Source organism: Kitasatospora sp. CMC57, assembly GCF_045866025.2.
Taxonomy (GTDB): Bacteria; Actinomycetota; Actinomycetes; order Streptomycetales; family Streptomycetaceae; genus Kitasatospora.
In genome coordinates this window covers 1,250,380-1,306,538 of the sequence record NZ_AP035881.2, presented here as the reverse complement: position 1 = coordinate 1,306,538, position 56,159 = coordinate 1,250,380, and the positions used below count along the sequence as shown (strand labels likewise).

At 71.7% G+C, this 56,159-nt stretch carries 53 protein-coding genes, 2 pseudogenes and 1 riboswitch (2 of these 56 only partly in view); of the genes and pseudogenes, 36 read left to right on the top strand and 19 right to left on the bottom strand.

Annotated features, from left to right (window positions below; genetic code table 11):
• On the bottom strand, positions 1-198 hold the 5' end (the start) of the coding sequence (locus tag ACKUU6_RS06000) for an exonuclease SbcCD subunit D (RefSeq protein WP_407987403.1). Its footprint begins 972 nt before the window's first position; 198 of the gene's 1,170 nt are visible here — the first part of the coding sequence; its start codon is at positions 196-198; the stop codon falls past the left edge of the window.
• A 171-nt stretch (positions 199-369) separates the two neighbouring features.
• Here ACKUU6_RS06000 and ACKUU6_RS05995 point away from each other — a divergent pair, with 171 nt between their 5' ends.
• The 3 genes from ACKUU6_RS05995 (at position 370) to ACKUU6_RS05985 (ending at position 2,943) form a co-directional block, all read left to right on the top strand.
• Positions 370-1,242, top strand: coding sequence for a hypothetical protein (locus tag ACKUU6_RS05995; protein WP_407987402.1), 873 nt, complete (start codon positions 370-372; stop codon positions 1,240-1,242).
• Between the two features lie 172 nt (positions 1,243-1,414).
• Positions 1,415-2,011: a hypothetical protein gene (locus ACKUU6_RS05990; RefSeq protein ID WP_407987401.1), complete on the top strand. Its 597-nt coding sequence runs from the start codon at positions 1,415-1,417 to the stop codon at positions 2,009-2,011.
• 134 nt (positions 2,012-2,145) lie between these two features.
• Complete coding sequence (locus ACKUU6_RS05985; RefSeq protein ID WP_407987400.1) at positions 2,146-2,943, top strand: SGNH/GDSL hydrolase family protein; 798 nt, start codon at positions 2,146-2,148, stop codon at positions 2,941-2,943.
• 72 nt (positions 2,944-3,015) lie between these two features.
• Here the strand turns inward: ACKUU6_RS05985 and ACKUU6_RS05980 are convergent, their stop codons facing one another.
• The 3 genes from ACKUU6_RS05980 to ACKUU6_RS05970 all read right to left on the bottom strand — a co-directional run bounded on the left by ACKUU6_RS05980 (position 3,016) and on the right by ACKUU6_RS05970 (position 7,283).
• A complete protein-coding gene (locus ACKUU6_RS05980) occupies positions 3,016-4,080 on the bottom strand; it encodes a M36 family metallopeptidase (protein WP_407987399.1) in 1,065 nt (354 codons plus the stop codon).
• Positions 4,081-4,209: 129 nt separating this feature from the next.
• Positions 4,210-5,319, bottom strand: a complete 1,110-nt coding sequence (locus ACKUU6_RS05975) for a polysaccharide deacetylase family protein (RefSeq protein WP_407987398.1) — start codon at positions 5,317-5,319, stop codon at positions 4,210-4,212.
• 152 nt (positions 5,320-5,471) lie between these two features.
• Positions 5,472-7,283, bottom strand: coding sequence for an AMP-dependent synthetase/ligase (locus ACKUU6_RS05970; RefSeq protein WP_407987397.1), 1,812 nt, complete (start codon positions 7,281-7,283; stop codon positions 5,472-5,474).
• Between the two features lie 306 nt (positions 7,284-7,589).
• On the opposite strand from ACKUU6_RS05970, the gene ACKUU6_RS05965 reads away from it, so the two are divergent.
• The 6 genes from ACKUU6_RS05965 to ACKUU6_RS05940 all read left to right on the top strand — a co-directional run bounded on the left by ACKUU6_RS05965 (position 7,590) and on the right by ACKUU6_RS05940 (position 12,894).
• Positions 7,590-10,325, top strand: coding sequence for a nitrate- and nitrite sensing domain-containing protein (locus tag ACKUU6_RS05965; RefSeq protein WP_407987396.1), 2,736 nt, complete (start codon positions 7,590-7,592; stop codon positions 10,323-10,325).
• On the top strand, positions 10,322-10,741 hold the full coding sequence (locus tag ACKUU6_RS05960; RefSeq protein ID WP_407987395.1) for a roadblock/LC7 domain-containing protein: 420 nt from the start codon (positions 10,322-10,324) through the stop codon (positions 10,739-10,741). The genes ACKUU6_RS05965 and ACKUU6_RS05960 overlap by 4 nt, the downstream gene beginning before the upstream one ends.
• A 7-nt stretch (positions 10,742-10,748) precedes the next feature.
• Positions 10,749-11,201: a DUF742 domain-containing protein gene (locus ACKUU6_RS05955; RefSeq protein WP_407987394.1), complete on the top strand. Its 453-nt coding sequence runs from the start codon at positions 10,749-10,751 to the stop codon at positions 11,199-11,201.
• Positions 11,182-11,781, top strand: coding sequence for a GTP-binding protein (locus tag ACKUU6_RS05950; RefSeq protein WP_407987393.1), 600 nt, complete (start codon positions 11,182-11,184; stop codon positions 11,779-11,781). The genes ACKUU6_RS05955 and ACKUU6_RS05950 overlap by 20 nt, the downstream gene beginning before the upstream one ends.
• A gap of 113 nt (positions 11,782-11,894) precedes the next feature.
• Positions 11,895-12,017 (top strand): hypothetical protein, encoded by a 123-nt coding sequence (locus ACKUU6_RS05945; protein ID WP_407987392.1) that lies wholly within the window; start codon positions 11,895-11,897, stop codon positions 12,015-12,017.
• 208 nt (positions 12,018-12,225) lie between these two features.
• The gene (locus ACKUU6_RS05940) at positions 12,226-12,894 is read left to right on the top strand and encodes a winged helix-turn-helix domain-containing protein (RefSeq protein ID WP_407987391.1); all 669 of its coding nucleotides are present in this window, start codon (positions 12,226-12,228) and stop codon (positions 12,892-12,894) included.
• Between the two features lie 70 nt (positions 12,895-12,964).
• Here ACKUU6_RS05940 and ACKUU6_RS05935 read toward each other — a convergent pair whose 3' ends face one another.
• Positions 12,965-13,954, bottom strand: a complete 990-nt coding sequence (locus tag ACKUU6_RS05935) for an aldo/keto reductase (RefSeq protein ID WP_407987390.1) — start codon at positions 13,952-13,954, stop codon at positions 12,965-12,967.
• Positions 13,955-14,032: 78 nt separating this feature from the next.
• Between ACKUU6_RS05935 and ACKUU6_RS05930 the strand changes: the two genes are divergently transcribed.
• The 9 genes and pseudogenes from ACKUU6_RS05930 (at position 14,033) to ACKUU6_RS05890 (ending at position 24,509) form a co-directional block, all read left to right on the top strand.
• On the top strand, positions 14,033-14,464 hold the full coding sequence (locus ACKUU6_RS05930) for a group III truncated hemoglobin (protein ID WP_407987389.1): 432 nt from the start codon (positions 14,033-14,035) through the stop codon (positions 14,462-14,464).
• A 168-nt stretch (positions 14,465-14,632) separates the two neighbouring features.
• Positions 14,633-15,820: a serine hydrolase domain-containing protein gene (locus ACKUU6_RS05925; protein WP_407987388.1), complete on the top strand. Its 1,188-nt coding sequence runs from the start codon at positions 14,633-14,635 to the stop codon at positions 15,818-15,820.
• A gap of 154 nt (positions 15,821-15,974) precedes the next feature.
• Positions 15,975-17,619 (top strand): annotated as a pseudogene (locus tag ACKUU6_RS05920) (aspartate:alanine exchanger family transporter).
• A gap of 8 nt (positions 17,620-17,627) precedes the next feature.
• Positions 17,628-19,277 carry a bifunctional aspartate transaminase/aspartate 4-decarboxylase gene (locus ACKUU6_RS05915; RefSeq protein ID WP_407987387.1) on the top strand — a complete coding sequence of 550 codons (1,650 nt, stop codon included), beginning with the start codon at positions 17,628-17,630 and terminating at the stop codon, positions 19,275-19,277.
• A 186-nt stretch (positions 19,278-19,463) separates the two neighbouring features.
• Entirely contained in the window at positions 19,464-20,327 is an 864-nt protein-coding gene (locus ACKUU6_RS05910; RefSeq protein ID WP_407987386.1) for a universal stress protein, read from the top strand.
• Positions 20,328-20,446: 119 nt separating this feature from the next.
• Entirely contained in the window at positions 20,447-21,079 is a 633-nt protein-coding gene (locus tag ACKUU6_RS05905) for a Pr6Pr family membrane protein (RefSeq protein WP_407987385.1), read from the top strand.
• 201 nt (positions 21,080-21,280) lie between these two features.
• Entirely contained in the window at positions 21,281-21,919 is a 639-nt protein-coding gene (locus ACKUU6_RS05900) for a hypothetical protein (RefSeq protein WP_407987384.1), read from the top strand.
• A gap of 157 nt (positions 21,920-22,076) precedes the next feature.
• Positions 22,077-23,201 carry a chemotaxis protein gene (locus tag ACKUU6_RS05895; RefSeq protein WP_407987383.1) on the top strand — a complete coding sequence of 375 codons (1,125 nt, stop codon included), beginning with the start codon at positions 22,077-22,079 and terminating at the stop codon, positions 23,199-23,201.
• 120 nt (positions 23,202-23,321) lie between these two features.
• Complete coding sequence (locus ACKUU6_RS05890; RefSeq protein ID WP_407987382.1) at positions 23,322-24,509, top strand: alpha/beta hydrolase; 1,188 nt, start codon at positions 23,322-23,324, stop codon at positions 24,507-24,509.
• Positions 24,510-24,556: 47 nt separating this feature from the next.
• Here the strand turns inward: ACKUU6_RS05890 and ACKUU6_RS05885 are convergent, their stop codons facing one another.
• The 3 genes from ACKUU6_RS05885 to ACKUU6_RS05875 form a co-directional block, all read right to left on the bottom strand.
• Positions 24,557-24,886: a phenolic acid decarboxylase gene (locus tag ACKUU6_RS05885; protein ID WP_407987381.1), complete on the bottom strand. Its 330-nt coding sequence runs from the start codon at positions 24,884-24,886 to the stop codon at positions 24,557-24,559.
• A 99-nt stretch (positions 24,887-24,985) separates the two neighbouring features.
• Positions 24,986-28,018, bottom strand: coding sequence for a carbohydrate binding domain-containing protein (locus ACKUU6_RS05880; RefSeq protein ID WP_407987380.1), 3,033 nt, complete (start codon positions 28,016-28,018; stop codon positions 24,986-24,988).
• 234 nt (positions 28,019-28,252) lie between these two features.
• Positions 28,253-28,648 (bottom strand): ribonuclease domain-containing protein, encoded by a 396-nt coding sequence (locus ACKUU6_RS05875; protein ID WP_407987379.1) that lies wholly within the window; start codon positions 28,646-28,648, stop codon positions 28,253-28,255.
• A gap of 282 nt (positions 28,649-28,930) precedes the next feature.
• A riboswitch (cyclic di-AMP (ydaO/yuaA leader) is annotated at positions 28,931-29,095 on the top strand.
• A gap of 3 nt (positions 29,096-29,098) precedes the next feature.
• On the opposite strand from ACKUU6_RS05875, the gene ACKUU6_RS05870 reads away from it, so the two are divergent.
• Positions 29,099-30,304 (top strand): hypothetical protein, encoded by a 1,206-nt coding sequence (locus tag ACKUU6_RS05870; RefSeq protein WP_407987378.1) that lies wholly within the window; start codon positions 29,099-29,101, stop codon positions 30,302-30,304.
• Between the two features lies 1 nt (position 30,305).
• Here the strand turns inward: ACKUU6_RS05870 and ACKUU6_RS05865 are convergent, their stop codons facing one another.
• Positions 30,306-30,764: a hypothetical protein gene (locus ACKUU6_RS05865; RefSeq protein WP_407987377.1), complete on the bottom strand. Its 459-nt coding sequence runs from the start codon at positions 30,762-30,764 to the stop codon at positions 30,306-30,308.
• A 96-nt stretch (positions 30,765-30,860) separates the two neighbouring features.
• Between ACKUU6_RS05865 and ACKUU6_RS05860 the strand changes: the two genes are divergently transcribed.
• Positions 30,861-31,157, top strand: a complete 297-nt coding sequence (locus ACKUU6_RS05860; RefSeq protein WP_407987376.1) for an antibiotic biosynthesis monooxygenase — start codon at positions 30,861-30,863, stop codon at positions 31,155-31,157.
• Positions 31,158-31,196: 39 nt separating this feature from the next.
• On the opposite strand, the gene ACKUU6_RS05855 is transcribed toward ACKUU6_RS05860, so the two are convergent.
• Entirely contained in the window at positions 31,197-31,991 is a 795-nt protein-coding gene (locus ACKUU6_RS05855) for an IclR family transcriptional regulator (protein WP_407987375.1), read from the bottom strand.
• A gap of 188 nt (positions 31,992-32,179) precedes the next feature.
• Here ACKUU6_RS05855 and aceB point away from each other — a divergent pair, with 188 nt between their 5' ends.
• The 3 genes from aceB (at position 32,180) to ACKUU6_RS05840 (ending at position 35,197) form a co-directional block, all read left to right on the top strand.
• Complete coding sequence (gene aceB / locus ACKUU6_RS05850; RefSeq protein WP_407987374.1) at positions 32,180-33,832, top strand: malate synthase A; 1,653 nt, start codon at positions 32,180-32,182, stop codon at positions 33,830-33,832.
• A 126-nt stretch (positions 33,833-33,958) separates the two neighbouring features.
• A complete protein-coding gene (locus ACKUU6_RS05845) occupies positions 33,959-34,345 on the top strand; it encodes a gamma-glutamylcyclotransferase (protein WP_407987373.1) in 387 nt (128 codons plus the stop codon).
• A 291-nt stretch (positions 34,346-34,636) separates the two neighbouring features.
• The gene (locus ACKUU6_RS05840) at positions 34,637-35,197 is read left to right on the top strand and encodes a hypothetical protein (RefSeq protein WP_407987372.1); all 561 of its coding nucleotides are present in this window, start codon (positions 34,637-34,639) and stop codon (positions 35,195-35,197) included.
• A gap of 109 nt (positions 35,198-35,306) precedes the next feature.
• Here the strand turns inward: ACKUU6_RS05840 and ACKUU6_RS05835 are convergent, their stop codons facing one another.
• The 7 genes from ACKUU6_RS05835 to ACKUU6_RS05805 all read right to left on the bottom strand — a co-directional run bounded on the left by ACKUU6_RS05835 (position 35,307) and on the right by ACKUU6_RS05805 (position 41,131).
• Complete coding sequence (locus ACKUU6_RS05835; RefSeq protein ID WP_407987371.1) at positions 35,307-36,689, bottom strand: 8-oxoguanine deaminase; 1,383 nt, start codon at positions 36,687-36,689, stop codon at positions 35,307-35,309.
• Positions 36,690-36,750: 61 nt separating this feature from the next.
• A complete protein-coding gene (locus ACKUU6_RS05830) occupies positions 36,751-38,214 on the bottom strand; it encodes a nucleobase:cation symporter-2 family protein (protein ID WP_407987370.1) in 1,464 nt (487 codons plus the stop codon).
• Between the two features lie 250 nt (positions 38,215-38,464).
• A complete protein-coding gene (gene pucL / locus ACKUU6_RS05825) occupies positions 38,465-39,385 on the bottom strand; it encodes a factor-independent urate hydroxylase (protein WP_407987369.1) in 921 nt (306 codons plus the stop codon).
• Positions 39,386-39,413: 28 nt separating this feature from the next.
• A complete protein-coding gene (gene uraH / locus ACKUU6_RS05820) occupies positions 39,414-39,749 on the bottom strand; it encodes a hydroxyisourate hydrolase (protein ID WP_184912256.1) in 336 nt (111 codons plus the stop codon).
• A gap of 48 nt (positions 39,750-39,797) precedes the next feature.
• A complete protein-coding gene (gene uraD, locus ACKUU6_RS05815; protein WP_407987368.1) occupies positions 39,798-40,301 on the bottom strand; it encodes a 2-oxo-4-hydroxy-4-carboxy-5-ureidoimidazoline decarboxylase in 504 nt (167 codons plus the stop codon).
• A gap of 171 nt (positions 40,302-40,472) precedes the next feature.
• Positions 40,473-40,853, bottom strand: a complete 381-nt coding sequence (locus tag ACKUU6_RS05810) for a helix-turn-helix domain-containing protein (RefSeq protein WP_407987367.1) — start codon at positions 40,851-40,853, stop codon at positions 40,473-40,475.
• Complete coding sequence (locus ACKUU6_RS05805) at positions 40,850-41,131, bottom strand: thiamine-binding protein (RefSeq protein ID WP_407987366.1); 282 nt, start codon at positions 41,129-41,131, stop codon at positions 40,850-40,852. Before ACKUU6_RS05805 ends, ACKUU6_RS05810 begins: the two co-directional genes overlap by 4 nt.
• A gap of 153 nt (positions 41,132-41,284) precedes the next feature.
• Here ACKUU6_RS05805 and ACKUU6_RS05800 point away from each other — a divergent pair, with 153 nt between their 5' ends.
• The 13 genes and pseudogenes from ACKUU6_RS05800 to ACKUU6_RS05740 all read left to right on the top strand — a co-directional run bounded on the left by ACKUU6_RS05800 (position 41,285) and on the right by ACKUU6_RS05740 (position 55,627).
• On the top strand, positions 41,285-42,127 hold the full coding sequence (locus ACKUU6_RS05800) for a TIM barrel protein (RefSeq protein WP_407987365.1): 843 nt from the start codon (positions 41,285-41,287) through the stop codon (positions 42,125-42,127).
• 53 nt (positions 42,128-42,180) lie between these two features.
• Positions 42,181-43,074: a 2-hydroxy-3-oxopropionate reductase gene (locus ACKUU6_RS05795; RefSeq protein ID WP_407987364.1), complete on the top strand. Its 894-nt coding sequence runs from the start codon at positions 42,181-42,183 to the stop codon at positions 43,072-43,074.
• 287 nt (positions 43,075-43,361) lie between these two features.
• The gene (locus ACKUU6_RS05790; protein ID WP_407987363.1) at positions 43,362-44,504 is read left to right on the top strand and encodes a glycerate kinase; all 1,143 of its coding nucleotides are present in this window, start codon (positions 43,362-43,364) and stop codon (positions 44,502-44,504) included.
• Between the two features lie 124 nt (positions 44,505-44,628).
• The gene (allB, locus tag ACKUU6_RS05785) at positions 44,629-46,008 is read left to right on the top strand and encodes an allantoinase AllB (protein WP_407987362.1); all 1,380 of its coding nucleotides are present in this window, start codon (positions 44,629-44,631) and stop codon (positions 46,006-46,008) included.
• A pseudogene (gene alc / locus ACKUU6_RS05780) lies at positions 45,950-47,086 on the top strand (allantoicase); the annotation flags it as partial. The gene allB and the pseudogene alc, both read left to right, overlap by 59 nt.
• Before the next feature lie 405 nt (positions 47,087-47,491).
• Positions 47,492-48,952: a catalase gene (locus ACKUU6_RS05775; RefSeq protein ID WP_407987361.1), complete on the top strand. Its 1,461-nt coding sequence runs from the start codon at positions 47,492-47,494 to the stop codon at positions 48,950-48,952.
• A 179-nt stretch (positions 48,953-49,131) separates the two neighbouring features.
• The gene (locus ACKUU6_RS05770; protein ID WP_407987360.1) at positions 49,132-49,896 is read left to right on the top strand and encodes an IclR family transcriptional regulator; all 765 of its coding nucleotides are present in this window, start codon (positions 49,132-49,134) and stop codon (positions 49,894-49,896) included.
• 142 nt (positions 49,897-50,038) lie between these two features.
• Entirely contained in the window at positions 50,039-50,935 is an 897-nt protein-coding gene (locus tag ACKUU6_RS05765) for a metal-dependent hydrolase (RefSeq protein WP_407987359.1), read from the top strand.
• A 168-nt stretch (positions 50,936-51,103) separates the two neighbouring features.
• A complete protein-coding gene (locus ACKUU6_RS05760; protein ID WP_407987358.1) occupies positions 51,104-52,177 on the top strand; it encodes a PDR/VanB family oxidoreductase in 1,074 nt (357 codons plus the stop codon).
• A gap of 3 nt (positions 52,178-52,180) precedes the next feature.
• Positions 52,181-53,014 carry a M24 family metallopeptidase gene (locus ACKUU6_RS05755; protein WP_407987357.1) on the top strand — a complete coding sequence of 278 codons (834 nt, stop codon included), beginning with the start codon at positions 52,181-52,183 and terminating at the stop codon, positions 53,012-53,014.
• On the top strand, positions 53,011-54,720 hold the full coding sequence (locus ACKUU6_RS05750; protein WP_407987356.1) for an SDR family oxidoreductase: 1,710 nt from the start codon (positions 53,011-53,013) through the stop codon (positions 54,718-54,720). The genes ACKUU6_RS05755 and ACKUU6_RS05750 overlap by 4 nt, the downstream gene beginning before the upstream one ends.
• Before the next feature lie 83 nt (positions 54,721-54,803).
• Positions 54,804-55,013, top strand: a complete 210-nt coding sequence (locus tag ACKUU6_RS05745) for a cold-shock protein (RefSeq protein ID WP_407987355.1) — start codon at positions 54,804-54,806, stop codon at positions 55,011-55,013.
• A gap of 125 nt (positions 55,014-55,138) precedes the next feature.
• Positions 55,139-55,627 (top strand): DUF1203 domain-containing protein, encoded by a 489-nt coding sequence (locus ACKUU6_RS05740; protein ID WP_407987354.1) that lies wholly within the window; start codon positions 55,139-55,141, stop codon positions 55,625-55,627.
• A 4-nt stretch (positions 55,628-55,631) separates the two neighbouring features.
• On the opposite strand, the gene ACKUU6_RS05735 is transcribed toward ACKUU6_RS05740, so the two are convergent.
• Positions 55,632-55,925 (bottom strand): hypothetical protein, encoded by a 294-nt coding sequence (locus ACKUU6_RS05735; protein ID WP_407987353.1) that lies wholly within the window; start codon positions 55,923-55,925, stop codon positions 55,632-55,634.
• Between the two features lie 99 nt (positions 55,926-56,024).
• Positions 56,025-56,159 carry the final stretch of an XdhC family protein gene (locus ACKUU6_RS05730; RefSeq protein ID WP_407987352.1) on the bottom strand. It continues 1,038 nt past the right edge of the window, so 135 of the gene's 1,173 nt are visible here — the last part of the coding sequence; its start codon lies off the right edge, out of view; its stop codon occupies positions 56,025-56,027.

Genomic DNA, 56,159 nt, shown 5'->3' with positions numbered 1-56,159 from the left:
CACGTCGTCGAAGAGCTCCACCGCGTCGAGCCCGGGGAGCGCACGGTCGTAGACGTCACCGGCGACCAGCACCGCCTCGACGCCCTGCTCCTGGACCACCGAGACCAGGTGGTCGAGGAAGGCGCGCTGGGCCCCGATCAGGTTCTCCCGGTGGAACGACCGGCCCAGGTGCCAGTCCGAGGTGTGCAGCAGCCGCACGTCCCAACCCCCACCCACTCGTACTCACCAGGACCGTCCCCGAGTATCACAGCTCCCGCCGACAGACGCGGAGGGCGGTAGCGGAGCGTGGCTGTCAGTGACGCTGTGTACGTTTCCGGGCATCGGGGGCCTGGTCCTGGCCGGCCGCCGGATTCCATCTCGGGAGGGTGCATGACCAGCAGGGACAAGTACGGCAGCAGGCGGCGGGCCGGGTGCGGGGAGCCCGGCCGGGTGCGGCAGACGGTAGCGCTGGCGGTGGCCGCCGACGAGGCGGCGTACGCGCGGTTGCGCGGCTGCGGCCTGTTCGGTGCGGCGGACTACGGGGCGTACCTGCGCCGCACCGAGCAGCGGCTGCGGGCGCTGCACGGGCACGGGATGGCGGTGCACCTGCGGGTGCTGGAGCCGGTGGACTTCGAGGACTTCTGCGCCGAGCACCTGCTCGACCCGGCCGACCCGGTCGCCGAGGTGGCGTACGCGGCCGATCCGGAGCTGGCCGGTGAGCCCTTCGCGTATACCGGGCAGCGGCTGGCCGAGCTGCTCCCGGCGCTGACCGAGGACCACCTGGCCAGGGTGCGGATCTCGATCGGCTGCGCCGCGCTGCTGGCGGCGGTCGGCTGCGAGCGGCAGCCGCAGGAGCGGGTCACGGCGGTGCTGCAGTACGTCTCCGAGGTCTGCCTCGCGCTGGCTGCGGGGGCCGGGGACGGGCGGCACCGGCTGACGCTCCGTTCGCTCGGCCTGCTGGACGGGGAGGAGCTGACGGCGGCGGCCGAGCTGCTGGTGGCGGCGGGGCGGCCGGCCGAGCTGGGCCGGGAGGCGGAGGCGTTCTGCGTCACCCTGGCGGCGGCGGTGGCCGGGTACGGGTCGGGGGAGCTGCTGCTGTACCTGGCCTGCGGCGAGGTGGCCGGCTGGGTGCTGGTGGACGGCTGGCTGCGACCGATGTCCGCCCTGGAGACGCAGGCCGTGCTGGGGGCGGAGGGCGCGGGCCCGCCCGGGCCGGTCGGCCGGGCCGGGTTCCCCCTCCCGCCGGAGGTGACCGGCGGCTGAACGGCGGGCGGCCGACCGGGCCCCGGGCGGCGGCCAGGACTGTTCATCGACCGGATGTTCGGGGAAGATCAACAGTCGGGGCGTGCTGTCATGGGACAGCGCGCCCGCGCGCACCACCAGGAGCACACCACGCACCGCACGCCTACCGGCGCCCGAGACCGAAGGGGGACGCATGAGCCGGATCGAGTACAGCGCGGAGATCGCCGAGCTACTCGGCCGGGTCCGGCGACGTCCGACGGCGGGGTGGCCGTGGCGCCCCGGCGAGCAGGTGCCCGACGGGCTGCCGGTCAAGCAGTCCTGGGGCTGGCTGTTCGTGCCGGACGGCCGGGTGCTCACCCTGGTCAACCCCCGGGACGGCGTGGTCAGCCTGCCCGGCGGCTCGCTGGAGCCGGAGGACGCGGGCGACCCGGGCGCGGCGCTGGCCCGGGAGGCGGGGGAGGAGGCGCAGGCGGTGATCGGCGCGGCGCACTACCTCGGCTACCTGTACGACCGGGTCGGCTCGGCCAACGGCGGCCACGAGTGCGCCCGGGTGCGGATGGCCGCGGCGCTGCGAGGGGTCGGCCCGACCGCTCCCGACCCGGCCTCCGGCCGGCACTACCGGCGGCTACTGGTGGCGCCGGGTCTCGCGGTCGAGCTGCTCGGCTGGGGCGATCCCGGCCTGCGGCAGGCCAGGGCGGCGGTGGAGCTGGCGGCCCGTCTGCTCGGCGTGCCGTTCGCCGCCGAGGAGGCCATCGAGGAACTGCCGGCCGCCGGGCTGGCGTTCGTCTGAACGGAATCTGACACACCGTCGGGCTGACGGTGCCACAAGAGCGAATCCTCGCAACAGTTTTGGCATGGCCACTGTTCCGCGAAGCTACTCCCTGGTACACAAATGTGACCCGCGTCACTCCAGTGGAGGTACTCGTGCGTCCTGCCCGTGCCGTGTCCGTCGCCACCACGGCGATCCTGCTCACCCTGACCACCCTCTTCGTGGCCCCCTCGGCCAGCGCCTCGTCGGCCCGCTACGTCGCGCTGGGCGACTCCTACTCCTCCGGGGTGGGTGCAGGCAGCTACACCAGCGAGAGCGGCAACTGCAAGCGCAGCACCAACGCCTATCCGTACCAGTGGAAGAACGCCAACTCACCCGCCGCCTTCGCGTTCACCGCCTGTTCGGGCGCGCGCACCGGCGACGTACTGAACAGCCAGCTCGGCCCGCTGGACGCCTCCACCACGCTGGTCAGCCTCACCATCGGCGGCAACGACGCGGGCTTCGCCAACACCATGCAGACCTGTGTGCTGAACAGCGAGAGCGCCTGCCTCACCGCGGTCGACAACGCCAAGGCGTACGCGACCAACACCCTGCCGCCGCTGCTCGACCAGGTCTACGCGGCGATCCACCAGAAGGCGCCCAACGCCCACGTGGTGGTGCTCGGCTACCCGCACCTCTACAAGGTCGGCGGGAGCTGCGTGTTCGGGATCGGCGACACCAAGCGGGCCGCCATCAACGGCGCGGCCGACGTGCTGGACGACGTGATCGCCAAGCGGGTGGCCAACGCCGGCTTCACCTACGAGGACGTCAGAAGCCGGTTCTCCGGCCACGAGATCTGCGGGAGCAGCACGGTCTGGCTCAACAGCACCGTGCTCCCGGTGGACGAGAGCTACCACCCCAAGGCAGCCGGCCAGATCGGCGGCTACCTGCCGGCCTTCACCGCCGGGGTCTGATCCACGGACGGTCGTGCCCACTGCCCGTCGCGGGCGGCAGCGGGCACGACCGTTCCCTTTTCGGCCCGCCGGCTACAGGCCGGGGATCTGCCGGGCGGCGAAGGCGGTGCGGACCGCGGCGGCCGCCTTGTCGCCGTACATCGCGCGCGCGGTGGAGACGGTGGTGAGGGCCGCCGCGGTGAAGCTGGTGTCGGGTGCGAACGAGAACTGGGCGTTCACGATGATCCGGTCGGCGGTGCGGGCGCCGAGGGCCCTGCGGATGTCGTACAGCGCCTGGGACCAGATCTCGCCGTCGGCGTGCACCTCGCCGACCTTGTCGGCGTAGACCTTGCCGCTGTCGATCCGGCGCAGGCAGTGCGGCGTGGTGGAGGTGTAGCCGACGGAGTCCCAGTCGGCGACGCACGCCTCGGGGGTGTTGCGCGGCCAGCCGTACTTGGCGTCGGCGGCCAGGCCGACCGAGACGGCGAGGTAGTCGCCCCAGGCCTCGCCGATCGAACCGGCCTCCTCCGAGCTGCCGAAGCCGGGCACCTGGGCCTCGTGCACGGCGTGACCGTACTCGTGGACGATCACCTCGGCGTCCTCGGCGTCGTCCACGCCGCCCTTGCCGAAGCGGATCTCGTCCTTCTTGTCGGTGAAGAAGGAGTTGTCGGCGCCCCACTGGTTCAGCCGGACGTTCTGCGGGCGGTCGTTGGCGCCGCGCAGCTCGCTGCCGAAGCCGAGGCCCTGCAGGTACTCCTGCGCCTCGTTGACCCAGAAGTAGGCCATCACCTGCTCGAACTGGTCGGCACCCCGGGTGTAGCGGAAGTCGCCGGTGTCCGAGCGGGCCGGTGTGCCGGTCTCCGAGCGGACCACGGCCCAGCGGCCGGAGAGGCCGCCACTGGCGTCCAGATTGCGCAGGGCGACGGTCGTGTAGGCGGAGGCCGGGACGGCGGAGTCCGCGTCCTTGCCGTCGGTCAGGCTCTCGTCACCCGAGGACTGCACCGGGTTGACCATGAATATCCGCCCGGTGGCCTGGCCGGCGACCGGGGCGCTGGTGGCGAGGGCGGGCGGAGCGGTGACGCCGGCCACCGAGGCGAGGACCGCGGTGGCGGCGAGGGCCAGGGTGAGGCGTCTGGGCGCAGGGGTGGAACGTGACAAGGCTCCTCCAAGGCAGGCAGAGCAGACGCCCGGTCGGGACGCGCGATGCTCGATGGGGGATCTTCCCGCACGGCGGCGACGGTGACCAGAGGTGTGACCGGGTGCGATGGAGGAGCCGCCGAGCACGTCTCAGGAGGTGTAGTCGCGCAGCCCCGCCACGGTCAGGCCGGCCGCGGTGGCGTCGGTCAGTGCCCGCTGGAGGTCGCCGGCCAGCGAGTCGGCGAAGTGGAAGATCACCACGTCACCGGCCTGCAGCCCGCCCCGGTAGCTGGTCGACTGACCCCAGCTGTAGTCCGCGGTCGCGGTCAGCACCGTGGGCAGGCCGCAGTTGGCGGCTGCCTGCAGGGTGTCGGCGTTGAACGCGAAGTACGGCGGACGGAGAACGGTCGGCACCGTGCCGAACCGCCTGGTCACCGCATCCCGGGCGTCGCAGATCTCGGCCTGCTGCTCGGCGGCGGAGAGCGTGGTGAGGTCCCGGTGCGAGACGGTGTGCGCCTCGATCGAGGAGCCGGGGACGGCGGTGATCCGCCGGAAGTACTCCGGGTCGGCGCCGGCGGGCATCGGCAGGGCGAAGGCGGTCACCGGCAGCCGGTTGGTCTCGGTGAACCGCACCGCGTCGGCGGGGCGTTGCCAGCCGTCGTCGACGGTGAAGAAGACCACCTTGTCCGTAGTCGGCACGTTCCAGGTGGCCCAGGCCGGATCGGGGGCCGGACCGGCCAGTTCGACGTCGTCGGCCGAGATGGCGCCCTGCCCGTACCAGCCGTGCAGGTAGAGCCTGACCGAGGTGGTGGTGGCGCCGGTGGTGAAGCCGGTGGTAAGCCTCTGCCAACCGCCCCGGGTGGACCGCACCCAGGAAGGCGCCACGTCGCTGCCGGTGCCGGTGGCGCCGAGGAAGACGTAGTCGCCGCGCACCCACGCGGAGTAGGTGTAGCTGGCGCCGGGCCGGACCGCGAGGGTCTGAACGCACTCGCCGTTGCTGTGGTCGTCGGCCGGGGTCACCGTGAGGGCCGAGCCGCCGCTGTGGACGGCGGTGTCGAGCGCGGCCTCGCTGGCGGCGCACTGCCAGCCGGGGATCGAGCCCTGGTCCGCCAGCGACAGGGCGGGGATCTCGAAGCCCGGGTTGGTGGCGAGGTTGACGGCCGGAGCGGCCACGGCGTGCGCGGCGGGCACCGTGGCGCCCAGGACCGCGAGCGCGGTACCGGCCGCGCAGGCGGCGATGCGGCGCAGAGTGGTGGACACGAGTGGTCTCCTGTGGGGGAAGAACGCTGCACTCCCCTGAGGGCGGGGGACGGACCGGCCTGCCGCACACACGCCGGGCGCCGGATCGCGTCCGGGGCCGGGCCATACAGTGGACTGGACCAGACCGTCCGTCAAGGGCCGCTCGGCGGTGGTCAGTTGCCGTACAGCTCCTCGATGTCCTCCGCGTAGTGCCGGACGATGGCGCTCCGGCGCAGCTTCAGCGACGGGGTCAGCAGGCCCTGCTCAGGGCCGAACTCGCGGGGCAGCAGGCGGAAGGCGCGGATCGACTCGGCACGCGAGACGGTGGTGTTGGCGGCGGCGATGCCGCGCTGGATCTCGGCGTGCAGCGCCTCGTCCGCCAGGGCGCCCCAAGGGTCGAGCTGAGCCCGGCCGTTGGCCTTCAGCCAGTGTGCCAGCGCCTGCGGGTCGAGGGTGATGAGGGCGGCCACGTACGGACGGTCGTCGCCGACCACCAGGCACTGGGAGACCAACGGATGGGACCGGACCCGCTCCTCCAGCACGGCCGGCGCCAGGTTCTTGCCGCTGCTGGTGACGATCAGCTCCTTCTTACGGCCGGTGATGGTGAGGTAGCCGTCCTCGTCCAGCGCGCCGAGGTCGCCGGTCGCCAACCAGCCCTCGTGGAACACGTCCTGGGAGTGGTTCAGGTAGCCCGCGAAGATCGACGGTCCGCGGACCCAGACCTCACCGTCCTGACCGATCGCCACCTCGGCACCGGGAACCGGCCGGCCGACCGTACCGGCCTTGGGACGGCCCGGCGGGTTGGCCGTGACGGCGGCCGAGGTCTCGGTCAGCCCGTACCCCTCGTAGACGGCCAGGCCGATGCCGGTGAAGAACAGGCTCAGCTCCCGGCCGAGCATCGAGCCGCCGCACATCACCGCCCTGGTCCGCCCGCCGAGCACGCCGCGCAGACGCTGGTACACCAGCCGCTCGTACGCCGCGTGCCGCAGCCGCAGCGAGGCGCTCGGCCCCGGACCGCGCCCGAAGGCGCGCTGCTCCCTGGCGGCCGCCCACTCGACGGCCACCTCGGCCGCCTGAGCGAAGAGCTCGGCCTTCCCGGCCTCCTCGGCGGCCTCCCGGGCGCGCTGGTAGACCTTCTCCAGGACGTACGGCACCAGGTGCAGGAAGGTCGGCCGGAACGAGGCCAGCGCGGGCAGCAGCGAGTCGGTGGTCAGCTCGGCGTGGTGGCCCAGGCGGATGCCGCCGCGGACGGCCGCGATCTGCACCACCCGGCCGTACACGTGCGCGAGCGGCAGCAGGACCAGGCTGGCGGGCTGCCCCCCGCCGGTGTCCCGGACCACCTGGTCCCAGCCGGAGAGCAGGGCGTCGGCCTCGGCCGCCAGGTTGCCGTGGGTGAGCAGGCAGCCCTTGGGGCGGCCGGTGGTGCCGGAGGTGTAGATGACGGTGGCCACCGAGTCGGGCGAGACGCCGAGCCGCTGACGGTGCACCAGCGAGTCGGGCAGGCCCCGGCCGTCCTCGGTCAGGGTGCCCACGCAGTCCTGGTCCAGCTGCCAGATCGAGGTCAGTTCGGTGAGCGCGTCACAGACCGCGCCGACGGTCATCGCGTGGTCCTCGTGCTCCACCACGCAGGCCACCGCCTGGGTCTCGGCCAGGATCCAGCGCACCTGCTCGGCCGCCGAGGTGGGGTAGACCGGGACCGGGATGGCGCCGATCGACCAGAGTGCGTAGTCGAACAGGGTCCACTCGTACCGGGTGCCGGACATCACCGCGACCCGGTCGCCGTACCGGATGCCGTGGCTGAGCAGTCCCTTGGCGAGGCCGAGCACCTCGTCCCGGAACCGGAGCGCCGTCACCGACCGCCAGCCGCCGTGCTCCCACCGGTCCAACTGCACAAGGGCGGGAGAGCGTTCGGCGGTGTCGTACACCGAGTCGGCGAGGCCGCCGACGGCCTGGGCCGGCGCGGCCGGGCCGCTGTACTGCCGCACCCGTGGCCCCCCGTTCCCGTCTGCCCGAGCGGATGTCAGCGAAGCTACCGGATCGCAGCAGTGCTGCCCAGGGGTGGTGCGCCGGTTCGCCGGATCGGCATGCGCCGCTCAAAACCGCCGGAGGGACAGAACTCCCTTTGCGGGCAATACCGGGAGGATCGGGACCGGTTGGCTCTGACTGTGCATTCGACCCTTCGAACGAGTGGTCAGGGAGTAGTAAGCTCACGCAATCTCGGGCCCGAGACGTGTCCCGGAAAACACCCGTCGCACCCCTTTGTCCGTGCTCTTCCCCGCACCGAGGACCCCATGCGTCTGCGCAGCAGCTCGATCCGCGCGAAGATGATCGCGCTGCTCATGGTGCCCATCGTCGCGCTCACCGGGCTGTGGGTGTACGCGACGCTGGTGACCACCGGCGACGTGTGGAGCCAACTGGACGTCAGCGCCGCCTACCGGACCTTCGGGGCGCCGGTCGACCAGTACGCCCGCGACGTGCAGAGCGAGCGCCGGGCCGCCGTCGTCCGGCTGGCCGACCCGGACGACAAGGACGCCCAGGAGAAGTACCAGCAGAGCAGGACGGTCACCGACCGGTCGCTGCAACTGCTGCGCTACCAGGCGGACTCCTCCGACGCGGGCAAGCTGGGCGAGGTCCAGCGGCTCAGGCTGAAGGACGTGCTCGCAGCCGCGGACGGGATACCCGCGATCCGGGCCGAGGTGGACCAGCGGGCCAAGACCTGGGACAAGGTGATCGACCACTACGCCGACCTGGTGCAGCCGGTGTTCGCGTTCCGGACCGCCTTCGTCAGCGGGCAGAGCGGCCAGCTGCCCCGCCAGGGGATGGTGCTGACCGAGCTGGTCCGCGCCCGGGAGTACCTCTCGCAGGAGGACGCGGCCTTCCGCGGCCTGCGGCTGAGCACCGAGGTGGCCGGCCGCCCCGGCTCCCGGAGCCCCAAGCCGGGCAGCGCGATGTACCAGACCGCGCTGGACGCGCTGCACAGCCAGCAGACGCTGTTCAAGGTCTACGTGGCCGAGCTGGACGACCAGGACCAGGCCGACTACCGGGCGATCCGGAACAGCGACAGCATGGCGACGGTGGCCTGGATCGAGGCCCAGTTCGACACCTTCCAGAACCCGGCCGACCGGGAGACCGAGCTGCTCCGGGTTCCGCTGGCCAGTTGGAACAACGGCGCCGACAAGGCGCTGGACGAGCTCTCCACCCTGAACACCCGACTGGCCGGCCAGATCGGCGCGCTGGCCAAGTCGTACGCGGTCAACCAGCTGGTGCGCGGCGGCATCGCGGGCCTGGTCGGCCTGATCGCGGTGGTCGCCTCGGTGATGATCTCGTTCCGGATCGGACGCGGCCTGGCCCGCGAGCTGATCGGCCTGCGGAACGCGGCGCTGGACCTCTCCGGCACCCGGCTGCCCGCCGTGATGCTGCGGCTGCGCCGGGGCGAGCCGGTGGACATCGCGGCCGAGTCGCCCGAGCTGGACTTCGGCCCGGCCGAGATCGGGGAGGTCGGCCGGGCGTTCAACCAGGTGCAGCGGGTGGCGGTCGAGGCGGCGGTCGAGCAGGCCGAGCTGCGCCGGGGCGTCTCGGCGGTCTTCGTCAACCTGGCCCGGCGCAGCCAGGTGCTGCTGCACCGTCAGCTGACCCTGCTGGACACCATGGAGCGGCGCACCGAGGACCCGGCCGAGCTGGAGGACCTGTTCAAGCTCGACCACCTGACGACGCGTATGCGGCGGCATGCCGAGGGCCTGATCATCCTCTCCGGCGGTTCACCGGGCCGGGCCTGGCGCAAGCCGGTGCGGATGGTCGACGTGGTGCGCGCGGCCGTCGGTGAGGTGGAGGACTACGCCCGGGTGATAGTCCGGCCGTTCCCCGGCACCGGACTGCTGGGCAGCGCGGTCGCCGACGTCACCCACCTGATCGCCGAGCTGGTGGAGAACGCGGCGGTGTACTCGCCGCCGCAGGCCCAGGTCACCGTGCAGGGCGAGGTGGTCGCGCACGGCTTCTCGCTGGAGATCGACGACCGCGGCCTCGGGCTGAGCGAGCAAGCGCTCGCCGACATCAACCAACGGCTTGCGGTGGAGCAGGAGTTCGACCTCGCCGACACCGACAGGCTCGGCCTGTTCGTGGTCAGCCGGCTGGCCCGTCGGCACGGCATCCGGGTCCACCTGCGGCCCTCGCCGTACGGCGGGACGGCGGCGATCGTGCTGATCCCGCGCGAGCTGTTGGCCGAGGCCCCCGACCTGCTCGCCGATGCACCGGCGCCGCCCCGGGCGACGGTCGTCCCGCCCACCGGGCGTCCGGACCTGGTCTCAGTACCGGCGCTCGGCAAGGGCGGCGGGGACAGCAAGGGCAGCGGTGACGGCAAGGGCACCGGGCTCGGCAAGGGCAGCGCGGACGGCGGGCGCGGCGGCCACCGGCGCGGAGAGAGCGCGCCGGTGGACGCCGACGAGCCGGCCCGTGCGCCGGTGCGCCCGGCGGGCGGCCCGCGCCCCTCGGCAGCCGAACCCGCCCGTACGCCGGGCGGCCTGCCACGGCGCAGGTCCTCCGCCACCGGGCCGACCCTGGTGCCCGCCGGGAGCACCGGCACCGGCCGGCACCGGCGGGCGGACAGCCCGGCGGAGCAGGGGCCGGTCCCGGCACCGATCACCGCACCGGCCGGCGGCCTGCTGCCCCGCCGGGTCCGACAGGCCAACCTGGCGCCGCAGTTGAAGAACGCCGGGGCTTCGGACCCCGGCTCGGAGCAGAGCAGCCGGGACCGTTCGCCGGAGGAGGCCCGGTCGGCCTTCTCTTCCTTTCAGCGCGGCTTCCAGCGAGGGCGGGGCGACCGGATCCAGCCCGCCTCGCTCACCGTGGTCCCGGACCAGCCCGAGCCCGACGCACCGCCCGCGCCCGTCCGCCCCGCGCCCCGGCGCCCGGCCGCACTCCTTCCGGCGCCCCGGCCACAGGCCCTGTCGGCCGGTCCGGCCCGGTCCGGTACACCCGTTCACCCCGTGACACCTGCTCAGCCTGCACCAACGGAAGGAACCGAATCATGACCGCAACGGCACAGCCGTCAGGAGACCTGAACTGGCTGCTGGACGATCTGGTGGGACGGGTCGCGGCGCTGCGGCACGCGGTCATCCTCTCCAGTGACGGTCTGGCCACCGGTGCCTCCCAGGGCCTGGAGCGCGAGGACGCCGAACACCTGGCCGCCGTCGCGGCAGGCTTCCACAGCCTGGCCAAGGGGGCCGGCCGGCACTTCCAGGTCGGCGGCGTCCGCCAGACCATGGTCGAGCTGGACGAGGCGTTCCTGTTCATCACCGCGGCGGGCGACGGCAGTTGCCTGGCGGTGCTGAGCGAGGCCGAGGCCGACGTGGGCCAGATCGCGTACGAGATGGCCCTGCTGGTGAAGCGGGTCGGCGAGCACCTGTCCGCCGACCCGCGCACCGAGTCCGTTCCGCCGGGGAGATGACCGACCGATGACTGTCGAGGACGCCGCACCGGAGCCGAGCAGGACCGACGGGCCGCAGGCCCTGCCGGCCTTTCCCGCCCGCCCGCCCGTCGAGGACCAGTGGTTCGATGACGACGCGGGGCCGATGGTGCGGCTGTTCTCGATGACCAAGGGCCGGACCAGGCCGGTCGAGGAGGGGATGTTCGACCTCATCTCGCTGGTCACCGCCGTGCACCCGGACGAGACCGAGGAGCCCGACCTCGACCCCGAGCAGCGGGCCATCCTCGGACTCTGCCGCCACGAGCCGCTCAGCGTCGCCGAGTTGGGCTCGTACACCGATCTGCCGGTGAGCGTGGTCCGGGTGCTGCTCGGCGACCTGCTGCATGCGGAACTGATTGCCGTCACCCGACCCGTTCCGCTCGCCCAACTGCCGGACGAGCGCCTGCTGCGAGACGTGATCAATGGCCTTCGCGCACTCTGACGTCCAGCCCGGCCAGGCCTCGCCCTGGAGCGCGGTGGCCCTCAAGATCCTGGTCGCCGGTGGTTTCGGCGCGGGCAAGACCACGCTGGTGGGTGCGGTCAGCGAGATCCGTCCGCTGCGCACCGAGGAGCAACTCACCACGGCAGGGCAGGAGGTGGACGACACCTCCGGGGTGGAAGCCAAGCGGACCACCACGGTGGCGATGGACTTCGGCCGGATCGACCTCCGCCCCGGCCTGGCGCTCTACCTGTTCGGCACCCCGGGGCAGGACCGGTTCTGGTTCGCCTGGGACGAGTTGGCGGCGGGCGCGCTCGGCGCGGTGGTGCTGGCGGACACCCGCAGACTCGCCGACTGCTTTCCCTCGGTGGACTTCTTCGAGCGGCGCGGCATCCCGTTCGTGGTCGCGGTGAACTGCTTCGAGGGCACCGAGGTGTACGCCCCCGGCGACGTCCGCGACGCGCTCGACCTGGACCCCGGGGTGCCGGTGCTGCTCTGTGACGCCCGCCGCCGGGAGGACGGCAAGGAACTGCTGATCAGGCTCGCCGAACACGCGATGGAGCGGCGTCGTCCCATGATCTGAGACGCCGTCTCACTCTGTGGACGGTTTCGAGGCATTTGGCTTGCCGCCGGGGCCCGGGTCGTGGAACGCTCAGGCCGACAGTTCACCGCAGCGCCCGGGGGAGGTACCACGGCATGACCGCGGAAGCAGTCCGTCCGAGGCTCCGCCCGACGGCCCAGTCCGCGCCGGTGACACCGGTCCTGACCATGCGCCGGTACATCGACCAGGCACTCTGCTCCAGCGCCTGCTGTCGCTGACCCCGGGTCCGACCCGCACTCCCGCCGTCCTCTGTCTGCTGCCTTCGGCTACTTTTTTTCGCCGGGCAACGAACCAGCACGGGCGGCCGTGCCCCGGCCCGACCGGCGCGTCCCGGCCCACCCGCTGACCACCCGTCAGCCGCGGTGCTGCGTCCAGGTCGACGCGCAGACGACACCCACCATCCGTCACGCGCGAAAGAGCGACACCATGTCTTCCTCCTCCACCGCCACCCTGTCCCTCCCCGCCGCCACGCCGCACCTGCGGGCGGTCCGGTCCGTCAGCGCCCCCGCCGACCGCCGGCACCTCGGCGCCCCCGCCCCCGCCGTCGCACCTGCCGTCGCACCTGCCTCGCCCGCCGCACCGCAGGCGCTGTTCGGCTCCCTGCCCGAGGGCGCCACGGTGGTCGCCGCGCTGCCCCAGTCCGCCATCCCGCAGGGCCTGCTGGCGCAGTACGGCGCCCAGTTCGGCACCGCCGAGGCGGGCGGCGGGCCGCTGGTCGGCTACCTCGTGCTGGTCCCGGCGGCGGAGGCCCCGACCGCACTCGCGGCCGCCCCCGCGCCGGTCCGGGCGGCGGGCAAGCCGTCCGCCCGGGGCATCAGCGTCGACACCGAGCGCCGCAACGCCCACGTCGACGGCAGGCTGCTCGACCTCACGTACCTCGAGTTCGAGCTGCTCGCCCACCTCACCCAGCACCCGCAGCGCGTCCACACCCGCGACCACCTGGTCTCCGCCGTCTGGGGCTACGGCCACGTCGGAGACGGCCGTACGGTCGACGTCCACGTCGCCCGGCTCCGCCGCAAGCTCGGCTCGGCGTACCGGGACAGCATCGTCACGGTCCGCCGCGTCGGCTACAAGTACACCCCGGTCAGCCAGTAGCACGCCCGGCAGGGGCTCGGAGCCGCACCAAAGCTCCGAGCCCCTGCCGACTGATGCGCGTGCCGAGGAGTCAGTGCGTGAGCGCGTCGATCTCGGCGAGTTCCTCCGGGGTCAGCGGGCCCGCTGCGAGTGCGTCGAGGTTCTGGTCCAGCTGGGCCACGCTGCTGGCGCCGATGATGACCGATACCACCCGGTCGTCGCGGAGGACCCAGCTCAGGGCCAGCTGGGCCAGGCTCTGGCCGCGTCGCTCGGCGACCTTGGCGAGGGCGCGCAGCTGGTCCAGCTTGGCCCCGGTCAGCGCCTCCTCCTTGAGGAAGTGGCCGACCGACATCCGGGAGCCCGCCGGCACGTCGCCGGAGAGGTAGCGGTCGGTCAGCAGGCCCTGGGCCAGCGGGGAGAACGCGATCAGGCTGGTCTGAGTCTCGCCGATCGCGTCCAGTACGGAGTCCTCGACGCCCCGGTCCAGGATCGAGTAGCGCGACTGGTTCAGCAGCACCGGCGTCCCCAGCTCGCGCAGGATCGCCACCGCCTCGCGGTGCTGCTCCGCCGGGTAGTTGGAGATCGCCGCGTACAGCGCCCGGCCCGACCGGACGGCGGTGTCGAGCGCCCCCATGGTCTCCTCCAGCGGGGTGCTGGAGTCGTAGCGGTGCGAGTAGAAGACGTCGACGTAGTCCAGGCCCATCCGGCCGAGCGACTGGTCCAGGCTGGCCAGCAGGTACTTCCGGCTGCCGCCGTCCCCGTACGGGCCCGGCCACATGTCGTACCCGGCCTTGGAGGCGATGAACAGCTCGTCCCGGTAGGGGCGGAAGTCCTGCGCGTACAGCGTGCCGAAGTTCTTCTCGGCGCTGCCGTACGGCGGACCGTAGTTGTTGGCCAGGTCGAAGTGCGTGACGCCCCGGTCGAAGGCCCGGCGCAGCACCGCGCGCTGCACCTCCAGCGGCTGGGTGTCACCGAAGTTGTGCCACAGGCCGAGCGAGATCGCGGGCAGCAGCACTCCGCTGCGGCCGGCCCTGCGGTAGGTCATCGAGGAGTAACGGTCATCGGCGGCGAGGTACGTCATGTCAGCATCCTGCCAGCTCCCGGCGCCGCGCCGGTACAATCGGCCCGGTCCGGCCACAGCCCAGGAGAGGAGCCCCGGATGCCCGTCCACCCCGACATCGCCGACCGGGCCGACCTGGAGCTGGTGCTGCGCCGGTTCTACGGTGCGGCCTTCGTCGACCCGGTGATCGGCCCGTTCTTCGCGGGCACCGAGCTGGAGCGGCACCTGCCGCACATCGCGGACTTCTGGGAGCGGGCGCTGCTGCGGTCCGCCGAGTACGGCCGCGACCTGTTCGCCCCGCATGCCGCGCTGCACGCGCACCAGCCGCTCACCGCGCGGCACTTCGGCCGCTGGCTGCAGCTCTGGACGGCCACCGTGGACGGCCTGTACAGCGGCCCGCTGGCCGAGCGGGCGAAGAGCCAGGGCGAGCGGATCTCGCTGAGCATGCTCCGCCGCCTGACCGACGGCGAGACCGGCGGCGGCACGGGTGGCTTCGTGCCGCTCTCGGCCGTCCTGCTGCGCACCGGCTGATCCCTCGTTGCGGGTGCACCCGCACCCGGAAGCGGGAGAAATCGCTCCCCCGGTCGGGGGAGGTCACCGGTGATCCGCCTGACCATACTGGCCGAATCGTGACCACGGGATCCCGGCGCAACGCCGCGAACTCCCCGGTCTCCCAACGGTTTTCCCAGGAGTTCACTCGTGCGCGAGCAGACGTGGCAGCGGTTTCTTCCCAGTCGGCAGGAGGACGGTCGGCAGCGGGTCGGTCGGCGCGGAGCCGGGCCGGCGGTGGCCGTACTGGCGGTCGGCGTCCTGACCGTGAGCGCCGTACCTTCGCCGTCGACGGCGTTCGCCACGAAGCCGGACACCGTCCAGCAGGCGCTGAGCGCGCTGGTGCGGTCCGACGGTCTGCCCGCCGCGCTGGCGACCGTCCAGGACGGCACGGGCCGCAGCCGCAACTACACCGCCGGGGTCGGTGACCTGGCCACGGGCGCGAAGGTCCCGGTGGACGGCCAGGTGCGGATCGGCAGCAACACCAAGACGTTCACCGCAGTGGTCGTGCTGCAACTGGTCGGCGAGGGGAAGGTCGACCTCGACGAGCACGTCGACACCTACCTCCCGGGCCTGGTCCGGGGAGAGGGGCTGGACGGAAGCCGGATCACGGTCCGTCAGCTGCTTCAGCACACCAGCGGAATTCCCGACTACGAGGGCCTCCTCGACGAGGCCAGCCTCCGCTACCGGTACTTCGAGCCCCGCGAACTGCTGGACCTCGCGCTCCAGCACAGGGCCGAATTCACCCCCGGCGAGCGGTTCGGCTACAGCAGCACGAACTACGTGCTGGCCGGCCTGATCGTCCAGCGGGTCACCGGCCGCCCGCTCGCCGAGGAGATCGACCGGCGCGTCGTCCAGCGCATCGGACTGCGCCACACCTACTTCCCCGCCGCCGGTGACCGGACCATCCGGGAGGCGCACCCCAAGGGCTACCGCAGGGACACGGCCGGTGGGCCGCTGCTCGACTTCACCGAGATGGACCCCTCGGCGGGCTGGGCTGCGGGCCAGATGATCTCGACCAACTCCGACGTCAACCAGTTCTTCACCGCCCTGCTGGCCGGCCGCCTCCTGCCGGACGCCCAGCTCACCCAGATGCGCACCACCGTCCCGATCGGCGACAGCGGCGCGGGCTACGGACTGGGGATCATGCGCAGGCCGCTGTCCTGCGGCGGCGTCTACTGGGGCCACGGCGGCGACATCCCCGGGTACGAGACGCGGGGCGGGGTCACCGAGGACGGCCGGGCCGCCAACGTCGCGGTGACCTACATGCCGACCGACCGGGCCGGCGCGGAGCATGTCGAGGCGGTCGTGGACACGGCCCTCTGCCGCACCCGCTGACGGCCTCCGAGCGGATCCGGCAGCACGCCGCGCTGGCCTCCCGTCCCAGACGGGTCCTCAAGATCGCACGCGACCTCTCACAACGGAGTGTCAAAAGGGGCATAAGCATACAGATGCGATGTAATCGCCTCTGGCTCCAAGGAGAAGGACGGCGATGGACTGGATCACCGATCACGTCTTCAAGCCCTATCCCGAACTGCCGATCTTCCTGACCATCGCCATCGGCTTCCTGGTCGGGAAGATCCGCTACCGGTCCATCGGGCTCGGTGCGGTGACGGGCTGCCTGGTCGCCGGGCTGTTCACCGGCTGGGTCACCGACGTGAGCGTCAACGGCACGGTGAAGTCGGTCTTCTTCATCATGTTCCTGTTCGCACTCGGCTACAAGGTCGGTCCGCAGTTCTTCCGCGGTCTCAGGAAGGACGGTCTGCCGCAGGTCACCGTAACCGTGGTGGTCTGCGTCACCGGCCTGCTGGTCTGCTGGGGGGTCGCCGAGATGCTCGGCTACGGCCCCGGCCTCGGGGCCGGTCTGCTGGGCGGCGCGCTCACCCAGTCCGCGGTGATCGGTGTCGCGCAGGACGCGATCGGCAACATCCAGGGCCTGGGCCGGGATCAGGTCACCGAGCAGCAGAACCTGGTGCCGGTCGCGTACGCCGTCACCTACCCCCTCGGCACCATCCTGTGCGCGGTGCTGCTGGCCAACATCGCGCCCCGACTGCTGCGGAGCGACCTGGCGGCGGACTCCCGGGCGCTGGCCATCGAGCTGGACGCCCCGGAGGCCGACCCGGACCTGGCCGAGGGCTACTACGAGGTGGTGCTGCGCGCGTACACCGTCGCGGGCGGCGGCCTGGCCGGCCGGACCATCGACGACATCGAGTCGCAGCAGCGGGAGCAGGGCCGCCGGATCTACCTGACCCGGGTCCGCCGGGCCGGCGAGATCCTGGACCACACCCAGCAGACCGTGATCCGGCAGGGCGACGTGGTGGCGGTCAGTGCCCTGCGGCACGACCTGGTGGACTTCGACCCGGCCCGGCAGATCGGCCCGGAGTCGGACGACGCGGGTCTGCTCGGCTACCGGACCGAGCACCTGCACGTGGTGGTCTCCGCCAAGGAGTACCTGGGGAGGACCGTCGCCCAGGTCCGCCGCGAACCCTTCATGGTCGGGGTCTTCGTCGACAGGATCTACCGCTCCGGGGCGGAGTTCCCCCTACCGGCTCTCCACCGAGCTGGAGTGCGGCGACACCCTGGTGCTGATCAGCGTCGCCACCGACATGATCTGGGTCGGCCTCGGCATCTTCCTCGGCGGCTGCATCGGCATCCCGTCGCTTACCGCGGGCGGGGTGCCGATCTCGCTCTCCACCTCGGGCGGCGCGCTGATCACGGGTCTGGTCTTCGGCTGGATCCGGGGTAGGTACCCGACCTACGGCAACGTGCCGCCCGGCGCGCAGTGGTTCATGGACACCTTCGGGCTGTGCGCCTTCGTCGGCATCGTCGGCATCAACGCCGGCCCGACCTTCAGCAGCGGTCTCTCCCAAGCGGGTTGGGGCCTGCTGGTGTGTGGCGCGGTGGCCAGTGTGGTCCCGCTGGTGGCCGGTCTGCTGGTCGGGCACTTCGTCCTCGGGATCAGGACGCCGATCCCGATGGGCGTGGTGGCCGGTGCGCAGACCACCACGGCCGCGATCGGGGCGATCAACGAAGAGTCCAAGAGCCAGATTCCGACGCTCGGTTACACCATCCCGTACGCGGCAGGCAATGTCCTGCTGACCATCTGGGGCGCCGTCATCGTCGCCCTGCTCGGTTAGGAGACCCCGTGAGCAAGCCCTCGATCAGCCGTGACGAGATTCGCCGACTGGCCCAGCTGAGCCCTTTCGAACTCAAGGGCCGGTTCATGGAGTTGGCGCAGGCATACCAGGCCGACCAGCCGGGCCAGAAGGAGAAGTCCACCTCCCACATGCTCAACGCCGGTCGGGGCAACCCGAACTGGATCGCCACCGGCCCGCGTGAGGCGTTCCTGGCGCTGGGTCACTTCGCGCTCTCCGAAAGCCGCCGGGTGTGGACGGCCGACAACCTGGGCGGCATGCCGGAGCAGCAGGGCATCGCCGCCCGGTACGACAGGTTCGTCCGCTCGCACCCGGACCTGCCCGGTATCGAGCTGCTGACCGCCTCGATCGACCTGGCGGTGGAGCGGTTCGGCTTCGACCGGGACGCCTGGATCCACGAGCTGACCGACTCGACCATCGGCGACAACTACCCGGTGCCGGACCGGATGCTGACACACGGCGAGCAGCTGGTGCGGGGCTACCTGCGCGAGGAGCTGATGGCCGGCAAGCCGCCGGCCGACCAGCTCGACCTGTTCGCCACCGAGGGCGGCACCGCCGCGATGTGCTACATCTTCGACTCGCTGATGAAGAACGGCATCCTGCACAAGGGCGACAAGATCGCCCTGATGGTGCCGGTCTTCACGCCGTACATCGAGATCGCCGAGCTGGACACCTTCGACTTCGAGGTGGTCAAGGTCGAGGCGTCCAACTTCACCGAAACGGGTGTGCGCGGCTGGCGCTACCCGACCGAGGAGGTGGCCAAGCTGGAGGACCCGGCGATCAAGCTGGTCTGTCTGGTCAACCCCTCCAACCCGCCGTCGCTGGAGCTCTCCCGGCGGGTCGTCGACCAGATCAAGCAGATCGTGGCGAGCAGCAACCCCAACCTGATCGTGGTCACCGACGACGTGTACGGCACCTTCGTGAACGGCTTCCGCACCCTTGCCGCCGACCTGCCGCGCAACAGCCTGCTGGTGTACTCCTACTCCAAGCACTACGGCTGCACCGGCCACCGGCTGGGCGTGATCGGCCTGCACCGGGACAACGTGATCGACGAGATGCTGGCGAAGCTGCCGCCCGAGGAGAAGGCCCGGCTGAGCAGGCGCTACGGCACCCTCACCCTGGAGCCGGAGAAGATCCGCTTCATCGACCGGCTGGTGGCCGACTCCCGGCAGGTGGCGCTCAACCACACCGCCGGGCTGAGCCTGCCGCAGCAGGTGCAGATGACGCTGTTCTCGCTCTTCGCCCTGCTGCCGGAGGGCAAGGCGTACAAGGCCAAGGTGCAGGAGATCGTGCACCGGCGGCTGGACCTGCTGCTGGAGGGCTCCGGGATGAGGATCTCCGACGACCCGCAGCGGGCGGGCTACTACATCGAGCTGGACCTGCTGGCGGAGGCGGAGCGGACGGCTGGGCCGGAGTTCGCGGAGTACCTGCAGAAGACGTACGAGCCGACCGAACCGCTGTTCCGGCTCGCCGAGCAGACCGGGGTGGTGCTGCTCAACGGCGGCGGCTTCGACGGCCCCGCGTGGTCGGTCCGGGTCTCGCTGGCCAACCTGGACGACCTGGACTACCTGAAGATCGGCCACCACCTGCGGCAGATCTTCCTGGACTACCGCACCGAGTGGGAGCAGTCCAAGGTCTGATGAGACCGACCGGCACATGGTGGGTGGCGTCGCGACGCCGGGCCACGCGCCCTCCTCGCCCGGCATCGGGTAGGAGGGGCCCTCCACCGCCGCTCCTTCATCCACCCACCATGTGCCGGTCGGTCTCAGCCCGACCGGCGGTCGAGGCGCATGCTGGAGAGAGACATCGACGCTTCGGAGGCGATCATGGACATCCGAGCCCCCGCAGGTGTGGTGGTCGGCGTGGACGGCTCTCCCCATGCCACCGTGGCCGCCGACTGGGCCGCCCAGGAGGCCGAGCGGCGCGGCTGCGGGCTGCACCTGGTGCACGCCGTCAACACCGGTACGGTCACCCTCTCGCCGCGTTCTGGCGCCGCAGTCACGGATCTGATCCTGAAGAACGCGCAGGCCGTCCTGGACGAGGCGCTCGCCCTGGTCGCCGCCGCCCACCCGACGCTGCGCCCGACCGGTGACGTGGTGCCGCGCGACGCGGCCGCCGCCGTGCTGACCGCGGCCGAGCACGCCGAACTGGCCGTGGTCGGCACCCGGGGGCACGGCGGCTTCGCCTCGCTGCTGCTCGGCTCGGTCAGCCTGCGGGTCTGCGCGCACGCGACCTGCCCGGTCGTGGTGGTCCGGGTCGCCCCGGAGCAGGGCAAGCACGTCCTGGTGGCGATCCGGGAGGAGCGGGACGCGGTGGCGCTGCGGTTCGGGGCCCGGCAGGCCGTCCTGGCCGGGTTGCCGCTGCGGGCGCTGCACACCTGGTCACCGGTGGTCGCGGACGTCGCCCACGCTGCCCCGATGCTGGACGAGCTGGGGGAGGAGGCCGATCAGCACGCGCAGCTGCTGAGTCGCACCGTCGACCCGGTCCGGGCGGAGTTCCCGGACCTGGCGATCGAGGCCCAGGACCACACCGGGCCGACCGCCGCCACCCTGGTGGAGGCCTCCAGGGGAGCGGCCCTGCTGGTGGTGGCCCGGCACGAGCCCGCCCCGCACTTCGGTCTGCGGCTCGGCACCGCCGTGCACGCGGTGCTGCACCACGCGCACTGCCCGGTGGCGGTGGTCCCGCTCTGACGGCCGGTCAGGCGTACCGTCCGGTCCTCCGGGCCGACACGCCGGATCGGAGGCGGTCCGGCCCGGGGTGCCGCCCTCATGATGATCGCAAGGGTCGGACGAGGTGAAGGCGGTGGCCCGTGCGGGACCGGGTGCTGAACGTACTGCGACTCTGCTTCGGCCTGCTGGCCGCCGCCGCGCTCGGCGTCCAGGCGCACCGGAGCGCGACCCTGCACCTGTCGATGGTCAACTTCTTCAGCTACTTCACCAACCTGAGCAACACGGCCGGGGTGGTGGTGCTGCTGGCCGGCGGCACGCTGGGCCTGCTCGGCCGGGGCCGGGTGCCGGACCCGGTGCGGGGCGCGGTGGTGCTGTACCTGACCATCACCGGCCTGGTCTACCTGGTCGCGCTGTCCGCCTACGACCTCGGTCCGCTGCTGCCCTGGGTCAACGCCGTGCTGCACCGGGTGATGCCGCTGGTGCTGCTGGCCGACTGGCTGACCGATCCGCCCCGCCACCCGATCAGCCGTCAGCGCGCCCTGGCGTGGCTGCTGTTCCCGCTGCTCTACCTGCCGTACACGCTGATCCGGGGCGCGGTGACGGACTGGTACCCGTACCCCTTCCTGGACCCCCGGCACCCCGGCGGCTACGGCCGGGTCGCGGTGGCCTGCACCCTGGTCACGCTGGCCTTCGTCGGGGTGGGCGCCGCGCTGCGCTGGGCGGGCAACCGGTTGGGCGGAGGCGAGCAGCCGCAACCGGCGGGACGGCGATGAGCAGCGCCGGTACCAAGGGGTCGGCACCGGCACGCCCTGGCACCCGCGCCGCTTCCCGCGGAGAGCCGGTGCCGTCGGACGACGGACCAACTTCCGCCGGGAGAAACCTACTTGGCCGTCACCCGGATGGCGCGCCCTGGTCGCCGTGGCTTCGGACCCTGCGAAGCATGAGGGTGGATCACCGGTAACCAGGAGGCGGACGTGACGAGAGCAGCACACGGGTACGGGACGGGCGGGCGGCGGCACGGGATCGCCGCGGTGGTCGCCGTGGGTGCGGCGTCGGCGCTGCTGGCGGCGTGCGGCAGCGGCTCCTCGGGCGGCACGGCGTCCGGCGGCACGACCCCCGCCGCCACCCCGTCCGCCGGGGCGAGCCTGTCGGTGGCACCCAACCCGTCCGGGTTCTCCGGCTCGCCGCCGTCCGCGTTCGCCTCCGCCGCGGCCTCGATCTCGGCGGCGGCCGCCTCCGCCTCGGCCGCCGCCGCCTCCTTCGAGGCCTCGGTGTCGGCCCGGGCGGCGAAGCACCAGGACCAGGTGGTGGCCGCGCTCAAGGGCGTGCAGGGCAGCGGCGACGCGATCTCCGACGTGACGCTGACCGGAGTGCCGCTGGCCACCTCGGGCGGGCTCCAGGCGGCGGTGGTCAACATCGTCAACAGCACCTCCGAGACCGCCTCGTACGCAGTCCAGGTGGACTGGCGGGACACTGCGGGGCAGGCGGTGGCGAGCACGGTGGTCGGCGCGGAGGACGTCGGTGCGGGGCAGTCGGCGAGCCCGGTCTCGTTCAGTCACCGGCCTCCCTCGGACCAGCTGACCCCGGTGGTGGTCAAGGCTCAGCGGTACTGAGCACCGGGTCGTCGGCAGTTGCCCGAAACACCCTGGTTTGTCCACGCCCGGCACCGGTTCTCGTGCGACCGTGAGCACACGTGCCATTGCCCTGACGGTGCTTCGGTCCGGCGCGCCCGGACCGTCCCCCGCAGTGCTCGGAGGACCAAGGAGAACAATGGAAGCCGACGACCTGACACCCGAGGCCCTGCGTGAACTCCGGGCGCCCCGGCCCTATCCGGCGGTCTCGCTCACCCTGCCCACCCACCGCAGGGAGCCCGACAACACCCAGGATCCGGTCCGGCTGCGCAACATGCTGGCTGAGGCGGAGCGCCGGATCGACGCCGACCCGGACATCGCCCGGCAGGCCAGGATCGACCTCAAGTCCCGGCTGGCGAAGGCCGCGGCGGAGGTGGACTTGCGCCACGCCGAGGACGGCCTGGTGCTGTTCGCCACCACCGGCGAGCACCAGGTCTGGACGCTGCCCCGCGAGGTGCCGGAGCGGGTCGTGCTCAGCGACAGCTACCTCACCCGCAACCTGGTCGCCGCCAAGGCGCAGTTCCGGCCGTACTGGGTGCTCGCCGTGGCCGCCGACCGGGTGACGCTGTGGAGCGGTGTCGGGGAGTCGCTGACCGAGCACGAGGGCGACGGCTTCCCCGCCGAACCCGAGGAGCTGCACTGGGACGCCGAGCGCCAGGAGCGGGTCGGCGACCGGCCGAGCACCTTCCGGGACGAGGAGACCAAGCGCTTCCTGCGCACCGTCGATACCGCGCTCGGGGAGCTGCTCCTTCGGGACCCCCGGCCGCTCCACCTGGTCGGCCTGCCGCAGGCGGTCGGGCTGCTGGAGGAGGTCGGTTCGGCCACCAAGGGCGCGGTCGGCCGGGTGCTCAGCGGTGGGCTGGTGAACGGGCCCGACCGGCTTCTGCGCGAGGAGCTGCGCCCGGCCCGCGCCGCGTACGCCGAGCAGGAGGCCCGCCGGGCGGTCGGGCTGCTGGACGAGGCTCGCGGCCGGAAGACCTTCGCGGCCGGTCTGGACGAGGTCTGGGAGGCCGCCCGGGAGGGCAGGGTCAGCCTGGTCGCGGTCGAGGAGCACTACCAGCAGACCGTCCGCCTGACGGAGGGTCACCTCGCGGCGGTCGGTGCCGAGGCGGTGGCCGAGCCGGGCAGCTGGGAGCGCGGGGTGCGCGAGGACATCGTCGACGAGCTGGTCGAAGCCGCGCTGGACCAGGGCGCCGACGTGGTCTTCCTGCCCGACGGGACGCTGACCGACCACGACCGAATCGCAGCGGTGCTGCGCTACTGACCACCCGTTCGGCCCCGGCCACCGCCCGGTGTGGCCGGGGCCCCGGCGCGAGTCCGGCGGGCATACTGGGGCACCGGGTGGACACCGCCGTACCGACCGAACCCACGGGAGTCGCGGGACATGGGGCTGACGAGCCGCAGCGTGCTGGTCCTGGCGGTGGTCGCGGCCCTGGTGCTGCTGGTCGGCACGGTCCGGTACTGGGCCAGGTTCGCCGCGCCGACCTGGCGGGCGGTGCTCGGCCGGATCGGCGCACTGCTCGCCACCCAGCTCGCGGTGCTCTGCGTGCTCGGCCTGCTCGCCAACAACTACTTCGCCTTCTACAGCAGTTGGGACGATCTGCTGGGCACGGGCGAGCGCGGCGCGGTGAGCGTGGGCGGGCAGCAGGGCGGACCGGAGCCCAGCCCTTCGGCCGTGGCTGTGGCTTCTACGGCAGTGGGGGCGGCGGCCGGGGAGCCGCCGGCTCAGCCGGTGCAGCGGCTCGGCCGGGCCGAGGTGGACAGCGGCGGCCGGGGCCGCGAGCCGAGCCGGGTCGGGGAGATCCAGGAGATCCGCATCCCCGGGCCGTCCACCGGTCTGAGCACCGACGGCTACGTCTACCTGCCGCCGCAGTACTTCCAGGCCGATCACGCCGACCGGAAGTTCCCCGCGCTGATCGTGCTGACCGGCTTCCCCGGCGACGCCAAGAACCTGATCACCCGGCTCAACTACCCTGGAACCGCACTGGACTTGATGACCAGCGGCCGGATGCAGCCGACCGTCCTGGTGCTGATGCGACCGTCCCCGGCACTGCCGGCCGACAGCGAGTGCGAGGATGTCCCGGGCGGTGTCCGGTCGGAGACGTACTTCGCCCGGGACGTCCCCCGGGTGCTCGCCGCCTCTTACCGGATCTCCACCGGGCCGAAGGCGTGGGGCATGGTCGGCAACTCGACCGGCGGGTACTGCGCACTCAAGTTGACCATGCGTCACCCCGAGGTCTTCCCGGCGGGAGCGTCCGTCTCGGGCTACTACAAGGCCGCCGAGGACGTCTCCACCGGCGACCTGTTCAAGGGCAGCGAGCAGCGCCGGAACGAGGCCGACCTGATGTGGCGGCTGAAGTCGCTGCCCGGCCCGCCGGTCGCGGTGATGCTGGCCGGCAGCCGGGAGGGGGACGGCGACTACCAGCGCGAGACCGACGCCTTCGAGGCGGCCGTCCGCCCACCGATGACCGTCGCCACCGCCTCGGTGCCCACCGGCGGCCACAACTTCCAGACCTGGAGCAGGCTGCTGCCGCCCGTGCTCGAGTTCCTGTCCCGGCACCTGGCGCCCTGAACCACGGGCGAGTCAGCCTACCGCCTTCGCCAGGCCGTTCGCCTTGGTCAGGCCTCCGCCTGCAGCGTGCCGGTGTGCAGCTGGCCGACCCGGCCGCCCTCGCCCTCGAAGGTCCAGAAGGTGCGGACGGTCATCGCGGCCAGGTCCATCACGTGGCTGACGGTGATCCCGCTCTTCTCCGTCCAGCTGACGAAGTAGATCTCCGGGGCGACCTGGGCGACGTGCAGTTCGACGTCCTCCCACTGACCCGCCGACTCGCCGAGACCCTCCCAGCGCAGCCGACGGCCGTCCGCCGAGTAGGTGTTGCGGAAGGCGGCGCCGTTGTCGACCTGGAACAGGTAGGTGTGGCCGGCGAAGGCTGGCAGAGGCGCGGTCATCTCGGGCGGTCCTCGTCTGGGCGGAGCGGCGGATTGGGTGCGGTGGCCGCGAGCGGCGACCGCACCCAACCTAGCGGACCATCGGTCCGTTCACCCGGTCTACCTCAGGTACGGACCGTCCGTGCCGACCTTGCCCGGCGCGGCGTTGCTGCCGCCGAGGTCGAGCACGTATACCCGGAGGTTGCCCCTGCCCGGGGCCGCGACCGACAGCATGCCGTTGGAGACCACCTTCACGTCACCGGTGACGGCGTCCCGGTAGGTGCCGTTCGGAATCCCGGTGTAGCTGGCCGCGTTGGTGACCGCGACCAGCGCGAAGCTGTCCACGCCGCCCGAGGTGTACCGGCGCTTGAAGGCCATGTCGCCGGTCACGCCCTGGGTGGAGTACTGGCCGAGCTGGAGCGCCGGGACCGCACGGCGGATCTGGTTCAGCCGCTGGACCTGCTTGACCAGCGGCTGCTGGAGCGTGGTCGCCACCGCACCGGAGGCCGAGGAGACCACCGAGAAGTCGCCGGCCGTCACCTCCCCGGCCACCTTGTCCCCGTAGTACGCGCGGCCGGTGGTGGCGAGCGGGCAGGTGGGACCGCAGTCGATCTGCTTCCCGGCCTGGAACTCGATCTCCGAGCCGTAGTAGAGCGTCGGGATGCCGCGGAAGGTCCACATCAGGGCCATGTTCTCGGCCCAGGCGTCGGTGCCACCGGCGTACCTGGTGCTGGACTTGTTCGGGCCGAAGTCGTGGCTGTCCACGTAGACCACGTTGTACGTCGGGTCGTTGGTGGAGTCGTCGGAGTCCTTGCCGTTGTTGAAGGCGTTCGAGGCGTCACCGAAGTTCATGTGCATGCGCATGTCGATGATGTTCATGCCGCTGAACTGGCTCCGGTCCGGTGCGTGGTACGCGTTCCCGTTCAGAAAGGCGTTGCTGGAGACGGGCTGGTTGGCGGTGCCCATGGCGTTCTCGTAGGTGAACTGGTCGAGCGCCGCCTGTACGTCGTCGGATGTGTACTCCCGGCGCTCCTTCCAGGTGAAGAACTGGGCGGAGTGGTTGACCGAGCCCCGGTTCCACTTGTCGTTGACGAAGGCGCCGACCTCACCGAAGACGAAGAAGTCCGCGGCTTTCGCGGCGCCGAACTTCCGGCCGACCTCCTCGTAGATCGCGGGCAGGAAGCGGCGGTTCCAGGTGACCCGGGGGATGTGCACGGCGGTGTCGATCCGGAAGCCGTCCACACCCATGTCGATGTACTTGTCGTACGCGCCGATCAGGTACTGCTGGACCACCGGGCTCTCGGTGTTGAAGTCCGCCAGGTCCTCGTGCAGCCAGCAGGAACGGGAGTCCTCGCCCTCCCAGTTGCCGATCCAGCACTGGTGGTAGAGCGCCTTGGGGAACATGCCGGTGGTGGCACCCGGCCACTGGCAGTTGTAGATGGTGTAGCCCTCGGGGCTCTTCGCGCCGGTCGGCTTCCCCCAGTTGAGACAGGTGTTGCCGCTCGGCTCGGCGGTCGACCAGAGGTCACCGTTGTAGTACGACTTGCCGGAGACCGGGTCGACGGTGAGGCCGTCGTACTCGAAGCCGGTGTTGGGGGCGTCGTAGTACCAGCTCCACTGGCTGTCCCGGACGCCGTAGACGGTCGGGGTGAACAGGCCCTTGGCGCCCCACCGGGAGCTGTGGTTGTAGACCACGTCCTGGTAGATCTTGATGCCCTTGGCGTGCGCGGCGTTGATCAGGTCCTGGTACGAGGCACCGGCCGACTCCAGCCGCGGGTCCACCCGGTAGAAGTCGTACCCGTGGTAGCCGTGGTAGTCGTAGTCCGAGCGGTTCAGCACCACGGGCGTGATCCAGATCGCCGAGAAGCCGAGGCCCTTGACGTAGTCGAGCTTCTGCACCAGGCCCTTGAAGTCACCCCGGAACATCGGGTCGTTGCCGGCCGCGTTGCCGGACTTCACGTCCTGGCTGCCGCCCCGGTTGTTGCTGCTGTCCCCGTCGTTGAAACGGGCCGTCAACACGAAGTAGATCGGGTCCTTGCGCGGGTCACCGCCCAGAGGCGTCCCGCCGGCCGGGGTGGGCTCGGCCGGGCCTGTGGTGGCGCAGGACGCGGCCGAGGCGGCGGAGAGGTTGCCCGCCGCGTCGCGGGCCCTGGCGGTCCAGCAGTAGGCGGTGGTGGGCTCGAGACCGCTCTGCGAGTAGACCGTGGAGCCGGTGTCGGTGACCGAACTGCCCTTGGTGCCACCGGTCCTGGTGATCTGGTAGCCCGTCACCCCGACGTTGTCGGTCGCGGGGTTCCAGGTCAGCACGGTGGCGGTGCCGGTGGCGGTGGCGGCCACACCGGTGGGGGCGGTCGGCGCGGTGGTGTCGGGCACCGCGGCGGCGCAGGGGTCGACGGCCGTGGCCGTCACGGTCCTGTCCTTGACGGTGCTGTTGCCGCTGCCGAGTTGGTAGTTGACGCCGTTGTTGTTGTCCCAGACGCCGTTGCCGTTGTTGAAGGTCGCCTGCCAGGCGGTGGCGGTGCCCAGGCTGACGCTCTTCTTCACCCAGCCGGCGCAGGCGGCCTCCATGCCGACGCCGGGGCTGGTGGTCCAGGCGCCGCCGGTGGGCGCCCAGTGCAGGTTGACGGTGGACCAGCCGACCGTGGCGGTGGCGTACCAGACGGTGGCGGCGTTACCCGGCTGGGGAGTTGGCGGCGGTGTGCCGCTCCCGCACGGGTCGCTGTGGGCCACCACGCCGTTCTTGACGGTCACCGCGCCGGTGCCCAACTGGTAGTTGGCGCCGCCGTTGTTGTCCCACGTGCCCGAGCCGTTGTTGAAGGTCGCCTGCCAGGTGGCGGCGGTGCCCAGGTCGACGGTCAGCTTGACCCAGTCGGTGCAGGCGGCGGTGAGCCTCGTGCCGGGCACGGTGGTCCAGCCGCCGCCGGTGGCGGCCCAATGCAGGTAGTACGCCGACCAGTTCGTGCCCGCGGTCCAGTAGTAGACGGTGGCGGAGGTCGGGGCGGCGGAAACGGTGGTGGTGGCGGTGGCCCTCGCGGTGAGCGCGGGCAGCAGGGTGGCGACCAGTCCGGCGACGACCGCCAGGACGGCGAGCAGCGGACTTCGACGGCGGGGACTTCGACGAAGGGGACGGCGGCGTGCGGCTTCACGGTCCACGGATGGACTCCTCGGGGCCTGATGGGGTGGGGGAGAACCCGTCGACAGCACAGGGCCTGGGAAGGGCACTGCGGCGCACGCCACCGACCGGGAGTTGACGTTCCATCTTGCGCAAGATGCCGCAAGATGTTTCAGGGAGCGTACCCGGCTGTAAATCACCCGTAAAGAGTCGCGGTGGGAAACGACGGTGCCCGCCCCCGGAGTTCGGGGACGGGCGCCGGAGGTGACGGGTGGTCAGCAGCCGAAGTCGACCTGACGGAAGGTCGCGTAGTGGTCCGAGGTGTAGTACTCCTCGTGGAACACCTTGCCGGTGATGATCCGTCGGGCACCTCGGGTCCACGATCCGGGCGTCTTGACGGTGTACTCGTGGTAGTAGCCGCTGTCCTGGTCGGGCAGTACGCCCTCCCGGTTCTGGAAGACGACGCCGTCCTGGCGGTACGGGAACGGGCCGCCCTGGTCGATCAGCCGGACGGTGTCCCGGCCCTGGCTGGGCAGGGCGGTCAGACAGATGCTGCCACTGACGTCGGCGGAGGCGTCGGTGGCGAACACGGCGGTGGGGGCCAGGGTGACCAGGCCCACCACGGCGACGGAGACGGCACGGGTCTTCAACGCGCGTAGAGTCATTCGCATGACTGACATTGTGTGGTCATGTCAGGTCCCTGGGGAAGTGCTGCGCCAATACTTCACTTGCGCGTAACTACCTTGGAATCCAAGCGACTTGTCACGGACGGCCATCCGGCGGGAGCCCCGACGCCCCGGGCGGGGGCCGACCCGGCGAGCCGTGCCACCCGGGAGCCCGTGTGAGGCAGCTCTCGTTGTCGATGGCCGGACGACCTGCCTAGCCTGCATGGAGTTGTCCGCACCTACGCGGACGCCATCGCCGGGACGCCGAGTCCTGTCCACCCGGCGCCGGTTGCCCGAGCACCGAACATGGACAGGAGCGGGGGAACCAGGTCAGTCTGCGGTGCCCCCTGCTCCGGCATGGGCCCGCTCGGGGTGAAGCCGCTCCCACAGCGGCCGGGCGATCCTCTTGCCCGAACCCGACAGCTCACCTCGTAGGCGTCGCAGAGGACCCTGCCCATGCGCACAGCCCTTACCCCCGCACGCCTCGGCGTGGCCGCACTGGCCGCCGTACCGCTGATCGCCACCGGCCTGTCCGGTCAGGCCCAGGCCGCCACCACGGTGACCCAGGACCGGCTGACCCCCACCACGATGGCCGCGAACACCTGGACCAAGGCCGGGCTGACCGTCCACTCCGGCGCCTGCTTCACCGCCAAGACGCTCGGCGTCGGCGTCCGGGACGCGGCCGGTCACAACCTGGACTTCCCAGGCAACGCCTCGAACGTGCAGATCTGCCCCGGCGGCGTGACCTTCACCAGCGGGGCCCGTACGCTGCCCGCCGGCACGTACACCCAGTTCGGCTTCTGGCAGGACTACTCCGGTGGCTGGCACAACCTGCCGTCGCAGCAGCTCACCGTCGGCGGCACGGTCGCTCCCGCGCCGGCCCCGACGCCCACCCCGGCCCCCGCGCCGACCCCGGCTCCGGCGCCGACGCCCACCCCCGCGCCGGCCCCGACGCAGCCGACCACCACCTCGCCGATCCCCGGCAAGGCGCTGACCTGGTCCGAGGAGTTCGACAGCTCGATCGCCTGGGGCTCCAAGTGGGTCGGTGACAAGAGCAGCTCGTACCGCTACGGCAACCACAACCCGGACGACAACAAGCTCGACTGGATCAGCACCAGCGGCGTCTCGGTCTCCGGCGGAGTGGCGACCTTCACGGCCAAGCCGTCCAGCCACACCCTGGAGAACGGCAAGCAGGCCTGGGACACCGGGCTGCTCACCACCGAGTACTCCAGTCAGGGCTTCCAGGTGAAGACCGGCGACTACGCCGAGACCCGGGTCAAGCTGCCGGCCGGCTCCGGCGCCTGGCCCGCGCTCTGGACCTGGAAGAACGGCAACGGCGAGATCGACAGCTTCGAGTACCACCCCGACAACGCGGGACTGCTGGAGCTGACCAACCACGTCAAGTCCGGCTCGAAGTACTACACCGACGCCAATGCGGTCGGCCACGACAAGTGGGTCACCATCGGCACCTACTACGGCGCCAACTCGGTCGACTGGTACGTCAACGGCGCCAAGGTCTTCTCCGACGGCACCGGTGTCGGCGCCGACTGGTCCGCCTACCTGATCCTCAACCTCTCGGTGGGCGCCGGGCAGTACCACCCGGGACCCTCCGGCACCGCGCCGATCAGCTTCTCCTCGGACTACGTCCGGGTGTACCGCTGACTCAGCTGACGGTCAGCGTGAACGGCGTGCTGTCGTTCGCGGCGTTGTGATCGTCCACGCTCACCACCCTGACGTGCCCCTCGGCCTTCGTGCCGTGGGGCACGTCGGCGTTCACCCGGACCGGCACCAGCGCGGTCGCGGTCCGCAGCGAGGGCAGCCCGGCGCCGAAGGTGCAGCTCACCACCCGGCCGACCAGGGACCTGCAGTTCGCCGGGAAGTACGGCCCCACGGCGGTGAACCCGGCCGGCAGGTCGATCAGCACGGTGAACGAGGAGCCGGTCTGCTGCGGGCCGAGGTTGGCCACGAAGCCGTGCACGGTGGTGGTGCCGCCCGGCGTGGCCGGGCCGGGGTCGATCCTGACCACCTCCAGGTCGGAGTTCGAGGGCACCGCGCTCGCCGTTGTGGCACCGAGCACCAGCGCCGCCGTGGCGGCCAGGCCGGTCATCACCCATCTGCGCACTGTCATCACCTGTCTGCCGATCGTAGTGATCCCGGTACGCACTGTATCGGCGTAGCGTGGATTCCCACGGAGGTGAGGACAGTGTCCGGAGAGGTCTTGAGTGAAGTCAGCGCGGTCGTCGGACCGGACCGCGAGGCCGAGTTGGTGACGTCGTACCGGGAGCTGGTGGCCGGTCCGCTGCCGGAGGGGCTGATCAGGACGGAGCTGCTCCGCGGCCCGGGCGGACGCTGGCGGGTGCAGAGCCTGTGGCGGGACAAGGCCGCGCTGGAGGCGGTGCGGTCCAACCCCAAACTGGCCGCCGCGCCCCGACTATTCGCCCAGGTGGGCGCCGAGCCGGAGCTGGCGGTCTTTCATCTGACGGCGTCCCAGGTCGGCTCGCTCATGCTGGACTGACCCGCCGTCAGTGCAACGGGCCGTCCGAGCCGCAGGGTGTCAGGGGGCCAGCACCTGCCCGAGCCGGCTCGCGATCTGCCGCATCACCGGCACCAGCGCGGTGTTGCCCGCCTGGGCCTCCAGCGCCCGGATCCGGGCCTCGGGCCCCGAGACCGAGAGCGCGGTCGGGGTCGGCGCACCCGGCACGGCAACGGCAATGCAGCGGACGCCGATCTCCTGCTCCTGGTCGTCCACCACGTAGCCGCGCTCCCTGGCCCGGGCCAGCTGGGTGAACAGCTCGGCCTGGTCGGTGACGGTGTACGGGGTGTGCGACTGGAGCGGTTGGGTGCCGAGCACGCCGCGCGCCTCGGCCTCGTCCAGCTGGGCCAGCAGGGCCTTGCCGACCCCGGTGCAGTGCGGCTGCACCCGGCGGCCGACCTCGGTGAACATCCGCATCGAGCGGCGCGACTGCACCTGTCCGACGTACACCACCTCGCCGCCCTCCAGCACGGCCAGGTTGGCGGTCTCGCCGGTGGCCTCCATCAGCTCCGCCAGGTACGGACGGGCCCAGCTGCCGAGCAGCCGGCCGGCGGTCTCGCCGAGCCGGATCAGCCGGGGGCCGAGGGTGTAGCGGCGGGCGGTGTCCTGGCGGACATACCCCTGCGCCACAAGGGTACGGATCAGCCGGTGGATGGTCGGCATCGGCAGCCCGGAGGTGGCGGAGAGCTCGCTCAGGGTGGCCACCCCGCCGGAGTCGGCCAGGGCTTCGAGGAGCTGGAACGCGCGCTCGACGGACTGCACGCCGCCGGTGGCACGGTCGGCCCCTGTGGGTGCTGCGGCGGAGGTGCTGGCCACCGGCGTTCCCTTCGCTGTCGGAGGAGGAGTAGAGTCCCAGCGATCTACCTCAACAAAGCGTTGAAATTCTGTATCGCGGAAACTAGTCTCCACCTTACAGAACCGAACCCGCCAGTAGGTGGGTCGGTATCGAGGAGGTTCCCACCGGAACCTCCCTGTTGGCTCAACTGTCCAAGGAGTGTTCTGCCATGGCTGCAGATCAGGACCCCGCCGGCGCATCCCCCGCCGCTCCGGTCGTCACTGTCGCCGGACCGCGCGTCCCCCGCAGCGAGGAGGTGCTCACTCCCCAGGCGGTCGCCTTCGTGGTCGGTCTGCACCGTGCGTTCGAAGGCCGCCGGCAGGAGCTCCTGGCCCGACGGAAGACCCGCCGGGACGAGATCGCGGCGGCCGGAACCCTCGACTTCCTCCCCGAGACCGCCGGGATCCGCGCCGGGGACTGGAAGGTCGCCGAGGCGCCGCGCGCGCTGCGGGACCGCCGGGTCGAGATCACCGGTCCGACCGACCGCAAGATGGTGATCAACGCCCTCAACTCCGGCGCCAAGGTCTGGCTCGCCGACTTCGAGGACGCCACCGCCCCCACCTGGGAGAACGTGGTCAGCGGCCAGGTCAACCTGATCGACGCCTTCGAGGGCCGGATCGACTTCACCACCGACGCGGGCAAGTCGTACGCGCTCAAGCCCGCCGCCGAGCTGGCCACCGTCGTGGTTCGGCCGCGCGGCTGGCACCTGGACGAGACCCACCTGATGGTCGACGGCGCCCCGGTCTCCGGCGGCCTGTTCGACTTCGGCCTGTACTTCTTCCACAACGCCGCCCGGCTGATCGCACGCGGTCCCGAGGACCCGAACTCGGGCCCGTACTTCTACCTGCCGAAGACCGAGAGCCACCTGGAAGCCCGGCTCTGGAACGACGTCTTCACCCACGCGCAGGCCGCGCTCGGCATCGAGCACGGCACGATCCGGGCCACCGTGCTGATCGAGACGATCACCGCCGCGTTCGAGATGGACGAGATCCTCTACGAACTCCGCGACCACGCGGCGGGCCTCAACGCGGGCCGCTGGGACTACCTCTTCTCGATCGTGAAGAACTTCCGGGACGCGGGCGAGCACTACATCCTCCCCGACCGCAACACGGTCGGGATGACCTCGCCGTTCATGGCCGCCTACGCCCGGCTGCTGGTGCAGACCTGCCACCGGCGCGGCGCGCACGCGATCGGCGGCATGGCCGCCTTCATCCCGTCCCGCCGCGACCCCGAGGTCAACGCCGCCGCGCTGGAGAAGGTCAGGGCGGACAAGGAGCGCGAGGCGGGCAACGGCTTCGACGGCTCCTGGGTGGCTCACCCGGACCTGGTCCCGGTCGCCCGCGCCTGCTTCGACGCGGTGCTCGGCGACCGGCCGAACCAGAAGGACAACCCCGGCTCCACCGAGCCGGTGACGCCCGCTCAGCTGCTGGACATCGCGGGCGCGGGCGGCAGCTGCACCGAGGCCGGTCTGCACAACGCCGTCCAGGTCGGGATCCGCTACATCGAGGCGTGGCTGCGCGGCCTCGGCGCGGTCGGCATCTTCAACATGATGGAGGACGCCGCGACCGCCGAGATCTCCCGCTCGCAGATCTGGCAGTGGATCCACAACGATGTGGTTTTGGCCGACACCGGCGAGAAGGCCACGGCCGAGCTGGTCCGTCGGCTCGTGACCGAGGAACTCGCCGCACTGCGGGCCGAGTTGGGCGACGACGTGTACGCCGGTGGGCGCTGGAACGAGGCCGCCAGGCTGTTCGAGCAGGTCTCGCTGGCCGAGGAGTTCGTCGACTTCCTCACCCTGCCCGCGCTCGCGCTGCTCGACTGACCACCAATCTAGCCAGCCGCAACCGGCCTGCCGCCTGCCGGGCTGTAGTACTGGCCGCGACAATTTCTACGATCCGTACGGCCACCCCTGAGCGGGGTGGCCGTACGGCTTCCCGAGGAGCATCCGATGGCACTCATCTTCTTCAACGGCCAGGCCATGGTGGGCGGTCCGTACCACCCCTCGGTCGCCGACGCCCTGATCGGCCCGGTGACCACCGCCTCCGGCTACCGGTTCTTCTCGATCGGCGACGTCTGCCCCGGCCTGCACCCCGACCCGGCGGTGGACACCGCCATCGAGGGCGAGCTCTACGACGTCGACCTGGCCCACCTGCGCGACGTCATCCTCCCCGGCGAGCCGCGCGAGCTCGAACTCGGCGTGATCGAGCTCGCCGACGGCTCCGCCTGCCTCTCGATGCTGCTCAGCCGCGGCGAACTGGAGCGCGGCGTCCACCGCGAGATCACCGAGTACGGCGGCTGGCGGGCCTACCTCGCCACCCTGGGCCGGACCGCCTGACGGTCGGCGGTTGCCCGGATCGGCCGGGATGACCTCCAGGCAACTGACCCGCCACTGGCACGCGTCTGGTAGACGGGTACGGCAGGATTGCCGAGCCGACCATCACGCGGGGGACACATGGCGGGCATCGACCACACCAGACCGAATCACTCCAATCAGCCGCACTCCTGCCCGAATTGCGGGCTCTCGGATGAGATCAGGAGCGTCCCGGCGGTCTACCTGGCCGGTCGGGACACGGTCAGCGTGCCCGGGCGGGACGGGGACGGGCGGCCGACCACGGTCACCCGGGGGGTGACCACGGCACTGTCGGCCGCCCTCGCGCCCGCGCCGCCTCGGGCGGTGTCGGCCGTCACCAGGGCCGCGGGGGCTGCGGGGCTCGGCATGCTGGGCGTGTTCGCCACGCTGGTGGCGATCGGTACGTTCATCGGTGGTGCGCTGGGCGGGCACTGGTTCTCCGGGGACGGCACCGGCTCGGCTGCCGGTTCGGAGCAGTGGACGACCATCAACGGAACGCCGACCGTGTGGATCAACGGCGGGCCTTCCTCGGCCGCCGCAGCGCACGACTCCGATCTGGCCTTCCTGGGCTGGATCTCCGGGTTCGCCCTGCTCACGGCCGTGCTGCTGTTCGTCCTGGCGGCCCGCCTCGCCGCACGGTTCCGCGCCGCGATGGTGGGCCGCCCCGCCGCCGAGGCGGTCTGGTCGCGGGCCTGGTACTGCGCCCGCTGCGGCTCGGTGCACTTCCCGCCCGCCGACGGCGATCCCACGGAGGCGCTCAGCCTGCAGCAGTTCCGGGCCCTGGTCTGGGAGGCCGGCGGGTACGGTGCGCTGGTGGCGCAGCATCCGGCAGTGTAGAAGGTGACAGCCCCGGACTCTCGCCGTGAGTCCGGGGCTGCTCTCCAGCCCCGAGGGGTGGAGTCCGGCTACCGCACCGTCCCGGGTGCGGACCGGAGTTGAGGGGGGATCAGAGGCGGGCGGCCAGCTCCCTGGCGGCGCGGGCGCAGTCCTGGGCGATCTTGTCCTCGTTGACGGTGGTCAGGTTGCCCTTCTCCACCACCGGGTTGCCGTTGACCAGCAGCAGCGCCAGCGGCGGGAGGGCGCCGAGGGTGAGCGCGGCGACCGGGTCGGCGATCGAGGAGTGCATGATGCCGTCGATCTTCCAGAGCGCCAGGTCGGCGAGCTTGCCGACCTCGATCGAGCCGATCTCGTTCTGCCGGCCGAGCACCCGGGCGCCGCCCATGGTGCCCAGGCGCAGCGAGCTGCGGGCGGTGAGCGCCTTCGGGCTGCCGTGCAGACGGTTGATCAGCAGCGCGTTGCGCAGCTCGGTGCCCAGCTCGCCGGACTCGTTCGAGGCGGTGCCGTCCACGCCGAGGCCGACCGGAACGCCGGCCGCCAGCATGTCGGGGACCCGGGCGATGCCGGCCGCCAGGCGGGCGTTGGAGGACGGGCAGTGCGCGACACCGGTGCCGGTCTCGGCGAACTTGGCGATGTCGGAGTCGTTCATGTGGACGCAGTGCGCCATCCAGACGTCCTCGCCCAGCCAGCCGGTGGACTCGAAGTAGTCCGTCGGGCCCATCCCGAACAGCTCCTTGCAGAACTGCTCCTCCTCGGCCGTCTCCGAGCCGTGGGTGTGCAGCCGTACGCCCTTGCGGCGGGCCAACACGGCCGCCTCGCGCATGAGTTCGGTGGAGACCGAGAACGGCGAGCAGGGTGCGATGGCGATCTGCAGCATCGAGTCGAAGGAGGCGTCGTGGTACTTGTCGACGGCCGCCTCGGAGGCGATCAGGATGTCCTCGGTCTTCTCCACCGCGTCGTCCGGCGGCAGGCCGCCGTCCTTCTTGCTGCGGTCCATCGAGCCGCGCAGCGCGGTGAAGCGCATGCCGAGCTCCTGGACGGCCTCGATCTCGGCGCCGAGGATGTCGCCGCCGTCCTTCGGGAACACGTAGTGGTGGTCCGAGGCGGTGGTACAGCCGGACTTGAGCAGCGCGGCGGCCGAGCCCTGGGCGGCGGCGTGCACCAGGCGGTCGTCGATCCGGGCCCAGGTCGGGTAGAGCGCCACCAGCCAGTCGAACAGGATGTTGTCCTGGGCCAGGCCCCGGGTGATCCACTGGTAGAAGTGGTGGTGGGTGTTGACCAGGCCGGGGGTGACGAGGTGGCCCTCGCCGTTGATCCGGCGCACCACGTTGTCCAGCCAGGCCGGGGCGGGTCCGTTGCCGACCGACTCGATCTTGTTGCCGAGGACGACGACGTGGCCGCGGGCGTACTCGGTGTCGTTGGCGTCGACCGTCGCGATGGCGACGTTCTCGATCACGATCCGCTGGTCGGGGCGCGGGGGCTGGACAGCCATGGTGTTTCTCCTATGGGGGAGGGTGCGGGGCGCGCGGTGAGCGGTGCGCGCCCCGCACCGGTCAGGACGGTGTCGCCGTTGACACCGTCGCACCGGTGGGACCGCCGGACGGGGCTTGGCGGTCGGCACCGACGTGGTGGAAGAGCAGGTTGAGCAGGACGGCCAGCACACAGCCGGCCGAGATGCCGGAGTGCATCAGCGTGCGGACGGCCTCCGGGAAGGCGTCGTAGAAGGTCGGGGCCGCGATCGGGACGATTCCCACCCCGAGCGAGACCGAGACCAGGATGGTGTTGGCGCTGGACTGCATCCCCGCCTCGGCCAGGGTCCTGATGCCGCTCGCCGCGACCGTGCCGAAGAGCACGATCCCGGCGCCGCCCAGGACGGGCGAGGGCACCAGGGAGACCAGCGAGCCGAGCACCGGGAAGAGCCCGAGCAGGATCAGGATGCCGCCACCGGCCGCGACCACGAACCGGCTGCGAATGTTGGTCAGCGCCACCAGCCCGATGTTCTGGGCGAAGGCGCTGGCCGCGAAGCCGTTGAAGACCGGGCTGACCGCGGTGGCGAGGCCGTCCGCCCGAAGGCCGGCGGCGAGCGTGCGCTCGTCGGCCTCGCGGTCGACGATCCGGCCGAGCGCCAGCATGTCGGCGGTGGACTCGGTCATCGAGACCACCATCACGATGCAGATCGACACGATGGCGGTGAGGTCGAAGACCGGCGCCCCGAAGTGGAACGGGGACGGCAGGGCGAAGACCTCCGCCCGTGAGACCGCACCGAAGTCGGCGAGGCCGAGCGGGAAGGCCAGCGCGGTGCCGATGGCCAGCCCGATGAGCAGCGAGAGCTGCTGCCAGAAACCCCGGAGCAGCTTGTTGCAGAGCACCACCGCGGTGAGGGTGAACGCGGCGAGCCCGATGGCCCTGACGGAGCCGTAACCGGGGGCGGCGGGTGAACCGCCGCGCGCCCAGTTGACCGCGACCGGCAGCAGGGACACCCCGATGAGGGTGATCACGGTGCCCTGGACGACCGGCGGGAAGAACCTGATCAGTTTGCAGAAGTACGGTGCCGCGAGGAAGCACAGGAGCCCCGCGACGATCACCGCGCCGAAGATCACCGGCAGGGCCTGGTCGGGCCCGTGCTCCTTGGCGATCGCCAGCATCGGTGCGACCCCGGCGAACGACACGCCGTTCACGAACGGCAGCCGGGCGCCGATCTTCCAGACGCCCAGGGTCTGGAGCAGGGTGGCCAGGCCCGCGGTGAACAGGCTGGCCGAGATGAGCAGGGCGAGCTCGGTGGGGGAGAGACCCACACCGGCACCGACGATGAGCGGGGGCGCGACCACGCCCGCGTACATCGCGGCGACGTGCTGGAGTCCGGTGGTGAAGAGTCTCACCGTCGGCAGCAGCTCGTCCACGGGGTGGACCGCACGGCCGTCGGGTGTGTCGAGGAGGCTGCTTGACACACCGTCAGGCCGTGTCGGCCCGTCTGGGGTGGAACCGCCGTCTGTGGTTCGGGTTGAGCTGGTTGCCATGTCGAGCCCCTCTTGCGCTCGTGGCTCCCGGCGCGCCCGTGGCGCTGGAGAGGTCCCGGAGGCGGGACGGCGGTGCAAGGGTCCTCCGGGAGGTTTCTCCAGCTCCCCGGGTCGGCCGCCGTGAGGCGAGCACGATCTCCGGATGATGGGGGTGGAGAAACAGGTGGAGCGGGTGGTGCGGACCGTCCACCACCGTCCGGCCGGGCGAGGCCGGTGGGTGCAGCGGTGCTGGACGGCGTTCATGGGTGGGTCAGGCGACCGGGATGACCGGGACGACGCCCTCGCGGTGCAGGGTGCCCTCGATCAGCCCGTACATCCGGTCGGCTGCGTAGTAGACCTCGTTCTCGTTCTTGAGACCGAAGGGCGACAGGTCGACCAGGAAGTGGTGCTTGTTGGGGAGTTCGAGCCGGACCTCGTCCACCTCGGCCCGGTTGTTCAGCACCCGGGTCCCCATCGAGTGCAGGGTCTGCTGCAGCGAGTACGAGTAGGTCTCGGCGAACGCCTCCAGCAGGTGGCGCCGGATGTGCTGGTACGAGCGGTTCCAGTTCGGCTGGGCCTCGTCCTCGGCGCCGCGGTAGGAGTACTTCCAACGGGCCGTCACCTGGGTGGCCAGGATCCGGTCGTACGCCTCCTGGAGGGTGGTGTACTTGTCCTTGATGTAGCCCCAGAACTCCGAGTTGGTGGAGTTCAGCACGGTCAAGTCCTTCAGGCCCGAGATCACCGAGACGGTCTCACCGTCGTAGACGATCTCGCTGGTCCGTACCTCGCCGCCGTTGCGGACGAAGGAGTGGCCGACCTCCTCGGAACCGATGAAGCGCGCCGAGCTGTCCGGCGTCTTGATCCGGTCCCAGGTGTACTCCTCGATCCGGATCCGGGCGCTGTGCACGACACCGCGCTCGGTGTTGTCCACGAAGTGGCGGGCCAGCGTGATGCCGAAGGCCTCCGCCGACTCGATGCCGTACTCCTTGGCGAAGGCGTACACGGTGTTCTTGGTGGTGTCGGTGGGCAGGCAGTTGGCGTTCGAGCCGGTGAGGTGGACGTCGTCGAACTCACCGCGCAGCGAGACCGAGACGTTCAGGTCCTTGATCTCGTGGCGGGTGGAGTCACGGTAGACCCGGACGATCCGGTTCTCCGCCTTGCCGTACTGGTTCTGACCGAGCACGTGGGCCATGACGGCTCCTAAGGGTTCCAGCGGTCTACTAGCTTCCGCGGTAGACCGAGTATCCGAACGGGTTGAGCAGCAACGGCACGTGGTAGTGGTGCTGCGCGGGCGCGACCGTGAAGACGATCGAGACCTCGGGGAAGAACGGCGGCTCCTCGGACTTGGCGGCGTAGTACGCCGCGGTGTCGAAGAGCAGCCGGACGACCGAGCCCGCCTCCACGGCCGGCAGGTCCTTGGCCCGGCCGTCGGAGTCCGTGGCGGAGGTGCCGAGCACCTGCCAGCCACCCTCGGTGTGCAGTGCGAGCTCGACCGGGACGCCCTCGGCCGGGCGGCCGAGGCTGGTGTCGAGCACGTGCGTGGAGATGCCAGTCATGGGTTGAATGACCTTACTGATGGCAGGAATTGACTGGTCGACAGCGAGTCAGGCCGCGTGGAACAGCCGGTTGATACGGATGTCGTTGATTTTGCGCAGCTCGCCCCGGACGATCTCCGCCTCGGTGGCGGCGTCGTGGGGGAAGCGCTCGCGCAGCGCGGCGAGCATGGTGCCGGCCGTGCGGCCGGTGGCGCAGATCAGGAAGACGTGGCCGAACTTCGCCTCGTAGGCGGCGTTCGCCTCGTGCAGCTCGTCCAGGAGTGCGGAGTCGACTCCCTGGATGCCGGCCTGCTCGCGCTCGGAGGTGGCGTCGCCCGTCTTGGGCTCGCCGATCCGGGCGTGACCGGCCATCGCGTCGGTGAGGTCCTGGACCGTCAGCTTGGCCATCGCCGCCTCGTTGGCGGCCAACAGCTCGGCCCGGTCGGACCAGGGCCGGGTCTCCGCGACGGCGGCGGCCCAGCTGGGGCTGGAGCAGATCTCCAGCAGTGTCTCCGTCAGCTCGGCGGCGGGGACCGCCGACAGAGCGTCAGGAGTGGTGGGAAGGCTGGTCACGGGTGGACCTCCTGAAGTGTGGTGCCACCCGCAAAAGCTAGATCGGCCACCCCCGGCCGTCAACACTTTGTTGAACTGTTGGTTGTTACGTTTTGAGTCAGGGTCTGTGACCAGCCCTCTTGGTGTGCGATCAGCCAAGTGTGCCCGGCCCGCAGGTCGGAGACACTGGGCTCAGCCGGTCTTCGTACCGTCCTGCCGGTTGAGGTAGTTGTACACCGTGAACCGGCTGACGCCGAGGGCCGACGCCACCGTCTCCACCCCGTGGCGGACGGTGAACGCGCCGCGCTCCTCCAGGAGGGCGACCACGCGCTGCTTCTCCCAGCGGTCCAGCTCGGTCAGCGGGCGGCCGTCGAACTGACGGGCCATCTCGGCCAGCAGCCGGTCCAGGGCACTGCTCAGATGCGGAAGGCGGACGGCGACCGCCGTCTGGCCGTCCCACTCCAGTAGTACGTCGTCGGCCCGGGCCTCGTCGATCGAGACCTGGGTCGCGCCGACGGCCTCCAGCAGCGGCTTTATCGCCGCGGCGAGCGGGTGTTCCAGGGCATCGCTCACGGGTTACCCACTCCTTCCGAAGTGTTGTCGTCGGTCTTCTCGTTCCCGAGCAGGCTCACCTGCAGCGAGATCTGGGTCGCTCCGGCGGCCAGGCTCTCGCGCAGCAGCCTGGTCACCGCGGCGAGCACCTGCTCGTCCTGGCCCTCGGCCTCGGTCCCGAACGGGCCGACGGTGACGGCCAGGCCGGCCTCGTCCACCGCCTGCCGGGCGGCCACCGCGTGGTCCGGGAACGTGTCCAGCTCGAACGGCTCTGTTGTGAACTCCACCTTCAATCGCACCTGCTCACTGTAGCGAGCGGGGGTTCCGGGGGAAGGGGCCGGGCTTCAACAAAATGTTGCGGCGGGCTTGACGGTCTCTCGGATCGCGGGGCATGCTTCCACCAAGCAGAATCCCTCTTCCGGATCGTGGAAGTTGGATCGGAAGAGTGAAAGGTGACTGACGTGACTGCCGCTTCCAAGCTGAGCTACACGGTCAACCTGTCGATCCTGTTCGGTGAGCTTCCGCTCCTGGAGCGCCCCGCCGCCGCCGCGGCCGCCGGCTTCACCGCCGCCGAGCTGTGGTGGCCCTTCGGTGAGAACCACACCCCCTCGGACGCCGAGCAGGAGGCGCTCCGCAAGGCCTTCACCGACGCGGGCGTGCAGCTCACCGGCCTCAACTTCCTCGACGACCTGAGCAGGGGCGCCCGCGGCACCCTCTCCGTACCGGCCGAGAGCGAGCGGTTCCGGGAGAACATCCCGGTGACCGTCGCGCTCGCCGAGTCGCTCGGCACCAGGGCGCTCAACGCGCTCTACGGCAACCGGGTGGAGGGCGTGTCCGCCGCCGAGCAGGACGAGCTCGCGCTGGAGAACCTCACCCTCGCCGCGCGGGCCGCGCACTCGATCGGCGCGGTCCTGCTGGTCGAGACCCTCAACAAGGCCGAGTCCCCGGACTACGCGCTGGTCACCGCCGAGGCCGCGATCGCGGTCGTGGACAAGGTGAACGCGGCCACCGGCCTGGGCAACGCGAAGTTCCTCTGCGACCTCTACCACTTGGCCCGCAACGGCGAGGACCTGGCGGCGGTGATCGCCACCCACGCCGACAAGATCGGCCACGTGCAGATCGCCGACACCCCGGCCCGCAACGAGCCCGGCACCGGCGAGCTGGACTTCGAGGACCTGTTCGCCCGCCTCCTCGCGGCCGGCTACACGGGCCGGATCGGTCTCGAGTACCGCCCGGCGAGCGGCGTCAGCGCCGACAGCTTCGAGTGGCTCCCGCGCGAGTACCGCGCCGGCTGAGCCGCCCGATCCAGAGCCCTCTCCCACCCTCCAAGCACGAAGGAACGCGACGCATGAGCGCCTCCCGCAAGATCGCCTTCATCGGCCTCGGCATCATGGGCAGCCCGATGGCCGCCAACCTGGTGAAGGCCGGACACACCGTCACCGGCTTCAACCTGACCCAGCCCCCGATCGACGCCCTGGTGGCGGCCGGCGGCAAGGGCGCGAGCTCCATCGCCGACGCGGTGAAGGACGCCGAGGTCGTCATCACCATGGTCCCCGCCGACCCGCAGGTCGAGCAGGTCATCCTCGGTGAGGGCGGCGTGCTGGCCAACGTGGCCGAGGGCACCCTGGTCATCGACATGTCGAGCATCACCCCGCAGACCTCGATCAAGGTCGAGGCCGCCGCCAAGCCGAAGGGCATCCGCACCCTGGACGCCCCGGTCTCCGGTGGCGAGGCCGGTGCGATCGAGGCCGTGCTCTCCATCATGGTCGGTGGCGCCGAGGCCGACTTCGCCGAGGCGAAGCCGATCCTGGACGCGCTCGGCACCACGGTCATCCACGTCGGCCCGGCCGGCGCCGGCCAGACCGTGAAGGCCGCCAACCAGCTCATCGTGGCCGTCAACATCCAGGTGCTGGCCGAGGCCGTGGTGTTCCTGGAGAACGCGGGCGTCGACCTCCCCGCCGCGCTCGACGTGCTCGGCGGCGGTCTGGCCGGTTCGACCGTGCTGAACCGCAAGAAGGCCAACATGATCGACCGTCAGTTCGCCCCGGGCTTCCGAATCGACCTGCACCACAAGGACATGGGCATCGTCACCGACGCCGCCCGCGCCGTCGGTGCGGCCCTACCGGTCGGCGCCGTGGTGGCCCAGCTGGTCGCCTCCGCGCGCGCCAACGGGGACGGTTCGCTGGACCACTCGGCCCTGCTGCGGGGCGTCGAGCGCCTCTCGGGCCGCGAGGTCAAGTAACAGGCTCCTCCTGGTGGCGTGTACCTGTCCGGTCGTGCCCGCGCCACCAGGAGGTCAGATTCGGTCGGCAGGCGGGCCGGGGCTCATACCGCCCCCCTGCCGACCGTCCCAAGCCGGTGACACACGCACACTTCGGTCGTGATCGCGCGTGCCACCCGGTCCCCTCCCTCGCCGAGGGGAGCCTCTCGTACGTCGGAAGCGGGACGGGAGGAACGGCGGGGAGGGGGCGCGCCCCAGACTTCTGGGCACATGCTCTGAACGCCAGCGAAACGGAAAGAGGCCCACGCATGCCCGCCACCCCCACTCAGGGTCATGTCGTCGTCGCCCCCGACAAGTTCAAGGGGACTTTGGAGGGCGCCGAGGTGGCGGCCCGGATCGCGGCCGGCATCCGCCGGGTCGCCCCCGGCGTGGAGATCCGCGAGCTCCCGGTGGCCGACGGCGGCGAGGGGACCCTCGCGGCGGCGCTGGCCGCGGGCTTCAAGCGGGTCGCGGTGAAGGTGGCCGGTCCCACCGGCCTGCCGGTGGACGCCGCGATCGCGCTCCGGGGCGACACCGCCGTGGTCGAGCTGGCGCAGTCCTCCGGGCTGGCCCGGCTCCCCGGCGGACGCACCGCACCGCTCGCGGCCGGCTCCTACGGCGTCGGCCAGCTGATCGGACGCGCCGCCGGCCTGGGCGCCAAGCGGATCGTGCTCGGCCTGGGCGGCAGCGCCTGCACCGACGGCGGTGCGGGCATGCTCCAGGCGCTCGGCGTCGGCCTGTACGACGCGGACGGCACCGAGCTGGCCCCCGGCGGGGCCGCGCTGCGCAAGCTGGCCAGGATCGACCCCGGGTCGCTCGCCGACGGTCTCACCGGGGTCGAGGTGGTGGTCGCCTGCGACGTCGACAACCCGCTGCTCGGCGCCAGGGGCGCGACCGCCGTCTACGGCCCGCAGAAGGGCGCGGACGGCGACGACCTGCTGATTCTGGAAGAGGGCCTGACCCGGTGGGCGGACGTCGTCCGCGACACCACGGGCCGGGACCTCAGGAACGCCCCCGGCGCCGGGGCCGCAGGCGGGGTGGGCTTCGCCGCTCTCGCACTGCTCGGCGCCACCATGCGGCCCGGCATCGAGCTCATGCTCGAACTGCTGGGCTTCGACGAGGCCGTGCGTGGGGCACGCCTCGTCGTGACCGGCGAGGGGTGCCTGGACGCGCAGACGCTCCACGGCAAGGCCCCCGCCGGCGTCGCTGCGGCGGCCACCCGGGCGGGGGTTCGGGTGGCCGCCGTCGCCGGCCGGCTGGAACTCTCGGAGGACCAGTGGCGGGCGGCGGGCTTCGCCGCGGCGTACGCGCTGACCGACCTCGCCGAGCGGCCGGGCGACAGCATGACCAAGGCGGGCGAGCTGGCCGAGGTGGCCGGCGAGCGCCTGGCGAGCGATCTGCTCAAGCCGTAGCTCATCGTATGTTCCTACATTGACGTTTTGTTGAAGGCGGCCCTAGGCTCCCGGTTCGCGGGCCCCAACTGCCCGGCGCGCCTTCGGTATACCCCCACTCGTACTCTCGGTTCGGAGGTCCCAGATGCCCCTCAGTGAGACGCCCGCGACCACGGCGGTGATCCGTTCCCGCCGGGTGGTCCTGCCGGACGGCGAGCGTCCCGCTGACGTGCTGATCCGGGACGGCAGGATCGAGCAGATCGCCGAGCACGGCTCGCTGCTCGCGGGCTCCCGCTCCGACATCGGGGGCGGGCTGACGGACCTCGGCGACACCGCGCTGCTGCCCGGTCTGGTCGACACCCACGTGCACGTGAACGAGCCGGGCCGGACCGAGTGGGAGGGCTTCGCCACCGCCACCCGGGCCGCCGCCGCCGGTGGGGTCACCACGATCATCGACATGCCGCTGAACTCCATCCCGCCCACCACCACGGTGGACGGCCTGGCGGCCAAGCGGAAGATCGCCGATGGCCAGGCCTGGGTCGACCTCGGCTTCTGGGGCGGCGCCATCCCCGGCAATGTCGCGGACCTCGAACCGCTGCACCGCGAGGGCGTGTTCGGCTTCAAGAGTTTCCTCGCCCCGTCCGGGGTGGACGAGTTCCCGCACGTCGAGCAGGCCGACCTGGAGCTGGCGCTGGCCGAGCAGGCCAGGATCGGCGCGCTGGCCATCATCCACGCCGAGGACCCGGCCGTCCTGGAGGCCGCCCCGCAGCAGCCCGGCGTGCACTACCGCGACTTCCTCGCCTCCCGCCCCGACGACGCCGAGGCGGCGGCGGTGGCCCGCCTGCTGGACACCGCCCGCAGGACCGGCGCCCGGGTGCACATCCTGCACGTCTCCTCGGCCGCCGTGCTGCCGCTGCTGCGGCAGGCCCGCGCCGACGGCGTCCAGGTGACCGCCGAGACCTGCCCGCACTACCTCACCCTGGCGGCCGAGGAGGTGCCGGACGGCGACACCGCGTTCAAGTGCTGCCCGCCGATCCGCGACGAGTCCAACCGCGACCAGCTCTGGGCCGCGCTCGCCGCCGGGGAGTTCACCGCGGTGGTCTCCGACCACTCGCCCTCGACGCCCGATCTGAAGCTCCTTCAGAAGTACGGCGGGAGCGGCGACTTCGCGGCCGCCTGGGGCGGCATCGCCTCGCTCCAGCTCGGCCTGCCGGCCATCTGGACCGAGGCCCGCAGGCGCGGTCACTCGCTCTCCGACGTGGTGCGCTGGATGAGCAGCGGCCCGGCCGCACTGGTCGGCCTGACCGGCACCAAGGGCGTCATCGCGGTCGGCTGCGACGCCGACCTGGTGGCCTTCGACCCGGACGGCGAGTTCGCCGTGCACGCCGAGGACCTGCACCACCGCAACCCCGTCACGCCGTACGCGGGGAAGACGCTCACCGGCTCCGTCCGCACCACCTGGCTCCGTGGCCGGGTCGTGGACGTCGACGCCGCACCGTTCGGCCGTCAGCTCACCCGAAACTGAGGAGACTCACGTGAGTACCAGTCAGATCCCGAGCGCTCCGTTCACCGAGCTGGTCAACCTGGCCTCCCGCCTGCTCGGCGCCGGTGTGGTCGCCACCAACGAGGACACCTTCGCCGACGCGGAGAACCTGCTGGTCGCCAAGCCCGCCGAGTTCCGCCCGCACACCTTCGGCCACAAGGGCCAGATCATGGACGGCTGGGAGTCCAAGCGCCGCCGCGGCGTCTCGGCCGAGCAGCCGCACCCGACCGACGAGGACCATGACTGGGCGATCGTCCGGCTCGGCGTGGCCGGCGTGATCCGCGGCGTGATCGTGGACACCGCGTACTTCACCGGCAACTACCCGGAGACCGGCTCGGTGCAGGGCGCCTCCGTTCCCGGGCACCCCTCGCCGGAGGAGCTGGCCGGGGCGGAGTGGGTCGACCTGGTGCCGCGGACGGCCCTCCAGGGCGACACCGCCCACGAGTTCGAGGTCACCGACCCGACCCGGTACACCCACGTCCGGCTGAACATCTGGCCGGACGGCGGGGTGGCCCGCCTGCGGGTGTACGGCGAGGTGGTGGCCGACCCGCGCGAGCTGGACGGTCTCACCTTCGACCTGGCCGCCCAGGAGTTCGGCGGCGTGGCCGAGGCCGCCTCGGACCGCTACTTCTCCTCCCCGCACAACCTGAACGCTCCGGGCCGCGCCTCCGTCATGGGCGACGGCTGGGAGACCCGGCGTCGGCGTGACAAGGCCAACGACTGGGTACAGATCGCCCTGGCCGGGGGCGGCGAGGTCCTGGCCGCCGAGGTGGACACCTCCCACTTCGTCGCCAACGCCCCTGGCTGGGCCGACCTGGTCGGCTACGACGCGACCTCCGGTGGCAACCCTTCGGACGCTGCCACACCTGAGGCGGGCGACGGCTGGTTCGAGCTGCTGCCCCGCACCCGGCTCCAGCCCGACACCCGCCACCGCTTCCGGCTCACCACCGGACGGACCGTCACCCACGTACGGATCAACGTCTACCCGGACGGCGGCCTGGCCCGGCTCCGGCTGACCGGCAGGCTGACCGAGGCCGGCCGTGCCGCCCTCGCGCTGCGCTGGTTCAACGCCGTCCCGGCCACCGAGGCGGCCGCCGCCCTGACCGAGGCCGGCCTCACCCCGGCGGAGGCCACCGAGCTGACCGCCGCCCGCCCGCTCGCGGACGCCGCCGCGACCACCGCCGCCGTCGCTGCCCTGCAGCCGACCGACGGCCCCGACGGCGAGCAGTCCTCCCGCCGCCGCTCGGCCATCTGGCGCCTGCTCGGCGTCTGAGAGGCCGGGTGGCTGTCCGGGCCGGGCCTGCGACGCCCGGCACGCACGCTTGCCGCGTTGCCGAAACGCCCAGGTAGCTCCGCTACGAGGGCGCTCCGGCGCCCTGCAATCGCACGCACCAGACGCCGCAGGCTGATCCGGCCCGGACAGCCACCCGGCCTCTGACCCTCCTGCACCTACTGAAGGACCGTCATGTCGAAGACCCTGACCACCGAGTCCGGCGCCCCGATCGCCGACAACCAGAACTCCGCATCGGCCGGCGAGTACGGCCCGCTGCTGATCCAGGACCAGCAGCTGCTGGAGAAGCTGGCCCGCTTCAACCGCGAGCGCATTCCGGAGCGCGTCGTGCACGCCCGTGGCTCCGGCGCCTACGGCTACTTCGAGGTCACCGACGAGGTCTCGCAGTACACCCACGCGGACTTCCTCTCGGAGGTCGGCAAGCGCACCGAGGTCTTCCTGCGGTTCTCCACGGTGGCGGGCAACCTCGGCTCCAGCGACGCCGTCCGCGACCCGCGCGGCTTCGCGCTGAAGTTCTACACCGCGCAGGGCAACTACGACCTGGTCGGCAACAACACCCCGGTGTTCTTCATCAAGGACCCGATCAAGTTCCCCGACTTCATCCACTCGCAGAAGCGCGACCCCTTCACGGGCGTGCAGGAGGCCGACAACGTCTGGGACTTCTGGGCCCACTCGCCGGCCTCCACCCACCAGATCACCTGGCTGTTCGGCGACCGGGGCATCCCGGCCTCGTACCGGCACATGAACGGCTACGGCTCGCACACCTACCAGTGGGTCAACGCCCAGGGCGAGGCGTTCTGGGTCAAGTACCACTTCAAGACCAACCAGGGCATCCGCTCGCTGGACGGTGACCAGTCGGCCGAGGTGCTCGGCGCCGACGCGGACAGCCACCAGCGTGACCTGCACCAGGCGATCGAGCGGGGCGTGTTCCCGTCCTGGACCCTGTACGTGCAGCTGATGCCGGTCGCCGAGGCGGCGGACTACCGCTTCAACCCGTTCGACCTGACCAAGGTCTGGCCGCACGCCGACTACCCGCTGGTCAAGGTCGGCCGCCTGGTGCTCAACAAGAACCCGGAGAACGTCTTCGCCGAGGTCGAGCAGTCGGCCTTCTCGCCGAACAACTTCGTGCCCGGCATCGGCCCCTCCCCGGACAAGATGCTCCAGGGCCGCCTGTTCGCGTACGCCGACGCCCAGCGCTACCGCCTCGGTGTCAACCACACCCTGCTCGCGGTAAACGCCCCGAAGGCGACCGTGGCCGCCAACTACGGCCGGGACGGCTCGTCGGCGGTCAACGCGGCCGGCCGGGGCAAGAACTACGAGCCCAACTCGTACGACGGTCCCGTGCAGACCGACGCCCCGTTGGCCGCCCCGGTGCGGCTGGACGGGTACACCGGGACGTACACCACCCCGGCGCACACCAAGGACGATGACTTCTTCCAGGCCGGTGAGCTCTACCGGCTGATGTCGGACGGCGAGAAATCCCGCCTGATCGACAACATCGCGGGCTTCCTGTCCCAGGTCACCCGCGACGACATAGTCGAGAAGAACCTCGCCCACTTCCACGCGGCCGACGAGGAGTACGGCTCCCGCCTGGCGGCCGCCGTCGCCAAGCTCCGCGCGGGCAACGACAACTGACCAACCCTCACCGGCCGCCGGGTCCGCATCCGGTGACCGACCGACGGGCCCCTTCCCCAGGCAGTGGGGGAGGGGCCCGTCTGGCATATGCCAGTTGACCGGGTGTCGGCGCGGACCCGTGGGCGGCCGCCCGGATGGTTACGCTGGACGGGGTTGGCAGGGACGGGGAAGGGGACGCCATGTCGGTACGGGGACAGGGGGCCGCGGTCTCGGTCGGGCCGTTCGGAGTGATGCGGCGGGCCCTGCGGGTGCTGGAGGCGGTGGACCGCCATACGTCCGGGGTGCCGGAGGCGGCGTTGGCCCGGGAGCTTGGACTGCCGGAGGCGGTGGTCCGCGCGCTGGCAGAGGCGCTGGAGCTGGAGGGGTACCTCGCCGTCGAGGACGGACTCTGGGTGCTCGGCGGGGCGGTCGGGCTGCTCGGCCGGCAGAACCGGGAGCAGCTGGTCCGGTCCCGGATGGAAAACCGGCTGGCCGAACTGCGGGACGAGCTGGGCGCGGCGGTGTACTTCAGCCGTTACCACGAGGGCGAGTTGACCGTCGAGGTGGTCTCGGCGGCCGAGCACGCCCCCGCGGTCCGCGAGTGGGTCGACTTCCGGGCCACCGCGCACGCCAGCGCGATCGGCAAGTGCCTGCTCAGCCAGCTCGACCACGACGGCCGCCGGGACCACCTCTCCCGGCACCCGGTGGCCCGGCTGACCGCCCGCACCATCACCGACCAGCAGCAGCTGATGCACCGGTTGGAGAGCCAGCCCGCCACCGTGCCGGTGCTCGACATCCAGGAGTACGCCCTGGGCACGGTCTGCGCGGCCGTCCCGGTCTCGGCCGGCAGCACGGTGGGCTGCCTGGCCACCTCGCTGCCGGTGGGCCAGGTGCACCGGCTGCGGGCAGCGGCGGAGCTGCTCGCCGAGCGGGCGGCGCCGCTGATGGTGGCGATGGCGGTCTGAGGGCCGACGGGAGGCCAGGGGCGAGGGCTCAGGGTTATTAGACGTGGCGTCGATAAGAACGCCCGAAACCCTTGTGGGCGGTCGTACCCGCGAGTAGGTTGCCTGGAGTCGAGCCGCCCACCCCTCGGCCAGGAGGTCCGCCATGCCGCCCCGCCCCGTTGTGCCCCCCGCCGTCCACGACAGCCTCGTGCTGGAGCCCCGCGACGTCCGCTTCGACTGGTCGCGACTGCCGCTGCACTGGATCCCGGACGAGCCGATGGCCACCCACACCGTCAACGTCCTGCACCTGCTGCTGCCCGAGGGTGAGCGCTGGTTCGTCGAGGTCTTCAAGGACGCGCTGCCGCTGGTCACCGACGACCAGCTCCGCGAGGAGGTGCTCGGCTTCATCGGCCAGGAGGCGATCCACGCCGAGGCGCACCAGGAGGTCCTCGACCACCTGCTCGGCCAGGGCCTCGACCCCCGGCCGTACGTCCGGCAGGTCACCTGGCTGTTCCGCCGGGTGCTCGGCAGGAAGCCGGGACTGACGGACGCACAGCAGCGCGAGAACCTGATCGAGCGGGTCGCCTTCGTGGCGGCGATCGAGCACTTCACCGCCTTCCTGGGCAACTGGGCACTCAACTCGCCGGGCCTGGACCGGGCCCAGGCCGACCCCACCATGCTCGACCTGCTGCGCTGGCACGGCGCCGAGGAGGTCGAGCACCGCAGCGTCGCCTTCGACCTGATGGTCCACCTGGACCCCGGCTACCTGCGACGGCTGCGCGGCATGATGGTCTCCGGCCCCACCCTGATCCACCTCTGGATCCGCGGCGTCCGCTTCCTGCTCGCCGCCGACCCCAGCCTGAACGGCTCGGTACGGCCCACCTGGCGCGAGGCCCAGCGCATCGCCCGCCGCGGCCTCCTCCCTGAACCCGCCCGGATGGCCCGCTCGGCGCTGCGCTACTTCCGCCCGGGCTACCACCCCACCCAGGAGGGCTCCTCCAGCCAGGCCCTCAGCTACCTCGCGGGCTCGCCGGCTGCCCGGGCTGCGGCCGCACGCTAGGCAAATTCGTCACCATTTACGGCCCAGGGGCTCGGGGAACTGCGAGGAGATCTGGCGTTCGGTCACTGCGAAAGTGCCTGACCCTGTACGCACGTTGAACGCTCCTGTGGTTGGCTCCGCCGTTCCCCGGGCCCCACCTTCCGAACCCTGTGCCTTGGAGTTGCCCGGATGGACCTCGAAGCGTTGCCGCCCGACCTGTACGGCCGTCCCGGGCCGGACGGCTTCCTGCGGCGGATGACCGCCTTCGCCGACTGGTACGACCCGTTGATGGGCCGGCCCGGCCTGCGGCGCAGCCCGCGCCGCCCTGGCCCGAGGCCGACGCCGCCGCTCCACCTGGTGGTCACCGTGCACCGGTCGATCGCCGAGGACGTGGTCGAGCTGCGGCTCGGCGACCCCGGCGGCAGCCCGCTGCCCGCCTGGCAGCCCGGCGCGCGGATCGAACTGACCCTGCCGTCCGGCCTGGTGCGGCACTACTCCCTGTGCGGCGACCCCGCCGACCGGAGCAGCTACCGGATCGCGGTCCGCCGCCTCCCGGCGGGCGGTGGCGGGTCGACGGAGATCCACGACCGCCTGCATCCGGGTGTCCGCCTCGCCGCCCGCCGGCCCCGGAACGGCTTCGCGTTCTGTGCCGAACCGGCCGTGCTGCTGCTGGCCGGCGGAATCGGCATCACCCCGCTGCTGCCGATGGCCCGGCAGGCCCAACACCTGGGCCTCGACTGGCGGTTGGTGCACGCCGGCCGCAGCGCCGCATCGATGCCGTTCACCGAGGAGCTGCGCGCCCTGGACCCGTCCCGGGTCGAGTTCCTGACCGAGCCCGCCTCCGCCGCCGAGCTGTTGGCCCGCGCCCCGCACGGCGCGGCGGTGTACTGCTGCGGTCCGGCCCCGATGCTGGCCGCCGTCCAGCGGGCGTACGACCCGACCGTCACCAGGGCGCTGCACTTCGAGCGCTTCGGCGCCGCCCCGATCCTGGACGGACAGCCGTTCACCGTCCGACTGGGCGAGAGCGGGGAGCAGGTGACCGTCCCCGCCGACCGCTCCGCACTCGACGTGCTGCGTGAGGTCCGGCCCGGACTCCCGTACTCCTGCCACCAGGGCTTCTGTGGCACCTGCAAGGTGCGGCTGACCGGCGGCACCCCCGTCCACCGCGACCGCAGGCTCACCGAGGGGGACCGGGCGGCGGGGGCGTTCCTGCCCTGCGTCTCCCGGGCCGCCGAGGGCGAGACCCTGGTACTGGAGGTCTGACCGATGACGTTCCCCTTCACCGAGCACGACCTCACCCGCTTCCGCGAGACCCAGCAGCTCGCGTACCACTGCGCCGAGCAGGTGGCCGCCTGGATCGAGCCCGGGGTGACCGAGCGGCAGGCCACCGGCAAGCTGCGCCGGTGCCTGGTCGACGCCGGTGTGCAGGACTTCTTCCACGTGCCGTTCGCCTGGTTCGGCGACCGGACGGCGTTCCGGCACTTCCACACCCCGCTGCAGTTCTTCGCGGGCAGCCGGAAGCTCGAGGAGGGCATGCCGTACGTGCTGGACTGCGCGCCGGTGGTCGACGGCTACACGGCCGACATCGGCTACGGCGGCAAGGTCGGCGAGAACCCCGTCTGGGACCGGCTGGCCGCCGACCTGAAGGTCTACCGGGAGCTGATCCTGCGTGAGGTGCGGGCCCGGAAGCCGCTGAACGAGATCTACACCGCCGTGGACGCCCAGATCGCCGCGCACGGCTACGACAACCGCCACCGGGTCTACCCGGGCCGGGTGATCGGCCACCAGGTGACCCGGACGACCGCGCGCGGCCCGGCCGGGGTGAACCTGTTCGGCTTCGGCGTGCGTACACTCCAGACGCTCGGCCGGGAGCTGATCAGCGAGCGGCTGCACGGCCGGTCACCGCTCTGGGCCGACGGTCGCTCCTCCCGGCACGCGCCGACGCCGGGGATCTGGGCGGTCGAGCCGCACATCGGCTTCCGCGAGGTCGGGATCAAGTTCGAGGAGCTGCTGGTCGTGACGGACGACGACGCCTACTGGCTCGACGACGACCTGCCGCACGTCCGCCGCTGGACCACCACCGAGGGAGCAGCCCGATGATCCGCCGCCGTACCGTCGACTCCGGCGGCCTGCCGCTCGCCGTCTTCGAGCAGGGCGACCCCGCCCGTCCCACCGTGATCCTGGTGCACGGCTACCCCGACACCCACGTGGTCTGGGACGACATCGCCGAGGACCTGGCCGCCGACCACCACGTGGTGCGCTACGACGTGCGCGGCGCGGGTGAGTCCGGCGTCCCGGCCGGGCGGAGCGGGTACCGGCTGGAGCACCTCGGCGCCGACCTGTTCGCGGTCGCCGACGCGGTCAGCCCGGACGCGCCCGTGCACGTGGTCGCGCACGACTGGGGTTCGGTGCAGTCCTGGGAGGCCGTCACCGAACCCGGCGCCGAGCAGCGGATCGCCTCGTACACCACGATGTCCGGGCCCTGCCTGGACCACCTGGGCTTCTGGATGCGCAAGCGGTTCCGCCGTCCGACGCCCCGTCACCTGCGCCAGCTGCTGGTGCAGGGCGCGCACTCCTGGTACATCACCGCCTTCCACCTGCCGCTGCTCGCCCCCGCCACCTGGAAGCTCTGGCTGGCCAAGTCCTGGCCCCGGGTGCTGCGCGACCTGGAGGCGGTCAACCCCCGCCCCGGGCACCCGCAGGCGACCCTGGAGCAGGACGCGGTGCGCGGCATCGAGCTGTACCGGGCCAACATGCGGCCGACCATCCGCAGCCCGCGCGAGCGGTACACCGAGGTGCCCGTCCAGCTGCTCACGCTGAGCCGGGACCACTACGTGAACGAGTTCCTCTCCGAGGGTCTGGAGCACTGGGCACCCCGGCTGACCCGGCGCACCGTCAGCGGCACCCACTGGTCGGCGCTGCTCGAGCACGGCCCGGTGGTCGCCTCGCACGTCCGGGACTTCGTCGGGGCGGTCGCCGCGGGCTCCGAACCCGAGGCGACCGGCGAGCTGGTGGTGATCACCGGCGCCGGCAGCGGCATCGGCCGGGCCACCGCGCTGGCCTTCGCCGCCGAGGGGGCGCGGGTGGTGGTCTGCGACCTGGACCTCGAATCGGCCGTCCGCACCGCCGAGTTGTGCACCCTGAGCGGGGGCCACGGGTACGCGTACCCGCTGGACGTCAGCGACGGAGCGGCCTTCGACGCCTTCGCCCAGCAGATCGCCGCCGAGCACGGTGTGCCCGACGTCCTGGTCAACAACGCCGGCATCGGCCACTCCGGCACCTTCCTGCAGACCACCGAGAAGGAGTGGCAGCGGGTCCTGGACGTCAACCTCTGGGGCGTCATCCACGGCTGCCGGGCCTTCGGCACGCTGATGGCCGAGCGCGGCCACGGCGGACACATCGTCAACCTCGCCTCGGCCGCGGCCTACCTGCCCTCCAAGGCGCTCGCCGCGTACGCCACCAGCAAGGCCGCCGTCCGGATGCTCTCCGACTGCCTGCGCGCCGAACTCGCCGCCTCCGGCGTGGGCGTCTCGGCGATCTGCCCCGGCCTGGTCAACACCAACATCACCCGCACCTCCACCTTCTCCGCCACCACCGCCGACGAACAGGCCGCCAAGCAGGAACGGGCCGCGAAGCTCTACGCCCGGCGCAACTTCCCGCCCGAGAAGGTCGCCGCCGAGATCGTCCGTGCGGTCCGGCGCAACAAGGCCCTGGTCCCGGTGACCGCGGAGGCCAAGGGCGCCCACCTGCTCAGCCGGCTCGCCCCCGGTCTGCTCCGCCTCGCCGCCCGGCTCAACGTCACCTGAGGGCGTGTCAGAGCACTCCGTAGGGTGGGGTGTTTGGTACTCCTGGTGAGGACCGAACACCCCATCCGCCGAGGAGACGCACCATGGCCACCGGCACCATCAAGACCTGGCACGCCGACCACGGGTACGGGACGCTGGTCCCCGACGACGGCGGTCCCGAGCTGATCGTCTACTACGACTCCCTGGAGATCCCCGGCGTCGACCGCCGCCTCCCCGACGGCCAGCGGGTCTCCTACGAGGCCACCGTGCAGGAGGACCGCCAGGTGGCGGAGAAGGTGCGGCCGCTGGGGTGATCCGGGAAGTGACGGACCGTCTGACCTGTGAAGGTCGGTTCCGGGTTTCGCCTCGCTGCCGCCGGCTGAACGCGACGTCGTGAATCCGCCGGTCGTCGGGTCCCGGTGGCGGCAGGCTGGCGGTCATGAACCTACGGATCAACCCCATCGACGCCGAGACCTGCGCCCGCCTGCGTGAGCTGGACGACGCGGGCCGCCCACCGGTCGAGTCGGTGGACATCACCGGCGGCGCCCCGCTGCGCTGCTGCCTCACCCGCGCCTGCCCCGGCGACCGGATCGCCCTGGTCTCGTACGCCCCGCTCGCCCGCTGGGCAGCCGAGACCGGAGCCGACCCCGGCCCGTACGACGAACGCGGCCCGGTCTTCATCCACGCCACCCCGTGCGTCGGCCCCGCCGAGGGCTGGCCCGTCGGCATGCACACCGGCCCCCGCGTCCTGCGCGCCTACGACGCGGACGGCCGCATCCTGGGCGGCCGCCTGGTCCGGCCCGCCGAGGCCGCCGCCGGGGCGGCCGACCTGCTCGCCGCCCCGGGGGTGGCCGTGCTGCACGTCCGGGCGGTCGAGTTCGGCTGCTTCATGCACGAGGTCCGCCGCGGTCAGGGCGCGACTGCGTGACGGCTCAGCTGCCGTTGACGATGTCCAGGCCCTTGGCGAGGTCGTCGGCGTTCATGCACGGGGTGACGGTGACCTCGGCATTGAGTTCCCAGAGCGGTTCGATGAGCGGGACCAGCGAGTACTCGTTGGGAATGTCCGCGAACAGGTAGGCGCAGCGGCGGCCGGCCGTGGGGGCGAAGTACGCCGCCTCGGGCTTGAGGGTGGCCATAATGCCCTGGAGGGCCTTGGGCATGGTGCCGTCGGCGATCAGACGGTTGGCTGTTCCGGTGTCGAACTCGACCTGGATGAGAGTACGCATGGTGCTGCACCTTTCGTCACCTGGGAGGGTGACGGGCCGTCGGCCTGTCCTTGCCGTTCCAGCGTCTCGCGCGCCACCGGGGGACGCCATCCGGGTGAGTCAGGCGGCGGTGGCCGCGGTCTGCTCGGCGGTCCGGGTGAGGTCGTGGTGGATCGGGCCGTCGCCCGCCGAGAGCGGGAGGCAGGAGCCGCCTCGGCGGTGGGCGACGATCTCGGCGGCGACCGAGACGGCGGT

Coding starts and splice junctions, on each gene's coding strand:
- ACKUU6_RS05995 (WP_407987402.1), top strand. CDS start 370: ATGACCAGCAGGGACAAGTACGGCAGCAGGCGGCGGGCCGGGTGCGGG.
- ACKUU6_RS05990 (WP_407987401.1), top strand. CDS start 1,415: ATGAGCCGGATCGAGTACAGCGCGGAGATCGCCGAGCTACTCGGCCGG.
- ACKUU6_RS05965 (WP_407987396.1), top strand. CDS start 7,590: ATGCGTCTGCGCAGCAGCTCGATCCGCGCGAAGATGATCGCGCTGCTC.
- ACKUU6_RS05960 (WP_407987395.1), top strand. CDS start 10,322: ATGACCGCAACGGCACAGCCGTCAGGAGACCTGAACTGGCTGCTGGAC.
- ACKUU6_RS05955 (WP_407987394.1), top strand. CDS start 10,749: ATGACTGTCGAGGACGCCGCACCGGAGCCGAGCAGGACCGACGGGCCG.
- ACKUU6_RS05950 (WP_407987393.1), top strand. CDS start 11,182: ATGGCCTTCGCGCACTCTGACGTCCAGCCCGGCCAGGCCTCGCCCTGG.
- ACKUU6_RS05945 (WP_407987392.1), top strand. CDS start 11,895: ATGACCGCGGAAGCAGTCCGTCCGAGGCTCCGCCCGACGGCCCAGTCC.
- ACKUU6_RS05940 (WP_407987391.1), top strand. CDS start 12,226: ATGTCTTCCTCCTCCACCGCCACCCTGTCCCTCCCCGCCGCCACGCCG.
- ACKUU6_RS05935 (WP_407987390.1), bottom strand. CDS start 13,954: ATGACGTACCTCGCCGCCGATGACCGTTACTCCTCGATGACCTACCGC.
- ACKUU6_RS05930 (WP_407987389.1), top strand. CDS start 14,033: ATGCCCGTCCACCCCGACATCGCCGACCGGGCCGACCTGGAGCTGGTG.
- ACKUU6_RS05910 (WP_407987386.1), top strand. CDS start 19,464: ATGGACATCCGAGCCCCCGCAGGTGTGGTGGTCGGCGTGGACGGCTCT.
- ACKUU6_RS05895 (WP_407987383.1), top strand. CDS start 22,077: ATGGAAGCCGACGACCTGACACCCGAGGCCCTGCGTGAACTCCGGGCG.
- ACKUU6_RS05890 (WP_407987382.1), top strand. CDS start 23,322: ATGGGGCTGACGAGCCGCAGCGTGCTGGTCCTGGCGGTGGTCGCGGCC.
- ACKUU6_RS05885 (WP_407987381.1), bottom strand. CDS start 24,886: ATGACCGCGCCTCTGCCAGCCTTCGCCGGCCACACCTACCTGTTCCAG.
- ACKUU6_RS05875 (WP_407987379.1), bottom strand. CDS start 28,648: ATGCGAATGACTCTACGCGCGTTGAAGACCCGTGCCGTCTCCGTCGCC.
- ACKUU6_RS05870 (WP_407987378.1), top strand. CDS start 29,099: ATGCGCACAGCCCTTACCCCCGCACGCCTCGGCGTGGCCGCACTGGCC.
- aceB (WP_407987374.1), top strand. CDS start 32,180: ATGGCTGCAGATCAGGACCCCGCCGGCGCATCCCCCGCCGCTCCGGTC.
- ACKUU6_RS05845 (WP_407987373.1), top strand. CDS start 33,959: ATGGCACTCATCTTCTTCAACGGCCAGGCCATGGTGGGCGGTCCGTAC.
- ACKUU6_RS05835 (WP_407987371.1), bottom strand. CDS start 36,689: ATGGCTGTCCAGCCCCCGCGCCCCGACCAGCGGATCGTGATCGAGAAC.
- ACKUU6_RS05830 (WP_407987370.1), bottom strand. CDS start 38,214: ATGGCAACCAGCTCAACCCGAACCACAGACGGCGGTTCCACCCCAGAC.
- pucL (WP_407987369.1), bottom strand. CDS start 39,385: ATGGCCCACGTGCTCGGTCAGAACCAGTACGGCAAGGCGGAGAACCGG.
- uraH (WP_184912256.1), bottom strand. CDS start 39,749: ATGACTGGCATCTCCACGCACGTGCTCGACACCAGCCTCGGCCGCCCG.
- ACKUU6_RS05795 (WP_407987364.1), top strand. CDS start 42,181: ATGAGCGCCTCCCGCAAGATCGCCTTCATCGGCCTCGGCATCATGGGC.
- ACKUU6_RS05790 (WP_407987363.1), top strand. CDS start 43,362: ATGCCCGCCACCCCCACTCAGGGTCATGTCGTCGTCGCCCCCGACAAG.
- allB (WP_407987362.1), top strand. CDS start 44,629: ATGCCCCTCAGTGAGACGCCCGCGACCACGGCGGTGATCCGTTCCCGC.
- ACKUU6_RS05775 (WP_407987361.1), top strand. CDS start 47,492: ATGTCGAAGACCCTGACCACCGAGTCCGGCGCCCCGATCGCCGACAAC.
- ACKUU6_RS05770 (WP_407987360.1), top strand. CDS start 49,132: ATGTCGGTACGGGGACAGGGGGCCGCGGTCTCGGTCGGGCCGTTCGGA.
- ACKUU6_RS05765 (WP_407987359.1), top strand. CDS start 50,039: ATGCCGCCCCGCCCCGTTGTGCCCCCCGCCGTCCACGACAGCCTCGTG.
- ACKUU6_RS05760 (WP_407987358.1), top strand. CDS start 51,104: ATGGACCTCGAAGCGTTGCCGCCCGACCTGTACGGCCGTCCCGGGCCG.
- ACKUU6_RS05755 (WP_407987357.1), top strand. CDS start 52,181: ATGACGTTCCCCTTCACCGAGCACGACCTCACCCGCTTCCGCGAGACC.
- ACKUU6_RS05750 (WP_407987356.1), top strand. CDS start 53,011: ATGATCCGCCGCCGTACCGTCGACTCCGGCGGCCTGCCGCTCGCCGTC.
- ACKUU6_RS05745 (WP_407987355.1), top strand. CDS start 54,804: ATGGCCACCGGCACCATCAAGACCTGGCACGCCGACCACGGGTACGGG.
- ACKUU6_RS05740 (WP_407987354.1), top strand. CDS start 55,139: ATGAACCTACGGATCAACCCCATCGACGCCGAGACCTGCGCCCGCCTG.
- ACKUU6_RS05735 (WP_407987353.1), bottom strand. CDS start 55,925: ATGCGTACTCTCATCCAGGTCGAGTTCGACACCGGAACAGCCAACCGT.